General features: G+C 67.8%; 46 protein-coding genes and 1 tRNA gene (1 of these 47 running past the window's edge). 19 read left to right on the forward strand and 28 right to left on the reverse strand.

What is annotated here, in order from left to right; all coding sequences use genetic code 11:
- Window positions 1-474 precede the first annotated feature (474 nt).
- Window positions 475-1245 (reverse strand): hypothetical protein, encoded by a 771-nt coding sequence (locus FZ938_RS26955; protein ID WP_246457980.1) that lies wholly within the window; start codon window positions 1243-1245, stop codon window positions 475-477.
- 277 nt (window positions 1246-1522) lie between these two features.
- Here FZ938_RS26955 and FZ938_RS26960 point away from each other — a divergent pair, with 277 nt between their 5' ends.
- Entirely contained in the window at window positions 1523-2527 is a 1005-nt protein-coding gene (locus tag FZ938_RS26960; RefSeq protein WP_149201360.1) for an ROK family protein, read from the forward strand.
- Window positions 2528-2537: 10 nt separating this feature from the next.
- Here FZ938_RS26960 and FZ938_RS26965 read toward each other — a convergent pair whose 3' ends face one another.
- The 5 genes from FZ938_RS26965 to FZ938_RS26985 all read right to left on the reverse strand — a co-directional run bounded on the left by FZ938_RS26965 (window position 2538) and on the right by FZ938_RS26985 (window position 7665).
- On the reverse strand, window positions 2538-2945 hold the full coding sequence (locus tag FZ938_RS26965) for a hypothetical protein (RefSeq protein ID WP_149201361.1): 408 nt from the start codon (window positions 2943-2945) through the stop codon (window positions 2538-2540).
- 169 nt (window positions 2946-3114) lie between these two features.
- On the reverse strand, window positions 3115-4821 hold the full coding sequence (locus FZ938_RS26970) for an ArnT family glycosyltransferase (protein WP_246457982.1): 1707 nt from the start codon (window positions 4819-4821) through the stop codon (window positions 3115-3117).
- Entirely contained in the window at window positions 4818-5153 is a 336-nt protein-coding gene (locus FZ938_RS26975; RefSeq protein WP_149201362.1) for a lipid-A-disaccharide synthase N-terminal domain-containing protein, read from the reverse strand. Before FZ938_RS26975 ends, FZ938_RS26970 begins: the two co-directional genes overlap by 4 nt.
- A gap of 37 nt (window positions 5154-5190) precedes the next feature.
- Window positions 5191-5952 carry a glycosyltransferase family 2 protein gene (locus FZ938_RS26980; protein ID WP_149201363.1) on the reverse strand — a complete coding sequence of 254 codons (762 nt, stop codon included), beginning with the start codon at window positions 5950-5952 and terminating at the stop codon, window positions 5191-5193.
- 114 nt (window positions 5953-6066) lie between these two features.
- Window positions 6067-7665 carry a DegQ family serine endoprotease gene (locus FZ938_RS26985; RefSeq protein ID WP_149201364.1) on the reverse strand — a complete coding sequence of 533 codons (1599 nt, stop codon included), beginning with the start codon at window positions 7663-7665 and terminating at the stop codon, window positions 6067-6069.
- Window positions 7666-8070: 405 nt separating this feature from the next.
- On the opposite strand from FZ938_RS26985, the gene FZ938_RS26990 reads away from it, so the two are divergent.
- On the forward strand, window positions 8071-8937 hold the full coding sequence (locus FZ938_RS26990) for a hypothetical protein (protein WP_149201365.1): 867 nt from the start codon (window positions 8071-8073) through the stop codon (window positions 8935-8937).
- Between the two features lie 182 nt (window positions 8938-9119).
- A tRNA-Tyr gene (locus tag FZ938_RS26995) sits at window positions 9120-9205 on the forward strand.
- Between the two features lie 87 nt (window positions 9206-9292).
- Here the strand turns inward: FZ938_RS26995 and FZ938_RS27000 are convergent.
- The gene (locus tag FZ938_RS27000) at window positions 9293-11161 is read right to left on the reverse strand and encodes a PAS-domain containing protein (RefSeq protein ID WP_149201366.1); all 1869 of its coding nucleotides are present in this window, start codon (window positions 11159-11161) and stop codon (window positions 9293-9295) included.
- 651 nt (window positions 11162-11812) lie between these two features.
- Here FZ938_RS27000 and ccoG point away from each other — a divergent pair.
- The 3 genes from ccoG to FZ938_RS27015 all read left to right on the forward strand — a co-directional run bounded on the left by ccoG (window position 11813) and on the right by FZ938_RS27015 (window position 14403).
- On the forward strand, window positions 11813-13288 hold the full coding sequence (gene ccoG, locus FZ938_RS27005; protein ID WP_246457984.1) for a cytochrome c oxidase accessory protein CcoG: 1476 nt from the start codon (window positions 11813-11815) through the stop codon (window positions 13286-13288).
- A 194-nt stretch (window positions 13289-13482) separates the two neighbouring features.
- The gene (locus FZ938_RS27010; RefSeq protein ID WP_149201368.1) at window positions 13483-14040 is read left to right on the forward strand and encodes a hypothetical protein; all 558 of its coding nucleotides are present in this window, start codon (window positions 13483-13485) and stop codon (window positions 14038-14040) included.
- A 177-nt stretch (window positions 14041-14217) separates the two neighbouring features.
- Entirely contained in the window at window positions 14218-14403 is a 186-nt protein-coding gene (locus FZ938_RS27015) for a hypothetical protein (RefSeq protein ID WP_149201369.1), read from the forward strand.
- Between the two features lie 38 nt (window positions 14404-14441).
- On the opposite strand, the gene FZ938_RS27020 is transcribed toward FZ938_RS27015, so the two are convergent.
- The 3 genes from FZ938_RS27020 to FZ938_RS27030 form a co-directional block, all read right to left on the reverse strand.
- Complete coding sequence (locus tag FZ938_RS27020) at window positions 14442-15599, reverse strand: cytochrome-c peroxidase (protein WP_149201370.1); 1158 nt, start codon at window positions 15597-15599, stop codon at window positions 14442-14444.
- A gap of 154 nt (window positions 15600-15753) precedes the next feature.
- Window positions 15754-16611, reverse strand: a complete 858-nt coding sequence (locus tag FZ938_RS27025) for a uroporphyrinogen-III synthase (RefSeq protein ID WP_149201371.1) — start codon at window positions 16609-16611, stop codon at window positions 15754-15756.
- Window positions 16612-16866: 255 nt separating this feature from the next.
- Window positions 16867-17487, reverse strand: coding sequence for a class I SAM-dependent methyltransferase (locus tag FZ938_RS27030; RefSeq protein ID WP_085091122.1), 621 nt, complete (start codon window positions 17485-17487; stop codon window positions 16867-16869).
- A 304-nt stretch (window positions 17488-17791) separates the two neighbouring features.
- Here FZ938_RS27030 and FZ938_RS27035 point away from each other — a divergent pair, with 304 nt between their 5' ends.
- A complete protein-coding gene (locus FZ938_RS27035; protein ID WP_149201372.1) occupies window positions 17792-19582 on the forward strand; it encodes a sensor histidine kinase in 1791 nt (596 codons plus the stop codon).
- Between the two features lie 7 nt (window positions 19583-19589).
- Complete coding sequence (locus tag FZ938_RS27040; RefSeq protein ID WP_149201373.1) at window positions 19590-20975, forward strand: sigma-54-dependent transcriptional regulator; 1386 nt, start codon at window positions 19590-19592, stop codon at window positions 20973-20975.
- 15 nt (window positions 20976-20990) lie between these two features.
- Here FZ938_RS27040 and FZ938_RS27045 read toward each other — a convergent pair whose 3' ends face one another.
- Window positions 20991-22691, reverse strand: a complete 1701-nt coding sequence (locus FZ938_RS27045; RefSeq protein WP_174757418.1) for a glycosyltransferase family 39 protein — start codon at window positions 22689-22691, stop codon at window positions 20991-20993.
- Between the two features lie 204 nt (window positions 22692-22895).
- Here FZ938_RS27045 and FZ938_RS27050 point away from each other — a divergent pair, with 204 nt between their 5' ends.
- On the forward strand, window positions 22896-23357 hold the full coding sequence (locus FZ938_RS27050; RefSeq protein WP_149201375.1) for a MerR family transcriptional regulator: 462 nt from the start codon (window positions 22896-22898) through the stop codon (window positions 23355-23357).
- A complete protein-coding gene (locus tag FZ938_RS27055; protein WP_149201376.1) occupies window positions 23342-24967 on the forward strand; it encodes a 3-(methylthio)propionyl-CoA ligase in 1626 nt (541 codons plus the stop codon). Before FZ938_RS27050 ends, FZ938_RS27055 begins: the two co-directional genes overlap by 16 nt.
- Window positions 24968-25145: 178 nt before the next feature.
- Here FZ938_RS27055 and glpK read toward each other — a convergent pair whose 3' ends face one another.
- From glpK to FZ938_RS27105, 10 genes are all read right to left on the reverse strand, one after another.
- Window positions 25146-26639 (reverse strand): glycerol kinase GlpK, encoded by a 1494-nt coding sequence (gene glpK, locus FZ938_RS27060; protein WP_149201377.1) that lies wholly within the window; start codon window positions 26637-26639, stop codon window positions 25146-25148.
- 295 nt (window positions 26640-26934) lie between these two features.
- A complete protein-coding gene (locus FZ938_RS27065; RefSeq protein WP_149201378.1) occupies window positions 26935-28698 on the reverse strand; it encodes an ABC transporter substrate-binding protein in 1764 nt (587 codons plus the stop codon).
- A gap of 131 nt (window positions 28699-28829) precedes the next feature.
- Complete coding sequence (locus FZ938_RS27070) at window positions 28830-29108, reverse strand: DUF2160 domain-containing protein (RefSeq protein ID WP_244592272.1); 279 nt, start codon at window positions 29106-29108, stop codon at window positions 28830-28832.
- Between the two features lie 15 nt (window positions 29109-29123).
- On the reverse strand, window positions 29124-29993 hold the full coding sequence (locus FZ938_RS27075) for a carbohydrate ABC transporter permease (RefSeq protein WP_174757420.1): 870 nt from the start codon (window positions 29991-29993) through the stop codon (window positions 29124-29126).
- A complete protein-coding gene (locus tag FZ938_RS27080) occupies window positions 29990-30865 on the reverse strand; it encodes a carbohydrate ABC transporter permease (protein WP_149201379.1) in 876 nt (291 codons plus the stop codon). The genes FZ938_RS27075 and FZ938_RS27080 overlap by 4 nt, the downstream gene beginning before the upstream one ends.
- 14 nt (window positions 30866-30879) lie before the next feature.
- Window positions 30880-31956, reverse strand: coding sequence for an ABC transporter ATP-binding protein (locus FZ938_RS27085; protein WP_149201380.1), 1077 nt, complete (start codon window positions 31954-31956; stop codon window positions 30880-30882).
- Between the two features lie 14 nt (window positions 31957-31970).
- Complete coding sequence (locus tag FZ938_RS27090; protein WP_149201381.1) at window positions 31971-33074, reverse strand: ABC transporter ATP-binding protein; 1104 nt, start codon at window positions 33072-33074, stop codon at window positions 31971-31973.
- A complete protein-coding gene (gene glpD / locus FZ938_RS27095) occupies window positions 33071-34693 on the reverse strand; it encodes a glycerol-3-phosphate dehydrogenase (RefSeq protein ID WP_149201382.1) in 1623 nt (540 codons plus the stop codon). The genes FZ938_RS27090 and glpD overlap by 4 nt, the downstream gene beginning before the upstream one ends.
- Before the next feature lie 367 nt (window positions 34694-35060).
- The gene (locus FZ938_RS27100; RefSeq protein WP_343287130.1) at window positions 35061-36812 is read right to left on the reverse strand and encodes a glycosyltransferase 61 family protein; all 1752 of its coding nucleotides are present in this window, start codon (window positions 36810-36812) and stop codon (window positions 35061-35063) included.
- Between the two features lie 152 nt (window positions 36813-36964).
- The gene (locus tag FZ938_RS27105) at window positions 36965-39142 is read right to left on the reverse strand and encodes a methyl-accepting chemotaxis protein (protein ID WP_149201384.1); all 2178 of its coding nucleotides are present in this window, start codon (window positions 39140-39142) and stop codon (window positions 36965-36967) included.
- Between the two features lie 359 nt (window positions 39143-39501).
- Here FZ938_RS27105 and FZ938_RS27110 point away from each other — a divergent pair, with 359 nt between their 5' ends.
- From FZ938_RS27110 to uvrC, 3 genes are all read left to right on the forward strand, one after another.
- On the forward strand, window positions 39502-40317 hold the full coding sequence (locus FZ938_RS27110; RefSeq protein WP_149201385.1) for a DeoR family transcriptional regulator: 816 nt from the start codon (window positions 39502-39504) through the stop codon (window positions 40315-40317).
- A 154-nt stretch (window positions 40318-40471) separates the two neighbouring features.
- A complete protein-coding gene (locus tag FZ938_RS27115) occupies window positions 40472-41527 on the forward strand; it encodes a GMP reductase (protein ID WP_149201386.1) in 1056 nt (351 codons plus the stop codon).
- A gap of 126 nt (window positions 41528-41653) precedes the next feature.
- Complete coding sequence (gene uvrC / locus FZ938_RS27120; RefSeq protein ID WP_149201387.1) at window positions 41654-43528, forward strand: excinuclease ABC subunit UvrC; 1875 nt, start codon at window positions 41654-41656, stop codon at window positions 43526-43528.
- 4 nt (window positions 43529-43532) lie between these two features.
- On the opposite strand, the gene FZ938_RS27125 is transcribed toward uvrC, so the two are convergent.
- From FZ938_RS27125 to FZ938_RS27145, 5 genes are all read right to left on the reverse strand, one after another.
- Window positions 43533-44723 (reverse strand): hypothetical protein, encoded by a 1191-nt coding sequence (locus tag FZ938_RS27125; RefSeq protein WP_246457986.1) that lies wholly within the window; start codon window positions 44721-44723, stop codon window positions 43533-43535.
- A gap of 183 nt (window positions 44724-44906) precedes the next feature.
- Window positions 44907-45377, reverse strand: coding sequence for a hemerythrin domain-containing protein (locus FZ938_RS27130; protein WP_149201388.1), 471 nt, complete (start codon window positions 45375-45377; stop codon window positions 44907-44909).
- A 107-nt stretch (window positions 45378-45484) separates the two neighbouring features.
- Window positions 45485-45745, reverse strand: coding sequence for a hypothetical protein (locus tag FZ938_RS27135; protein WP_149201389.1), 261 nt, complete (start codon window positions 45743-45745; stop codon window positions 45485-45487).
- A 149-nt stretch (window positions 45746-45894) separates the two neighbouring features.
- The gene (locus FZ938_RS27140) at window positions 45895-46761 is read right to left on the reverse strand and encodes a universal stress protein (RefSeq protein ID WP_149201390.1); all 867 of its coding nucleotides are present in this window, start codon (window positions 46759-46761) and stop codon (window positions 45895-45897) included.
- 175 nt (window positions 46762-46936) lie between these two features.
- On the reverse strand, window positions 46937-48457 hold the full coding sequence (locus FZ938_RS27145; RefSeq protein WP_343287131.1) for a bifunctional aminoglycoside phosphotransferase/ATP-binding protein: 1521 nt from the start codon (window positions 48455-48457) through the stop codon (window positions 46937-46939).
- Window positions 48458-48686: 229 nt separating this feature from the next.
- Between FZ938_RS27145 and FZ938_RS27150 the strand changes: the two genes are divergently transcribed.
- The 6 genes from FZ938_RS27150 (at window position 48687) to FZ938_RS27175 (ending at window position 57073) form a co-directional block, all read left to right on the forward strand.
- Complete coding sequence (locus FZ938_RS27150; RefSeq protein WP_149201392.1) at window positions 48687-49307, forward strand: hypothetical protein; 621 nt, start codon at window positions 48687-48689, stop codon at window positions 49305-49307.
- Window positions 49308-49442: 135 nt separating this feature from the next.
- The gene (locus FZ938_RS27155) at window positions 49443-50003 is read left to right on the forward strand and encodes a DUF2934 domain-containing protein (protein WP_149201393.1); all 561 of its coding nucleotides are present in this window, start codon (window positions 49443-49445) and stop codon (window positions 50001-50003) included.
- A 128-nt stretch (window positions 50004-50131) separates the two neighbouring features.
- Window positions 50132-51070: a DMT family transporter gene (locus FZ938_RS27160; RefSeq protein ID WP_246457989.1), complete on the forward strand. Its 939-nt coding sequence runs from the start codon at window positions 50132-50134 to the stop codon at window positions 51068-51070.
- Between the two features lie 208 nt (window positions 51071-51278).
- Window positions 51279-54014 (forward strand): TIGR02302 family protein, encoded by a 2736-nt coding sequence (locus tag FZ938_RS27165; RefSeq protein WP_149201394.1) that lies wholly within the window; start codon window positions 51279-51281, stop codon window positions 54012-54014.
- A 145-nt stretch (window positions 54015-54159) separates the two neighbouring features.
- Window positions 54160-55539 carry a Trk system potassium transporter TrkA gene (gene trkA, locus FZ938_RS27170; protein WP_149201395.1) on the forward strand — a complete coding sequence of 460 codons (1380 nt, stop codon included), beginning with the start codon at window positions 54160-54162 and terminating at the stop codon, window positions 55537-55539.
- A gap of 73 nt (window positions 55540-55612) precedes the next feature.
- Window positions 55613-57073: a TrkH family potassium uptake protein gene (locus FZ938_RS27175; RefSeq protein WP_149201396.1), complete on the forward strand. Its 1461-nt coding sequence runs from the start codon at window positions 55613-55615 to the stop codon at window positions 57071-57073.
- Window positions 57074-57153: 80 nt separating this feature from the next.
- Here FZ938_RS27175 and FZ938_RS27180 read toward each other — a convergent pair whose 3' ends face one another.
- Together FZ938_RS27180 and FZ938_RS27185 are read right to left on the reverse strand one after the other, a co-directional pair.
- A complete protein-coding gene (locus FZ938_RS27180) occupies window positions 57154-57372 on the reverse strand; it encodes a hypothetical protein (RefSeq protein ID WP_149201397.1) in 219 nt (72 codons plus the stop codon).
- Between the two features lie 129 nt (window positions 57373-57501).
- Window positions 57502-57671: the end of a DUF4142 domain-containing protein gene (locus FZ938_RS27185; RefSeq protein ID WP_149201398.1), read on the reverse strand. It continues 784 nt past the right edge of the window; the window shows 170 of its 954 coding nt (coding positions 785-954); its start codon lies beyond the right edge, outside the window; the stop codon is at window positions 57502-57504.

The raw sequence follows: 57671 nt of genomic DNA on the forward strand, positions 1-57671 counted from the left end.
ATGCCGTACACCATCGTGTAGCCGATCGCGATCAGGCCGTAGATCGCCCCAAGCGACAAGCCGTTGATCAATTGCTGGAGAAAATAGTCCATGTCCTCATCCCACCTTCAGCGCGGCGCAAAGGCAGGGTGCGGCGGCACGGGCACACTCGGCACACCGGTCTCGCAACAGCAGCCCCCTGTCTGGTGCAGCCCGTCCAGTCACCAAACGGAATGCCGTTTCATCGGGAGTTCCGCCTACTGGTCTGACGGACCATGATTTTTCCTGTTCGGGGGATGCTCCTGCAATCCGGCCGGGCCGTCGGGCAGGTGCTCCTCCTGACCTTTTCGGTAGTACCAGCCTGACGGATTTTTGCAAGACAGATTTGTGCTGTCCGCATGCGTCGTCAGCTTGGGGTGAAGGCCGAGAACGCGAAACGCCCTGCCGACGGGTGTCGGCAGGGCGCTTTTGCAGACGGTACGGACCGCAGACGCGTCAGCGCACGGCGACCGACTGCTTGGCCGGGGCGGCGGCGACCTTCTGCTTCGGCTTCGCCGGAGCGGCGGCCTTGGCCGGCTTCGCCTTCGCGGTCGTGGCCTTGGGCGCCGCCGGGGCGGGCGTGGCTGAAGCGACAGCGAAGACGGGATCCGGATTGCTGACCGTCTTCACGTCGCAGAGCGGACGGCTGGCCAGATGCATCAGGCCGGCGCCCTTTTCGTCGGTCGTCAGGGTGCGCAGGTCGTCGGGCGTCAGGTCCTTGGCGGCGACCGAACGATCGACGAAGTTGGCGCAGTATTGCGGGATGCCGATGGTGGCGGCGCGGCGGCTGATCTCGTTCGCCAGCTCCGTCCGGAACATGTCGAACTGGCGCGTGGCGTTGCCGCCGCCCGACCGCTTGTAGAAGGAGATCAGCGACGCTTCCGAGTTGGACAGCATGGCGCGGTTCTTGACCGAGAAGTCCTGGTACAGGTCGAAGGGCTTCTTGTCCGGCACGACCGTGCGGCAGGTCAGGCCGACGATCATCATCTCGGTGTGCAGGCGCATCATCTGCTCGGCCGCATATTCGGCGCGGTTGTAGCAGGCGGGCGTGGCCGGGCCGCTCGACTTGGCCGGGTGCGCCTTCGCGGCGGCCGCCTTCGCCGGCGGCTTCGCAGCCTCCTTGGCGGCGGCACTCGTGGGCGCGGGCAGGGCGAGCAGCGCGCCGAGGACGGCGGCGCCGGTCAGGGCTTTCAGGGAAAGGCGGAGGGCGGCGCGCTGGCGACTCATCAGGGGCTCCGGTGGCGCGGTACGATAGGACGGGTTCGGGCGGAGATGGACGGCGCCCGACAGTCGGCGACCTTCTACCCGAACGCCCGGGCTGGTCAATGGGATTTGCCCGCCGCTTGCGTTTTGTCCCATCACCGCGGCGGAGAGGCAACGCAGGTCCGGGCGGCTCTCGGCGACAGGGTCATGCCCCTCCGGGCAGGGGCGGCGCCCGCCGCTGGACGGGTCGGGTCCGGCGACGCTATGGATGTACGCAGGACAGTCGGGCAGGTGACAGGGCATGGCAGCCACCGGATCGCAATCGGCCGGAACGGGGTTCGGAACCGGGCCAGGAACAGACTTTGCGAGCGGGCACCGCATCGGCATCGACCTGGGCGGGACCAAGACCGAGGGCATCCTGCTCGACCGACAGGGAAACCAGTTGGCGCGCCACAGAGTTCCCACACCGAAGGGAAATTACGACGGAACGGTCGCGACCATCCGCGATCTGGTCGCCCGCCTGGAGGGCGAAATCCCCGGCGGGCGCAAGGCGACGGTCGGGCTCGGCATTCCGGGCGCCATCTCTCCGGCGACCGGGCTGGTCAAGAACGCCAACTCCACTTGGCTGATCGGGCGCGATTTCACGCGCGACCTGATCCAGGCGCTCGGCCGGCCGGTGCGGATCGAGAATGACGCCAACTGCCTGGCGGTGTCGGAGGCGACCGACGGCGCCGGGGCCGGTTGCGACGTGGTGTTCGCGGCGATCCTCGGCACCGGCTGCGGCGCCGGCATCGTCGTGCATGGCCGGGTGCTGGGTGGACGCAACGCCATCGCCGGGGAATGGGGGCACAACCCGCTGCCCTGGCCGACCGATGCCGAGCGGCCGGGACCGGCCTGCTATTGCGGCAGGCACGGCTGCCTGGAGACCTTCGTGTCCGGACCCGCTGTGGCGGCGGACCATCTCGCCGCGACCGGCGAAAGGCTCGACGCCGCGACGATCCTCGCCCGCGCAGCCGATCAGACCGCCGCCGACAACGGATGCAGGGCGACCGCGGACCGGCTGGTCGGCCGGCTCGCCCGTGGTCTGGCGGCGGTCGCCAACCTGCTGGACCCCGACGTCATCGTGCTGGGAGGCGGCCTGTCGAATGCGGAGCTGCTGTACGAGCGGCTGCCGGCGGCGATGCAGCCCTGGGCCTTCAGCGACCGTCTGGACACGCCGGTGCGCCGCGCCCGCCACGGCGATTCCAGTGGCGTGCGCGGCGCAGCATGGCTGTGGCGGCCCGGAGAGTTGCCGGACGGGACCTGACCGAAAGGGCTTAGTCGGTCCGCGCGGTCCGCGGAGCCGGCGGGGCATCGGCGCTGCGCGGCGGAGCCGCCCCGCGCCGGGCCGCGGCAGGGTCCACCGGCGGCGGCGTCAGTGAGTGGGAGGCAGAATAATGCCGGTTCGTCTGCTTCACGTCGGTGCCGTAACGCGTCATACCGGCACGGTCCTTGCCCGCCTTGATCGCCCCCCAATGGGACGGGGCCGGGCCGGGGATCGGCTGCGCCTGATCCATGTTGCGCAGGAGCGGGCCGGTCGGGACCATCTGGTCATACACCCAGGGCGCATATTCCTGCTTCTGGGCATGGGCCGGCAGCGACAGCGTCACCATCGCCAGCGTGGCGGCCACGGCGGAGATGGCGAACTTGACGGCGGTTTCGGCAGAGGAGGCAACGCGGGTCATCGAACAGGCGCCTTTCGTCCGGAAAAACGGATCGGAAGGGTCAGTCGAGCGGAAAGCGCCCGCGCCGTCCAATGCGGAGGCGCGTTACCCACCCCGGTCGCGGCATCCCCAAGCGGAGCAGCACCCCGCCCTTCCGATACAGGCCGGCCGATACAGGCCGGGAGGCGGGTTACTGCGCCGGCAGCCGGTAGAGCGTCAGATGCAGGCGCTTGCCGGTGTTGTAGTTGAAGCCCGACAACTCCGCCAGCGGCAGCGGCGTTGCCGTGCCCAGACTGTCGAGGAAGGCCGGCGCCTCCCGGTCCTCCACCAGGGCCAGCCCGCAGGCGCGGTCGGCCGTCAGATGCGCCGCCGCACCGGCGCCATGGACCAGCTTGGTCGGCGCGCCGAGCAGGAAGACCAAACTCGGCTCCGAATAGCCGGCGGTAGCCACCACGCTGTCCGGACAGGGGCGGACCTGCTCCACCGCGCGGGCGGCCTGCCGGCTGACCCACACGCCGTCGATGTTCGGCAGCACGACGGCATAGGTCCCGGCATAGAGAAGCGCCGCGGCGCCGACCCCGGCGGCCAGCCCGGTCCGCCGCTCGCCCCGCAGAAGCGAGCGCAGGGCGAGGGCGAAGAGGCCGCCCACCGCCGGCACCAGCGCCACCCCGACCGGATCGATCCGGCGGTCGACCAGCCAGGGGATCACGGCGACGGCGAGGATCAGGGCACCGAATCCGATCACGCCCAGCGCCACCGCGGCGGCGACCAGCCAGCGGCGCGGCCGGTCGCGGCTGCGGTCGAAATTGTCGATCAGGGCCGCGGCGGCCAGGGCCGCGATGGCCGGGAAGACCGGCAGGGTATAGTGGAGGAGCTTGGTCGGCACCGCCTCGAACACCAGCCAGCTCGGGACGATCCAGGCGATGCAGAAGCGCACCGCGTCCAGCCGGCGCCGGACCCACACCCAGGGAACCGCCAGCAGAGCCAGCAGCGACCAGGGTGCGAAAGTCACCCAGAAGGTGCCGAGATAATAGCCGGGGGGCAGCCCCTTGCCCTCCTGCCCGCCCGACACCTTGCCCAGCATGTCGTGGCCGACGGATTCGGCGAAGAAGGCGCCCTTGCTCTTGATGGCGATGGCGATCAGCCAGGGGGCGGCGATGGCGACGACGATGCCGAGCCCGGCCAGCGGCTTCAACCGCTTCAGCCACCCGGCCTCGCGGTCCCACAGCGCCAGAACCAGCGCGGTGGTGCCGGACACCAGCAGGACCATCGGCCCCTTGACCAGCACGCCGACGCCGGCGGCGATCCAGAAGACCAGCGGCACCGTCCAGGCGGCCCGTCCGGCGGGAACCGGATCGCGGCGGCCGAGATAGAGATGGGCGAGCGCTGCCTGCCCGATCACCACGGTGGCGAGCAGGACGGCGTCGGTCTTGGCCATCCGCGCCTCGACCCCCAGCACGACGCAGGACGCCATCATCAGCCCGGCGATGAAGCCGGCCGGGCCGCCGAACAGCCGCGCCGCCGTCCAGGCACTGGCTAGAACCGCGAAGATCGCACCCAGGAAGGAGGGGATGCGGTAGGTCCAGATGACCTTCCCGGCCCCGACCGGGAGTCCGCGCAGCGCATCGGCCGCCGCGGTGGCGGCACTCTGCAGCCAGTAGATGCCGACCGGCTTCTTGTAGCGGGTCTCGTCCTGGAAGCGGATGTCGACGAAGTTGCCGCTGTCCAGCATCTGGGAGGATGCCTGGGCGAAGCGCGCCTCGTCGCGGTCGAAGGGCGGCAGCACGGTGAAGCCGGGCAGGAACAGCGCCGCGGCGAGCAGCGCCAGCAGTGCGTAGGCCCAGATCGGAAGATGGCTGGTCGGCAGACGGCTGGGCTGCGGGGAAATTGCGGTCACGATTTGCTCGGCACCGCGCCGTCGGCGGCCTGCGACTTCTTGTGGCTCCAGACGAAATAGACGTTGCGGGCGTAGATCACCAGACCCATGCCCTGCCCCAGCATGAAGACCGGGTCGAAGCGGTAGAAGGCATAGGCGAACAGCAGAACACCGCCGCCCAGCGAGAAGTACCAGAACAGTTCCGGCACCACGCTGCGGCGCGCCTTTTCACTGGCGATCCACTGCACGAGGAAGCGCATGGTGAACATGATCTGCGCGAAGACGCCGACCCCGACCCAAACCAGATCGGTGGTGCTTTGCCCCTGGAACCACGCTGCGGCGCGCTCAAGCATCGTAAAATCCTGTCCCGAAAGGGTCGGTGAAAGTCGGTCAGAGGCGTTCGGAGACCGGGGACAGCTTCGTCCGCCGCTTCAGCCAGTAAACGCCCAGCAGATCGACCACGCCGATCAGCCCGCGCCGCCAATTGTTGTATTTCGACACGCCGCGCTCGCGCGGGCGATGGTTCACCGGCACATAAGCCACCGGATGGCCGTGGGCGCGGAACAGCGCCGGCAGGAAGCGGTGCATCGCCCCGAAGAAAGGCAGGTCGAGGAAGGCGTCGCGACGGAACAGCTTCAGTCCGCAGCCGCTGTCGGTGCAGCCGTCCTGCAGGAAGGACTGGCGGACGGCATTGGCGATCCTGGAGGCCCAGCGCTTGGACAGCGTGTCCTGCCGTTTCCGGCGCAGGCCGCCGACCAGAACCGGCGCCCCGGCTTCCCCGGTCGAAACCAGGGCGAACAGCGCCGGAATGTCGGCCGGGTCGTTCTGGCCGTCGCCGTCCAGCGTCACGACGAACTCGCCGCGCGCCGCCTTGACGCCGCTGCGCACCGCCGCGCTCTGGCCGGAGCGTCGGACATGGCGCAGCACGCGCAGCCGGCCGGCCTCCACCGCCGCGGCGAGGCGCGCCTGGGTATCGTCGTCCGACTGGTCGTCGACGAAGATGATCTCGAAACCGCCGACCGGAGTCAGTGCCCGCTCGATCTCTTCGAGCAGGGGCAGCACGTTCTCGGCCTCGTTGAAAACGGGGACAACGACCGACAGCCGCACCGGCTGGCCGTTCTCCGGATAAATGCTCACGGTTTGCCATCCCATTCGCCAAACGGGCGGCAAATTACTCTCGCGGCGCGGCGAACGGTAGCGGAAAAGGATGAGACGGAAGCGGGGCAGGTCCCCGCTGCCGTCCGATCCGGTTCCGCAGCGGCCGGATTACCCCTTCCGGCCATTGGCTGTGGGGGGCAGCGGAAGCGGGACATAGCGCAGGTCGCCGCCGCGGCTGACCAGCATCAGCAGGGTCTTGCGCCCGTCCTCCTTCGCCTTGGCGATGCGGGATTCAAGGTCGGCGGGGGTCGCCACCGGCTCCTGTCCCGCTTCGACGATGACGTCGCCGAGGTCGAGCCCGCGCTGGGACGCGGCGCTGTCGCGGTCGACCTCCGTCACCACCAACCCGTCGACATCGTCGGCGATGGAGAAGGTCTGACGCAGGCCGGGGGTCAGCGGAGCGAGCTTGAGGCCCAGCGCCGACTTGCTCTCCTCCGGCTGGGCGGAGCGGGGGGTGCCGCTGGATCCGGACAGCGCCACCTGCTGCGGCTCGTTGCGCAGTTCGCCGATCGTCACCTGGACCGTTTCCTCCTTGCCGCCGCGCAGCAGGGTCATCGGAACGGTGCTGCCGATCCCGGTGGAGGCGACGATGCGGGGCAACTGGCGCATCTGTTCCAGCGGATCGCCGTTGAAGGCGGTGATGACGTCGCCCTGGCGCAGGCCGGCCGACGCGGCCGGGCTGTCGGGCGACACGCTGGTGACCAGGGCGCCGCCGGTGCCGGCCACGCCCAGGCTCTCGGCGATGTCCGGCGTCACGCGCTGGACCTGGACGCCCAGCCAGCCGCGCCGCACCTTTCCGCCGTCTTTCAACTGGTCGATGATCGGCTGGGCCAGCGAGGACGGAATGGCGAAGCCGATGCCGACCGACCCGCCGGTCGGCGAATAGATGGCGGTGTTGATGCCGATCACGGCGCCGCTGGCATCATAGAGCGGGCCGCCGGAATTGCCGCGGTTGATGGCGGCGTCGGTCTGCAGATATTCGTCGTAGGGCCCCTGCTGGATGTCGCGGGCACGGGCCGACAGGATGCCGGCGGTCACCGACCCGCCGAGACCGAAGGGATTGCCGATGGCGACCACCCAGTCGCCGACCTCCACGGAATTGCTGTCGCCCCAATGGGCGGCGGTCAGCGGCTTGCCGCTTTCGACCTTCAGGAGCGCAAGGTCGGTCGGGGCGTCGGACCCCACCAGCTTCGCCGGCAGCTTGGTCCCGTCATGCAGGGTGACGGCGATCTCCGCCGCGTCGGCCACCACATGGCTGTTGGTGACAATCAGGCCCGACGGATCGATGATGAAGCCGGAGCCGAGCGCCATGCTCGGCAGGCCCTGCGGGCTGCCGTTCGGCGCGCCGTCGGGCGGGGCGTCTCCCTGCCCTCCCCTCTGGCGCTTGCGGAATTCGCGGAAGAACTCCTCCAGCGGGGATCCCGGAGGCAGGTCCAGCCCCTCCGGCAACCGGCCGCCGCCGGCCGAGGCCTGGGGCGCCTGGGTGCTGGAGATGTTGACGACCGTGTCGATCTGCGTCCGGGCGAGGTCGCGGAAGGACGGCGGCGCATAGGTCCTGCTCGCCCCCGGCTGCGCGGCGGCGGAGGCATCCTGCGCAGCCGCGGGCAGCACCGGCAAAAGGACCGCGCCGTACAGCAGCGCGCACAGCGCCGCGGCCGGAAGGCGTCGGAAGATCGGATAGGATCGCGGCACGGACGCATGCGGCATGGACGGTCTCCGCAAAAAACGGTTGGGGCTGTACTGCAACTGAAAACACGCCACCCCCCGTCCGGGGTCCATCGCACTTTTCAAAAGTCGGCAATCGAAAGATGCCGAAGGCCGGATGCTGCGACCGAGGGTTTACGGTCGCCCGCGTATTTTAAAATCCCCGGCCTCCACCAAGCGTCGTACGCTGTTGTGACACCGGATACAAAATCACGATTCCGTGCAAAGTTATGCTGGCATTTTTGAGAAGAGTTTCCGATAGTCGTCCATACCGAAAACATCGCCCGCCAGCGTGAAGCCTCGATGCTGCTGACGCACGCGCCCGCGTGGTCCCGCGTCTGAAGCGTGCGGTCCGGGTAGACATGCTGACGAATGACTGAAAATTCACTTTGGCAACCGAGCGATATAATGAACGCAGAAACCGGGAGCGAACCGGAGTCTCCCAAGAAGCGTGGGCGCATTCCGCAGTCGGCGTGGCCCCAAATTCTTGAACGTTACCGCAGCGGCGCAACCCTTTCGGCAATTGCGCGCGAATTCGAATGCACGCCCAGCGCCATCTCCTACATCATCAAGAAGGCGGAGGCCGCGAGCGGCCAGGGCGATGCCGCTCATGGTGATGCCGGCGCCGAAGGGATGCAGGACGAGGCGCAGGCCGCCGACGGCACCTCTTCCGCAGCTCCGGAGACGGTTGGCGAGGCGCCGGTTACGGTGACCCCGGCGGTTCCGGAAGCGCCGGCCGCGACGCCGGCGCCCGCCTCTCCCGCCGCCGCGGAGTCCGAAACCCCGGCCGAACCGCGCCGCGCCGCCGGCCGAACCGGCCGCACCACCCTGACCCGCGCCCCGCGGACGGAACCGGCGGCCGAGCAGGCTTCGGCCGAGACGCCGGCTGCCGCTCCCGCGCCGGCTCCGACGGAAACGCTGCGTCTGAACCGGCCGGAGTCCGCCGCGGCTCCCGCGCCGGCTCCGGTTGCCGCCCCTGCTCCCGCCCAGACGTCCGCCGCGCCGGAGGCCCCGCGTGCCCCCGGCCAGCCGACGCCGCCGGTGGATGCGGTGGAAGGCCGTCTGCGCGACACCGCCAAGGCCTGCATTTCCGCCTATCGCGGCTGGCGTCAGCAGCCGAGCGAGGCGACGATCCAGTCCCTGTCCGAAACCGTGCACGAACTGCGCAAGGCCCTGGCCCGCGTGGAGATCGACATGTCGGCCAGCCGTCGCGAGGAACAGGCGATCCGTCCGATCCCGATCCCCGCGCACCGGGCTTCGCGTCGCCCGAACTGAGCGGTCTTTGAAAAGCGGGTTTGAAAAAGCCCCCTTTGAAAATCCGCCTGGAAAACCTCCGCCCCGATCGGGGCGGAGGTTTTTTCATGGCCGCTTTTCATGGCCGCGTCTCCGCTTGCGCCATCGACGCAAAAGGGGCTTGACGGCCCCCCGATCGAAAGGCTAATCCTCTGCGCCCCGATGGAAGGGTGGCCGAGTGGTTAAAGGCAGCAGACTGTAAATCTGCCCGCGTTAGCGTACGCTGGTTCGAATCCAGCCCCTTCCACCATCGCATTCAGATCGAGAGCGTCCGGCGAACGGAACGGCCCTCGCGAATGCCGGATTTCCCCTCATCATCTGTTTCAAAGTCTTCCGCTTAGAGCGGCAGCGGTTCGGCAGGCGTAACGCGCGGGAAGCGCAGCGTGAAGGCGGTCCCTGCCCCCGGCGCGCTATCCAGCCGCAGCCGGCCGCGCAGGGTCCGCATGACCAGCGTATAGACGATGTTCAGCCCCAGCCCACTGCCGCCGCGGTCGCGGCTGGTCGTGAAGAAGGGCTCGAATACCTTGCCGTGCAGCTCCGCCGGAATGCCGCGTCCGTCGTCGGCATAGACCAGCTCCACCTCTCCGTCCTTCGCCGTGACCGTCACCGTCAGCCGGCCGCGCACCCCCGGATCGTATCCGTGCAGAAGGGAGTTGATGACGAAGTTGGTCAGGATCTGGCTGAACGCCCCCGGATAGCTGTCGATCGTCAGATCCTCCGGGCAATGGACGGCAACCGTATGCCCACTGCGGCGGATGCGCATGCCCAGGCTGCGCAGAACTTCGTGGATGTAGTTGTTCAATTCGAAGACGCGGCGTTCCTCGCTCGCCTGATCGACGGCGATCTGCTTGAAGCTCTGGATCAATCGGGTGGCGCGCTCGATGTTCAGCAGCATCAGCTGCGTCGCCTCGTCGGCGATGTCGATGAACTCGGCGAAATCGCCGCGCCGCAGCGCACCGGCCTCGAACAGGTGCCGCAGCGCGCGGGTCTTCTCCGCCAGCAGCGAGGCACCGGTCAGGGCGATGCCAACCGGCGTGTTGATCTCGTGCGTCACCCCGGCCACCAGAGAGCCCAGTGCCGCCATCTTCTCCGCCTGGATCAGTTGGACCTGCGCCTCCTTCAGGTCCTGCAGGGCGCGTTCGGCTTCCTCCTTGGCGGCGCGCACGGCTTCGGCCGCGCGCACGCTCTCGGTGACATCGGTGTGGGACCCGACGATGCGGAAGGGCTTGCCGTCGCCGCCCGCCACGGCGAGCGTTCGCGTCTCCAGGAAGACCGTGGCGCCCGAGCGGTGATGGAAGCGCTGCAGCAGCCGGCCTTCCGACCGCCGGCCGGCCGCCAGATCCCGCTCCAACTCCAGCGCGGCGCCGAGATCATCGACGTGGATCAGTTCCTCCCAGCGGCGGCGGCTGTTGTCCATCTCCGCCTCGGAATAGCCCAGCAGCCCCCACCATTGCGGGGAGAACCACACCTCGCCGGTGCGGAGATCCCATTTCGAGATGCCCTCGCGCGCCGCCCGGATCGCCAGTTCCAGCAGTTCCCGGCTGGAGGCGACCTCGCGCTCGGCCTGCTTGCGCTGGGTGATGTCGGTGTAGGTGGTGACGAATCCGCCGTCGGGCAGCGGCAGGGTCACCGTTTCGATGACGACGCCGTCGGGCCGCACCCGCTCGTTGTAAAAGGGCCAGGAGGCCTTGCGGATATAGTCCAGCCGCTGCGCCACCAGATCGTCGACTTCGCCGCGGCCATAGCCGCCCTGCTCCGCGATGTGGCGGACCACCGCCTCATAGGGCTGGGCATAGCGCGGGAATCCGGGATCGATGTAGAGCAATTCGAGCACGCGCCGGTTCCAGGCGACCAGCCGCAGGTCATGGTCGAAGGCCATCACCCCCTGGCTGAGGCAGTCCAGCACCGAACTGGTCTTCGCCCAGGGTTCCTGCTCGGCCGGTGCCGCCGCCGCATCGATCGCCGTCAGCAGCCATTCGCCCGGCCCGCCGGCCCCCAGCGCCAGGGTCACCGCGCTGCCGTCGGGAAGCCCCCGCGTCAATGGACAGCCGCGGCGCAAGTCGGCAATGGCGGCACAACCCAGCAGTCCGTCGAACAGCCCCACCAGTGTCGCATCGGCCGGCACGGCGAACCGGGCCGCGAAGGCGGCATTGGCCCATACCAGGCGTTCGTCGGCGTCAAAGCGGGCGAACCCGGTCTCCCCCATGCCCGTGCCTACTCCCTCCGCTGAACCAGCGGGTTGAACCCACGACCGGCACCCCAACCGACGGGAGAAAACCGGCGGCAGGACACGCGGCGTGACCCGCGATCGCATTCTTGTCTCTTGACGGTTGACGGGCAAGCGTCATTCCGCACCTGCCGGCGCCGGACCCGGCCGGGAGACGGGTTGGTTTTACGAGACAGTGCAGCCTAATCCTGCGCCTGTCCAGGGCGCGTGGCGGCCAAGTCGTTGTCTAAGATAAGGATTTGCGCGAAGGCGGATGCTGCGGCCCGTGGCATCCCGTTCCTGGCGGCGCCGGCCGCCGCGACGATTTTTCCCGCCCGGTCCAAGCTTGTGCCCGGCCGGCGGCCGGCGGCACACCTCGACGGTACGTTATGCTGATTGTTGCACTACTTTACAGTATAGCATCAGTATTGTGCGTGAGACCTTTCTTGCCGAACAATAATCAGCTTGTGGATCGGCCGCCCGCCACAGTATTAACGGACCCCGGAACGCGGATCCCTCGAACCGGTGAAAAGCCTTAGATCTTGAATGGCTTTTCGGAATATCGGCATTGTTTGACAGAGGTCAAACACGCCGCACTGGTGGTCGAATATGCTCCGCGCCAACGTGGAACCGGAAATCAGGCGCATCGACATGCCAGACGGAAGCATCGTTCAGCAGGGCGCAGCCCAACCCGCCAAGGTCCCGCTGTACGAAAGCCATAAGACGATCCATCCGAAGGCGGTCAAGGGCCTCTATCGCCGCCTGAAGACGGTCACCTTCTCCGTTCTTCTGGCGCTGTTCTTCATCGCTCCCTGGATCCGGTGGGAACGCGGTCCCGACGCGCCCGCCCAGGCGGTGCTGTTCGACCTGACCACGCCCCGATTCTTCCTGTTCTGGATCGAGATCTGGCCGCAGGAAATCTATTATCTCACCGGCCTGCTGATCGTCGCGGCGCTGGGGCTGTTCCTGGCGACGGCGCTGGCCGGCCGCGTGTGGTGCGGCTTCGCCTGTCCGCACACGGTGTGGACCGACCTGTTCGTCTGGATCGAGCGCATCTTCGAAGGCGACCGGGCGGAACGCATCCGCATGGAAAAGCAGCCCTGGACGGCGCGCAAGGCCCTGCGCAAGGCCGGCAAGCATGCGGGCTGGCTGACGCTCAGCCTCGTCACCGGCTTCGGCTTCCTCGCCTATTTCACCGACGCCCCGGCCCTGTTGCATGACCTGTTCACCTTCCAGGCCAGCTATGAGGCGGTGTCCTTCTTCGCCATCTTCGTCGGCATGACCTATGTGATGGCCGGATGGGCGCGCGAGCAGATGTGCATGTACATGTGCCCGTGGCCGCGGATCCAGACCGCGATGTTGGACGAACATTCGCTGGTCGTCACCTATCAGGCCGACCGTGGCGACAACCGCGGTCCCAAGCGCAAGTCGCAGAATTGGGACGAGCGGCGCGCCCAGGGCTTCGGCGACTGCATCGACTGCGGCCAGTGCGTGCAGGTCTGCCCGATGGGAATCGACGTGCGCACCGGCGAGCAGGCGGACTGCATCAATTGCGGCCTGTGCGTCGACGCCTGCGACAGCATCATGATCCAGCAGGGGCTGCCCACCCGCCTGATCGCCTTCGACAGCCTGGCCGCCCAGGACACCCGGGCCTCCGGCAAGACCTATCAGTGGCGTCTGATCCGCCCGCGCATCATCGTCTACGCCCTGCTGATGCTGGTCATCGGCGGCGCCATGGCCTGGAGCTTCGCGCTGCGCCCCAGCCTGAACATCACGGTTCTGCGCGACCGCGCGCCGCTGTTCGTGACGCTGTCGGACGGCTCGATCCGCAACGCCTATACCTTCAAGGTCGCCAACAAGACCCGGCAGGACCGCTCCTACACCCTCAGCGTCGCCGGCCTGCCCAATGCCGAGATCAAGGTGATCGGCGAGGCGGAAGATGAGGCCGCCGCCCACACCGCCACCATCTCCGCCCAACCGGACAGCGTCGCCACCTACCGCGTCTATGTGACGGCCCCGCGCACGGCGGTCTCCGCCACGTCGCTGCCGCTGACCTTCCAGTTGTCCGATACCGGAACGAACGAGAAGAACAGCCACGACAGCGTCTTCATGGGTCCGGCGAACTAGCCTCAGACTCCTCCTTGGCACGAGCGCGAAAGGCGGGGGCCGGCGGATCGGCCTACCGCCTTTCGTGTTTCTGCGCAAAGGGAGGGCACCCGCATGGACAGTTTGCGCGAGCTGGCATGCCACTCACCTGACTCAAGCGAACGAAGGCTGGACCGCGGCGACGCCGGGCCGGCCTGCAGCGAGGTGAGACATCCATGCTTTTCGACTTCGAGCCATCGGGCATCAACGACACCTATCTGCGCCTGACGCGGAACGGGCTGTCCTGCATCGTCGCACCGGCCGGGGCGTGGAACGGGCTTCTGCGGGTCAACTACATCGTCGCCGGCGCCCCCGGCAGCGGCGAACCGCACATGATCTTCCGCAGCCTGGATGTCGGCTGGGACGACGGCCGCTTCTGTTGGAAGGGCCGGGCGGCGCCGGTGATGACCAGTTCCGGCATGGTCGACATCCTGTTGGAACGCGGGCTGGTGACCGACGCGGAGGCGGAGCGGCTGCTGTTCGGCATCAACACGCCGGCGGCCGGCGCCACCTCGGACGAGGCGCTGATGATCCGCGCGCTGCTCGGCGGCTGCAGTTTCACCCCCGTCTACGACCAGCCGCCGCTCAGCAGCGAGCCGCCGGTGGTCGCCGGATTCGCCATGCGCACCCTGGCCGATCCCGGCGCCTACATGCTGGAGGCCCGCAACGGCCTGCCGATTCTGGACGCCGAGGCCCGCGACGCGCTGCGCCGGCTGGTCGGCCTGGTGATGTGACGCCCTCCTCCTTTGGTCGAAGTCCGGGCCGGAATCGGCCGAATCCCACCCCTATGGCGTAGGGACTAGACCTTCGGGCGATAGAAACTGTCACGTTGCCGGGACATTCTTATTGCAACTGCTCACAGGAGCCATGCTGCCGCAGACCCCGATCCCTTGCTAGAGAGCCCGACCGCCATGAACGCCAATCTGTCCCATCGCTGCACCGCCCTGATCGACCGCGCCCGCGCCGCCTGGCTGAGCCAGCCGTTGGCCCGCAAGCTGGCGTCCCGCAACGCCGCCCGACACACGTCCACGGGGCGCCGCCGGATGTCGATGGAACTGTTGGACCTGGAACTCTTCCGCATCGATATCGGCGGCTGAGAAGGGCGGCCGGAAAGGGACGGCTGAAAGGGGCTGCCCTATTTCGCCAGCAGATGTTCGTACCGCGCGTCGGTCAGCGTCTTCATGAAGGCGACCAGCGCCTTGACGCGGCGGGTGTCCAGCGCAGGCGCCGATTCCAGTTCCTTCGTCGACAGGTTCGCCGCCACCTCCGGCGGTCCCCAGGGCCTGCCGGTCTCCGGATTGATCGCGGCCTTTTCCGTCCGGTTGTTGTAGTGGTCGTAGAAGCGCACGACCGTCTCCAGATCCTTGAAGACTCCATTGTGCATGTATGGGCCGGTCACCGCGACATTGCGCAGGGTCGGCGTCTTGAACTTCCCCTCATAGGCGGGCTTGGCCGCCGCCGGATTGTCGTGCAGCCCGCGGTCGGCGAAACCCGGCTTGCCGGAGGCTTCGCGCAGGGCCGCATTGGCCGGCACGCCGATGTTGTGATGTTCGTGATTGGTGAACATCTCCCCGGCGGCGGCCGGCATCGCCTTCAGCTTGTGGCACTGGTTGCAGTTGGTGAACTGGGTGGAGAAGAACAGGGTCATGCCCAGATCCTCCTCCGGCGTCATCTTGTACTCGCCGCGCAGATAGCGGTCGTATTTCGAATCGAAGGGCGCGAAGCGGTCGGTCTTTTCAAACGCGGCGATGCTGTCGGTCATCGCGTCATAGGCACGCCCGGCATCGTCCAGCACCCCGGCGCCGTACAGCGCCACGAAGGCGCGGGCATAGTCGGGATTCTCCGCCAGCCTTTCACGCGCCTGCTCTTTGGAGGTCAGCCCCATCTCCGCCGGGTTCAGCGGCGGACCGCCGGCCTGATCCTTCAGCGTCGCGGCGCGGCCGTCCCAGAACTGGCCGCCGATCGCCTTGCCGTCCGCCTTGATGTGGAAGGCCGGCGTGAAGGCCGCATAGGCCGCCATCGGCGCGTTGCGGTCGCCCACCGATTTGCCGTTGTCGCCGACCGACGCCGCCCCGCCAGCCCCGCCGGTGCGCGGATCGGCGAAACCGAAATCCGGGTTGTGGCAGTCGGCGCAGGATTGCGTGCGGTTGGCCGACAGCGCGGTGTCGGAAAACAGCGCCTCCCCCAGCCTCTCCTTGCTCGACAGATCCGCGGCAAGAGCGGACCCGCCCCCAGCCAGCAGCAACGCCAGCGCAAGCGCGTGGCGGGACAGGGGAGAAAGACGGACGGACATGACGACGCTCCTGGCAACGGCCATAGACTGAGGCAACCGACTGGGGCCAACACTGAGCGTCAAAGGTTAATCGAGAGTGAGAATCGTTATCAATCCGCCCGTGCATAAGGAGGGTGGGGCGAAAGGTCGCTGGCCCGCAAAGGGCGATGGCCGGTCAGGCCGGCTTGCTCCCCTCCCCCTCGGTCAGCAGCCGGCGGATGGCGTTGACCAGCGGCTTCATGTGGAAGGTCGATTCCGGAGAAACCGCGACGGTGCCGCCGGCCGCCTCCACCGCTTCCGCCACCACCGGGCCGACGGCGGCGATGCGTGTCCTGGCGAATCCCTGGCGGAAGGCGTCGCCGAGGCCGCAGGCCTCCGCCACCTCATGCAGGCGCCGCACCTGGGGCGAGGCGGTGAAGGCGACGAAATCGATGCGCCCGTCCGCCATGTCGCGGATCGCCGTCTGAACGGCGCCGGTCTCCGAATCATTGGCGTAGCGGTAGGGAGTCACCGCCACCGGAATACCGCCACCCGCCCGCACCGCCTCCAGCAGAGGTTCGTTCGGGTTGTCGGGGTAGAGTTGGATGCCGACGCGGCGGCCGGTGAGGTCCTCCTCCCCCAGCATGGCGATGACGCCGTCGGTGGTCGGGGCCGGGGCGGATTTGTAGGGGGCGCAGCCGATCTCGCGCAGCGCCTTCACCGGCTTCGGCCCACGCACGAAGACGCGCGCCCGGCCGATGGCGGCGACCATGTCCGCCTCGCGCTCCATGGCGCGGGCGACGGTCATAAGCCGCCGCAGACCTTCACCGGTCAGCAGGACGATGTCGTCGAACCCTTCGGTCAGCAGCCGCTCCAGCCACTGCCTTGCCGGCGCCGGATCGTCGAGGTCGAGGATCTTGACCAGCGGGCAGCGGATCGTCTCGGCGCCATGCTGCTCCATCATGCCCGCGAACAGGTCGAGGTCCCGGCTTTCCGGCACCAGAATCCGCTTTCCCGCCAGATCGCCGCCCCGTTCGGCCCCCTGATCGCCCATATCGCCGCTCCCATGATCGCGTTTGGTAATGCTCAGACTATCAGGCGGAACAGGGTGCGGTCACGCGGGATGGGCGTGGCTCCGCGGGCAAATTCGAACACGGATTTCGCGGATTGAAGCACGGATTTCACGGATATCACTCACCCAAGCCGCGGCTTCCCGATCGGGTCCATATTCCCCCAAGCTAAATCAGAATCCGTGAAATCCGTGCGGATTTTGCCAAACACGCCTCGACCTTCCCGAGGATCATATCCCCTACCCCCGTCGGCAATGCAGCAGGCTGAACAGCCCGAAGGGCGGCAGGGTGCGGATGCTTTCCACCGCCAGCCGCGAGCCGGCCATCATCGCGTCGAGCGTGAAGTCGGGCCGCCAGCCGAGCTTCTTCGAAAGCGGCGACAGCCAGCCCTCCACCGCGCGGCGGACGCCGGGGCGCGGGGCGGCGAAATGGTTGACGATGACGATGTCGCCGCCCGGTTTGCAGACGCGCTCCAGCTCCGCCATCGTGCCCTGGGGGTCGGGGACGACGGTCATCACATACATGGCGACCACCACGTCGAAGCTGCCGTCGGCGAAGGCCAGCTTGCCGGCATCCATCTCCAGCAGCCCTTCGACATGGTCGAGCTTCTCGCGCTCCACCCGCTCCTGCGCCACCTTCAGCATGTCAGTGGACAGGTCGATGCCGACGACGCGGTTGTCCTTGCGGTAGTCGGACAGCGACAGGCCGGTGCCGACGCCGACCTCCAGGATGCGCAGGCCGCCGCGGCGGTTCAGCCACTCCACCGCCGCATGCCGGCCGGAGGCCAGCAGCACGCCGAACACCCGGTCGTAGAATCCGGCATAGCGGCGATAAGCGGCGCGAATGGATTCGGCGTCCATGATCCTGTCTCCCCCGTTTCGATCCCATTGCCTGCATGTGCCGCAAGGTCAAGCCCAAGCCGGCAGCGGCGCACCATACCCGCCTTTTGCATGCCATGAAAGTGACGCAAACAACAGAAGCCGACCAATGTCACCGCTGGCGGAGCCGTTCATTTGTCATATCCGTTTGGTTGATTTGTGTTCGTCAGGTTTTCCAGTGTTTTTGATTGAACGTTCATTCAAGAACCTCGGCGGCTTTACCGACCCTCGCGGCCGCCGGAAAAGGCGCTGGACAGCGTCGCCCCGGCGGTCCCATAGACAGGACATGGCCGATCCCGCCCCATTCCGTTCGCTACGCCACCGCCGGCTGGCGATCCTCGTCGCAGCGCTGGCCGCGGTGACGGCTCTGGCCTGCTGGGGTGCCTATCGGTGGGCGGAGGCGGAGGCGCGGGCGGCGCTGACACTGAACGGCGACCAGCGGCTGGGGCTCTATGCCAGCAGCATCCGCAACGCGGTCGGCCGCTACGACTACCTCCCCTTTCTGGTCGCCCGCGACCATGAGGTGCTGGACCTGCTCGATGCCCCGTCGGAGACACGGCGCGACGCCGTGAACCGCCGGCTGGAGACCGCGAACGCGGCGGCGGGGTCGGCGGCGCTCTATGTGGTGGACCGTTCGGGCCTCGCGCTGGCGGCCAGCAACTGGGCCGATCCGGCGCAGAGCTTCGTCGGCCAGACCTATGATTTCCGTCCCTATTTCCGTCAGGCGGTCGAATCCGGCAGCGGCCGTTACTTCGGCATCGGCGTCACCACCGGCCTGCCCGGCTATTTCCTGTCGCACGCCGTGCAGCGGGGGGAGGCTCTGATCGGCGTTGCCGTGGTCAAGATCGATCTGGAACCGCTGCAGCGCGACTGGACCGCCGGTGGCGAGCGGGTGCTGGTCACCGACGAGAACGGCATCGTCTTCCTGTCCAGCCACGCCGACTGGAAATACCACGCCTTGCGTCCGCTGGCCGACGCGGTGAAGGCCCGGCTGGCGCAGACCCGCCAATATGACCGCAGCGATCCGGCCCCGCTTGGCCTGCGCGACGGCCCGCCGGCGGAAAACGGCGCCCGGCAAGTCAGCCTGCCCGATCCGCTCGCACACGGCGCCCGCCACGCCTACCTGATGCAGGAACTTCCCCTGCCGGAATTTGGCTGGACCATCCGCTTCCTGTCGGATCTGGAGCCGGTGAAGGCGCAGGCGGCGGGTGCAGCCGTGCTGACCGCGATGGGCATCCTGCTGCTGGCCGCCGCCCTGGCGCTGGGCTGGCAGCGGCGTCAGACCCTGCGGCTCCAGCACGAGGCGCGGGTGACGCTGGAACGCCGGGTGGAGGAGCGCACCGCAGAACTGCTGACCGCCAACCGCGTCCTGCGCGAGGCGCAGGAGGAACTGGTGCAGGCCGGCAAGTTGGCGGCGCTGGGCCAGATGTCGGCGGCGCTGGCGCACGAGATCAACCAGCCGTTGGCCGCCATCCGCACCTTCGTCGCCTCCACCCGGCTGCTGGCGGAGCGGGGAGAGACGACGATGGTCCGCGACAACCTCGCCATGATCGGCGATCTGGCGGAACGGATGGCGGTGCTTTCCGGCCATCTGAAGGACTTCGCCCGAAAGGGTCCGGCGCGGGTGGAGGCAGTGCCGGTCGCCCGCGCCATGGACCGCGCGCTGGCCCTGCTGGCGCCCCGCCTGCGCGAGGAGGAGGTGCAGGTGGAGCAGAGCATTCCGCCCGACGCCCGCGTGCGCGGCGACGCGGTGCGGCTGGAACAGGTCTTCGTCAACCTGCTGCGCAACGCCGCCGATGCGATGGCCGAGTGCGACGAGCGGCGCCTGACCCTGTCCGCCGTCCGCACTGTGGAAGGCTGGGAGATCCGCATCCGCGACACCGGCACCGGCATCGCCGAGGCGCACCAGTTCCAGCTGTTCGACCCCTTCTTCACCACCAAGGAGGTCGGACAGGGGCTTGGCCTGGGACTGTCGCTGTCCTATGGCATCGTGCGGGATTTCGGCGGCACGCTGCGGGCGGAGAACAACCCCGACGGCGGCGCCTGTTTCGTCATCCAGCTGCCGGAAGCACAATGAGGGCCCGATGAAGACCGATCCGCTCGCCACCCCCGTCCTGTTCATCGACGACGAGTTGGCGATGCGCGTGTCGGTGACGCAATGGCTGCAGCTGGCCGGCTTCGCCGCGCAGGGCTTCGAGACGCCGCAGCCGGCGCTCGACCTGCTGACGCCCGACTTTCCCGGCGTGCTGGTCACCGACGTGCGGATGCCGCGGATGGACGGCATGGCGGTTCTGGAACGGGCGCTGGAGCGTGACGCCGACCTTCCGGTGATCCTGGTGACCGGCCATGGCGACGTGGCGCTGGCGGTGGAGGCGATGCGGCGCGGCGCCTACGACTTCATCGAAAAGCCCTTCGAACCCGACCATCTGGTCGCCGTCATCCGCCGCGCGGCGGAGAAGCGCCGGCTGGTGCTGGAAAATCGCGGCCTACGCCGCCGCGCGGCCGGTGGCGGTGGGATCGACTCCAAGCTGATCGGCACTTCCCCCGCCATCGCCGAACTGCGGCGCGACCTGATCGACCTCGCCGCCACCAGTGCCAGCGTGCTGATCCATGGCGAGACCGGCACGGGCAAGGAGCTGGTCGCCCGCTGCCTGCATGATTTCGGCCCCAGGGGGGCGAAAGGTGCCTTCGTCGCCGTCAATTGCGGCGCCATCCCCGACAGCATGGCGGAAAGCGAGCTGTTCGGGCATGAACCCGGCGCCTTCACCGGCGCCACCCAGCGCCGCGCCGGCAAGCTGGAACATTCCAGCGGCGGTACCCTGTTCCTCGACGAGATCGAGAGCATGCCGCTGGCCATCCAGGTCAAACTGCTGCGTGCCCTGCAGGAACGCACCATCGAACGGCTGGGCTCCAACAAACAGGTTCCGGTCGATCTGCGGTTGGTGGCGGCGACCAAGATCGACCTGCTCGACCTCAGCGAGGAAGGGCGGTTCCGCGCCGACCTCTATTACCGCCTCAATGTGGCGGAGCTGCACATCCCGCCGCTGCGGACGCGGACGGAGGACATTCCGCTGCTGTTCGACTATTTCACCGCGGAGTTTGCCACCCGCCATGGCCGCGAGCCGCGCCCGCTGGAACCGGCCGACATCGACGCGCTGCTGGCCCATGACTGGCCCGGCAATGTGCGGGAACTGCGCAATCTGGCCGAACGCCATGTCCTGTCCGTCGGGCGCAGCGGCGTCGCCGGCCTGCTGCGCCGCCGCACCCTCGGCGGAGAGGCGGCGGCGTCACCGCGGGCGCTCGCCGATCAGGTCGACGCCTTCGAGAAACGGGTGATCGAACAGGCGCTGGACCGCTGCAAGGGCGACATCAAGTCGGTGATGGACCTGCTGGACATCCCGCGCCGCACCCTGAACGAGAAGATGGCCCGCCACGGGCTGGACCGCACACGCTTCCTGCCGAAGGGGTGATGGCGAGGCGTCCCGTCACCAATGCCGCACGTGGCGGCCGGTGCGCAGGCGGGCCATTTCGACGGTTGTTTCCGCCGGTTCCGCCGGCTTGCGCAGATCCTTCACCACGGCCAGCAGGGCGCCATCGCGTTCGACCTCCGCCACCGTCGGGCCGGCCATCAGTTCGTCGCAATCCTCCTGCGTCGGCGCGATGAAGAAGTCCGCCTTGTGCCAGTCGGTGACCCAGCGCATGTTGGCCGGCGCCAGCTTTTCAAAGGCCAGCGGCTCGGCGCAGACGGCGACGCTGTAGGTCTTGTGATGGTGGGTGCGCGCCTCCTCGGCGGCGATCACGTCCGACAGATCCTCGACCGCTTCCGGCAGGCTGTTGACCCAGTAATCGACATCGTACTTGCGCACCGCGCCGGCGACGCCGCCGACCAGCTCGTTGAAATAGACATATTCGTCCGGATGCAGCGACTCCAGGACCGTCGCCTCGCGGCCCAGCACCAGCGCCAGCGCCACACCGGCCAGCGCCGCCGCCGACAGCCCCCGTCCGGTCCGCTGCGACACGCCGAACCGCCAGGCCCCGGCCCAGCCGAGCAGCCGGTCCAGCCCGATGCCGCCCAGCACCGCCAGCGGCGGCAGCACGAACAGGAAATGGCGGATCGCCGTATAGCCCGGCGCATGGGTGACGGTGAACCAGGCGATCGGGAACAGCGCCGCCAGCGCCACCAGCCCGCAGCCGACCGCGCGGACCCGACCGTCGTCACCCGCCAGCCGGTCGCGATACATCATCACCGGCAGCGCCAGCAACCCCAGCGCCGCCCCGCCCAGCATCACCAGCGGCAGCTTGACCCCCAGATACCAGACCAGATAGCTGCGCGGCACCTCGTACATCCAATATTCGGTGCCGCCCAGCATGGTGCGGATCGGGTAATGGAAATGCGAGAAGTCGGCCAGCGCCCGCAACGGGTTCAGCGGCTCCAGCACCGCCCAGGGCCAGAAGACCGCCATCAGCCCATAGGCGACCGGCAGCGCCGGCAGCAGCCGCAAGCCCCCCTGGCCGGCATCGCGCAGCCGCGCGGCGGAGACTCCGCCCACCACCACCCAGCCCGCCAGCGCCGCCGCCGCATAGCCGGCCACCAGCAGCGCCCCGACCCGGATGCCCAGCGCCAGCCCGACGACGGCGCCGAATCCCAGAACCGTCCCCCAGCGGGGCCGCGGCATCTGCCCGACCAGCCGGATCAGCATCGCCACCGCCGCCATCATCAGCACGGCGAAGGGCACGTCCTTGGTGTGGTTGAACAGCCCGCCATACCAGGGACCGCACAGTGCCAGCAGCGCCCCGGCCAGGAATCCGGCCCGCGGTCCGGCGACCCGGCGGCCGACGCCCCAGACCACCGCGATCCCCGCCACCCCGATCAGGGCGCACAACAGGTGCCGCGTCTCGTAGGGGTCGAAGGGCAGCAGCGGCGCCAGCGCCACCGCCGCCATGTCGAACAGCCCGCCATAGAGACAGAGGTTCTTGTAGGTGAAGGCCGAATCGTCGGTGAAGCCGCTGCGGTACCAGTCGATCAGCTTGGCGCCGTAGACATGCTGCACCTCCTCGTCGTTGGAGATGCCGTATTGCCGGAAGGTGACGGCGACCAGCACGATCAGGGCCAGCAATCCCAGCGCCGCGGCAATATCCCACGGCTCGCCGGTCAGCCGGCGCAAAACGCTGCTCTTCCCCTTCACGCCCGGCTCCCCGCTTCCCGTCCGCAAGCCACCCCTGGCCGATCTGCAGAAAGCATCGGTCATCCCAACTTGTCATGTGAAATCTCTGACATGACCGTGGATGCGCAGACGCTCCTCAAGACGCGACATAAAGTACGCTTTAGCTGATTGACGTTGACTTCCCCCCTGTGCCCATGGCGAAATCATTGGCGCAGGGGATTGTCCATGACCGAACGGGATCGGGTGTATGGCGTGACGGAGCTGGCGGCGGAGTTCGACCTCACGCCGCAGGCGTTGCGCTTTTACGAGGAAAAGGGGCTGCTGGCGCCGCAACGGGCCGGGGGGCGGCGGGTGTTCACCTACCGCGACCGTGCCCGGCTGATGCTGATTCTCAAATTCCGACGGGTCGGCTTCTCGCTGGAACAGATCGCCGAATACCTTGCCCATTACCGCTCCGGCCGGCCCAGCGCCGGGCAATACCGCGACGGCCTGCGCAAGATCCGCGCCCGCCTGACCGAGCTTGAGCGCATGCAGGCGGAAATCGCCGAGGTGATCCTTGAGCTGAAGACGATGGAGGCCGATGCCGAACGGCGGCTGGCCGCCTGCCTGCCCGACGACGACCCAATGCAGACCGTGCCCACACAGAAGAGAAATGAACCGGGAGTGAAACGATGCTGCGCGGAATGATGATGAATGGCCCGCTGCTGGTGACGTCGATCCTGCGTCACGCGGCGCTCTACCATGCCGACACCGAAATCGTGTCGCGCACCACGGAGGGGCCGATCCACCGCTACACCTACGCCGACGCCTGGGTCCGCGCCCAGAAGCTGGCCAACGCGCTGGCGGCACTGGGGATGCAGCCGGGCGACCGCATCGGCACGCTGGCCTGGAACGGCTACCGCCATCTGGAATGCTATTACGGCATCGGCGGCTCGGGCATGGTCTGCCACACCATCAATCCGCGCCTGTTCCCGGAACAGATCGCCTACATCGTCAACCACGCCGAAGACCGGCTGCTGTTCACCGACCTCACCTTTGTGCCGCTGCTGGAGGGCATCGCCCACGAGCTGACCGGGCTGAAGGGCATCGTCGTGATGACCGACCGGGCCAACATGCCGGCCTCCAGCCTGCCCAACCTGCTGTGCTACGAGGATCTGCTGGCAGAGCAGCCCGACAGCTTCGACTGGCCGGAGTTGGACGAGAACACCGCCTGCGGCATGTGCTACACCTCCGGCACCACCGGCAACCCGAAGGGTGTGCTGTACAGCCACCGCTCCTCCTACCTGCATGCCATGGCCGCCTGCATGCCGGACGTGTTCGGCCTGTCGGCGTCGGACGTCGTGCTGCCGGTGGTGCCGATGTTCCACGTCAACGCCTGGGGCGTGCCCTATGCCGCGCCGATGGTCGGCGCCAAGCTGGTCTTTCCAGGCGGCAAGCTGGACGGCGCCAGCCTGTACGAACTGTTCGAAAGCGAAAAGGTCACCAACACCGCCGGCGTCCCGACCGTGTGGCTGGCCCTGCTGAACTGGCTGGACGCCAACAGGAAGAAACTCACGACCATGCGCCGCATCGCCATCGGCGGCTCCGCCTGTCCGCCGGTGATGATCCAGCGCTTCCAGGAGATGGGCGTGGAGGTTCTGCATGCCTGGGGCATGACGGAGACCAGCCCGCTCGGCCTCGCCAACATGCCGAAGGGCAAGCATCGCGGACTGGACGCCGACGCGGCGCTGGCGCTCGCCTCCAAGCAGGGTCGGCCGATCTGCGGCGTGCAGTTCCGCGTGGTCGACGGCAACGGCAACGACGTGGCGCGCGACGGCACCAGCTTCGGCCGGCTGCTGGTGCGCGGGCCCACCGTCTGCTCCGGCTATTTCGGCGTGACGGAAAGCCCCGCCCACCAGACGGTGCCGGGCTGGTTCGAAACCGGCGACGTGGTGACGATGGACGCCGACGGCTATGTCCAGATCGTCGACCGCACCAAGGACGTCATCAAGTCCGGTGGCGAATGGATCAGCTCCATCGACCTGGAGAACATCGCCGTCGGCCATCCGGGCGTGCAGGAAGCAGCCGCCGTCGCCGTCCCCGACGAGAAATGGGGGGAGCGCCCGGTGCTGGTCATCGTCCGCAAGCCGGACTCCACCCTGACCCGCGAGGAACTGCTGGCGGTCTTCGACGGCAAGGTGGCGAAATGGTGCATCCCCGACGACGTCCGCTTCGTCGACAGCCTGCCCCACACCGCCACCGGCAAGCTGCTGAAAAGCGAGATCCGCCACATGCTGACCAGCCTGGACGGGGTGTGATCCAAAAAGAAAACGGGCCGGACGGCATGAACCGTCCGGCCCAGTGTCCTCGCGGGAGTGGCGAGGACGACGCACCCGAGGGAGGAGCGCGCAACCAAGGTCAATCTACAGGCTGACGAAAGAGGCGACTTGTTCGTCTGCGCCACACTCTCAGCAATTTCACGCCATCGAGGCTGTTTCAGCGCTCCGACCGCACCCGCGCCACGGCGTCGCGCCAGCCGCCATAGAGGCGGTCGCGCTTGCCCTGCTCCATCCGCGGTTCGAACCGACGCTCGCTGCGCCAGGCGTCGGACACCGAGTCCAAACCGTCGAACACACCGACCCGCAGCGCCGCGAGGCAGGCGGCACCCAGCGCCGTGGTCTCGATCACCTTCGGCCGTTCGACCGGCATGTTCAGCAGGTCGGCCAGGAACTGGCAGAGCCAGTCGTTGGCCGCCATGCCGCCGTCGATGCGCAGCGCGTTGATGGTGCCGCCCCAATCGCCGGCCATCGCCTCCATCAGGTCGCGGGTCTGAAAGGCCACCGCCTCCAGCGCCGCGCGGGCGATATGGGCGGGGCCGACATCCAGCGTCATGCCGAAGATCGCGGCGCGGGAATCCGAATCCCAGTGCGGGGCGCCCAGTCCGACGAAGGCCGGGACGAAATAGACGCCGTGGCTGTCGGGCACGCGGGTCGCCATGTCGTCGGTCTGGCTGGCGTGGGTGATGATGCCGATGCCATCGCGCAGCCACTTGATCGCCGCGCCCGCCACGAAGATCGAGCCTTCCTGCGCGTAGGATGTCTTGCTGTTCAGCCGATAGGCGACGGTGGTCAGCAGCCGGTTCTTCGACACCACCGGCGTCTCACCGGTGTTGATCAGCGCGAAGCAGCCGGTGCCGTAGGTCGATTTGGCCATGCCCGGCATCAGGCAGGCCTGCCCGAAGGCCGCCGCCTGCTGGTCGCCCGCCACGCCGGCGATGGGGACCGGCCGGCCGAGCAGTTCCGGCTCGGTAGCGCCGAAATCGTCGGAGCTGTCCAGCACGCGCGGCAGCATGGCGCGCGGCACCCGGAACAGCGCCAGCAGTTCGTCGTCCCAATCCTGGGTATGGATGTCGAACAGCATGGTGCGCGAGGCGTTGGTCGCGTCGGTCGCATGCACCTGCCGCCCGGTCAGGTGATAGATCAGGAAACTGTCGATGGTGCCGAAGCACAGCTCGCCACGTTCGGCCCGCGCCCGGGCGCCCGGCACATGGTCGAGGATCCAGGCGATCTTGGTGGCGGAGAAATAGGCGTCGATCAGCAGGCCGGTCTTTGACCGCACCAGCTCGGCATGGCCGGCGGCGACCAGATCGTGGCAGAGCGGCGCGGTGCGGCGGTCCTGCCAGACGATGGCGCGGTGGATCGGCTCGCCGGTGGCGCGATCCCACACCACGGCGGTCTCGCGCTGGTTGGTGATGCCGATGGCGGCGATGGACGCGACATCGACCCCGGCCTTCTCCACCGCCTCGCGCGCCACGGTACGGACGTCGCGCAGGATGTCGGCCGGGTCATGCTCCACCCAGCCGTCGCCGGGGTAATGCTGAGGAAACTCGCGCCGCGCCTCGGCCAGCGGAGTCCCCCTGCCATCGAACAGGATCGCCCGCGACGAGGTGGTGCCCTGGTCGATGGCGAGGATATGGCTGGCCTTGCTCATGGAAGCGTTCCCTCGTGATTTCTTGGGCTTCCTCCCTCTCCCCCCGGGGAGAGGGTCGGGGTGAGGGGGATGCATAACGTGATTTTTCAAGGAATGCGGAGCGGCTTCAACTATCGAAAGACACGCTGTGCATCCCCCTCACCCTAACCCTCTCCCCGGGGGGGAGAGGGGATATTCAGGGAAACAAAAAATCGGGGCGGCGTCCTGCCTTTGAAAGAAGGGCCGCCGCCCCAGGGTCACCTCCGGCGCAACCAGGATGGATACCGGAGGGGCGAACCCGTCACCGCAACCCGGATCAGCGGGCGCGGCCTTCCTTCCAGGCCTTCAGCAGGTCGTCATAGGCAACGGTCTCGCCCTTCGGCTTCTCGTTGGCCAGCTTCGGCTTCGGCGCGCCCGGCTTGTCGAACCAGACCTTGGCGTCCTCCGGCTTGTTCAGCTGCGGGGCGCACTCGCCGCCGATCTTGGCGCGCTCCATGCGGGCCATGACCTGCTCCATCTGGTCGGCCAGATTGTCCATCGCCTGCTGCGGGGTGCGCTCACCCGTGACCGCCTCGGCGATGTTCTGCCACCACAGCGGGGCCAGCTTCGGATAGTCCGGCACGTTGGTGCCGGTCGGCGTCCAGGCGACGCGGGCCGGGCTGCGGTAGAACTCGACCAGACCACCCAGCTGCGGCGCGACCTTGGTCATCGCCTCGGACTGGATGTCGCTTTCGCGGATCGGCGTCAGGCCGACCAGCGTCTTCTTCAGCGACGCGGTCTTCGACACGGTGAACTGGGCATAGAGCCAGGCGGCCTTGCGGCGTTCCAGCGGCGTGGACTTCAGCAGCGTCCAGGAGCCGACGTCCTGGTAACCCAGCTTCATGCCCTCTTCCCAGTAGGGGCCATGCGGCGAGGGGGCCATGCGCCACTTCGGCGAACCATCCTCGTTGACGACCGGCAGGCCCTTCTTGGTCATGTCGGCGGTGAAGGCGGTGTACCAGAAGATCTGCTGCGCGACCGCACCCTGGGCCGGCACCGGGCCGGCTTCGGAGAAGGTCATGCCGGCGGCTTCCGGCGGCGCATACTTCTTCAGCCAGTCGATGTACTTGGTCAGCGAATAGACGGCGGCCGGGCCGTTCGTGTCGCCGCCGCGCTTGACCGAGGCGCCGGCCGGGCGGCAGCCCTCGACGCGGATGCCCCATTCGTCCACCGGCTTGCCGTTCGGCAGGCCCTTGTCGCCGGCGCCGGCCATCGACAGCCAGGCATCGGTGAAGCGCCAGCCGAGCGACGGGTCCTTCTTGCCGTAATCCATGTGGCCGTAGACGCGGACGCCGTCGATCTCCTTCACGTCGTTGGTGAAGAAGTCGGCGATGTCCTCGTAGGCCGACCAGTCGAGCGGCACGCCGAGATCATAGCCGTACTTGGCCTTGAACTTCTCCTTCAGGTCCGGACGGGCGAACCAGTCGGCGCGGAACCAGTAGAGGTTGGCGAACTGCTGGTCGGGCAGCTGGTAGAGCTTGCCGTCCGGACCGGTGGTGAAGCTGGTGCCGATGAAGTCCTTCACGTCCAGCGTCGGCAGGGTGACGTCCTTGCCCTCGCCGGCCATGAAGTCGGACAGGGCGACGGCCTGACCATAGCGGACGTGGGTGCCGATCAGGTCGCTGTCGTTGACGTAGGCGTCATAGACGTTGCGGCCCGACTGCATCTGCGTCTGCAGCTTCTCGATGACGTCGCCTTCCTGGATCAGGTCGTGCTTCAGCTTGATGCCCGTAAGCTCGCTGAACAGCTTGGCAAGCGTCTTCGATTCGAACTCGTGCGTCGTCAGCGTCTCGGAGACGACGTTGATCTCCATGCCCTTGTACGGCTCGGCCGCCTTCACGAACCATTCCAGTTCCTTCATCTGCTCGTCCTTGGAGAGCGTGGAGGGCTGGAGTTCCTCGATGATGCGCTTGGCGACGGCTTCCTGGTCCGGCGTCATGGCGGCGGACGGGGCCGCAGAGGCCATCGCCAGCAGAACGCCGATGCCGCCGGCCATCACGGCCCCGGTCAGGCGGCGCCGCAGAGTCTGGTGCTGAAGCATGCTTCCTCCCACTTGATCGACTTGGTGTCGGGTTGACGTTTCGTATTGCTCTTACCGGCGGAACAGCCGCTCACTTCGTCATCCGCCGCCTCGGCAACGGTGACGGAACCCTTGAAAACTCTGGTTTCCCCTCAGCCGAAGCGGATCACCAGCGCGATCCAGACCAGCGCGACCGCGGAGGCGCCCCACAGCGACGCGTCGGTCGCGGCGAGCCAACCCAGATGGATGAAGGCGCTGCCGAGCAGACCGATGAACAGGCGGTCGCCGCGGGTGGTGCGCATCGGCAGGAAGCCCTTGGCCTCCACCGTCGGCGACACCACCTCCCAAACCGTCATGCCGGCCAGCATCAGGGCGATGCAGAGGAAGAAGATCGCGGTCGGCGTGGTCCACGCCATCCAGTCCATATCCATGACGCGAGCCCTCCCTTAGACGCGGCCCAGGGCAAAGCCCTTGGCGATGTAGTTGCGGACGAACCAGATCACCAGCGCGCCCGGCAGGATGGTCAGCACGCCGGCGGCGGCCAGCAGGCCCCAGTCCATGCCCGACGCGCTGACGGTGCGGGTCATGGTCGCGGCGATCGGCTTGGCATCGACCGAGGTCAGCGTGCGGGCCAGCAGCAGCTCGACCCAGCTGAACATGAAGCAGAAGAAGGCGGTGACGCCGACGCCGGCCCGGATCATCGGCAGGAACACCGTGCCGAAGAAGCGCGGGAAGCTGTAGCCGTCGATGTAGGCCATCTCGTCGATCTCGCGCGGCACGCCGGACATGAAGCCCTCCAGGATCCAGACCGCCAGCGGCACGTTGAACAGGCAATGGGCCAGCGCCACCGCGATGTGCGTGTCGAACAGCCCGACCGTCTGGTACAGCTGGAAGAAGGGCAGCAGGAACACTGCCGGCGGTGCCATCTTGTTGGTCAGCAGCCAGAAGAAGACGTGCTTGTCGCCGATGAAGCGGTAGCGCGAGAAGGCGTAGGCCGCGGGCAGCGCCACCGTCAGCGAGATGATGGTGTTCAGCGTCACATAATAGATCGAGTTGATGTAGCCGCTGTACCAGCTGGGATCGGTGAAAATGACGGCGTAATTGCGCAGCGTCGGGTTGTGCGGATACAGCGTCAGGCCCGACAGGATCTCCTCGTTCGTCTTGAAGGACATGTTGACCATCCAGTAGATGGGCAGCATGAGGAAGATGATGTAGCAGACCAGAACGATCGTCCTGTTCGAAACCCGCGCCGAGGAGCGGCGGATGTTGGCCGGCGCCGCCAGCGCACCGGGAGCGAGAACCGCAGCCTTGCTCATTTCTTCTCTCCCTCTCCGGTGCGGGTGATGATCGTGTAGAAGATGAAACTGAACAGCAGCACGATCAGGAAGTAGACGATGGAGAAGGCCGCCGCCTTGCCGATGTCGAACTGCCCCACCGCCATCTGCGTCAGATACTGGCTGAGGAAGGTGGTGGAGTTGCCGGGGCCGCCGCCGGTCAGCACGAAGGGCTCGGTGTAGATCATGAAGCTGTCCATGAAGCGCAGCAGCACCGCGATGATCAGGACGCCGCGCATCTTCGGCAGCTGGATGTAACGGAACACCGCCCATTTCGACGCGCCGTCGATCTTGGCCGCCTGATAGAAGGCCGGCGGGATCGACTGCAGGCCGGCGTAGCACAGCAGGGCCACAAGGCTGGTCCAGTGCCAGACGTCCATCACCAGCACGGTGATCCAGGCATGGGCCGAGTTGTTGGTGTAGTTGTAGTCGATGCCGAGGGCGCGGAAGGTGGCGCCCAGCAGACCGATGTCACCGCGCCCGAAGATCTGCCAGATGGTGCCGACCACGTTGAAGGGGATCAGCAGCGGCAGGGCCAGCAGCACCAGCGTCAGCGACGTCTTGGCGCTGCGACCGCCGGGCATGCCGAGCGCGATCAGGATGCCCAAGGGGATCTCGATCAGCAGCACCGCCAGCGAATAGATGATCTGACGGACCAGCGCGTCGTGCAACCGGTCGTCCTTCAGCACCGCCTCGAACCATTCGGTGCCGACGAAGAAGGTCTGGCCGGGGCCGAAGATCTCCTGCACCGAATAATTGACCACCGTCATCAGCGGGATCACCGCGCTGAAGGCGACGATCAGAAAGACCGGGATGATCAGGAACCAAGCCCGGTTGTCCTGGACCTTATCCATGGCTCATGGCTCCTTCAACCGACCAGATGGCTGTCGCGGTAGAGCTTGGTCCACCGGTTGGGGAAACGGATGGCGGCGTCCAGCGCCGGGATTTCCTGATCCTCGCTCAGCCGCGCCTTCAGCGTATGGTTGCCCAGCCGCACCGTCGCCAGCTTGGAGGTACCGAGGTCGTCGACGCCGGTGACCTGCACCGGGATGGCGCCTGCGCTGCCGCTGCGGGTCAACTCCAGGAATTCCGGCCGGATGCCCAGTTCGAACTTGCCCCCCACCGCAGGCACGGCGCGGTCGGGCAGCGGGATGGCGATGCCATCGACCAGCGCATGGTCGTTGCCCAGCGTGCAGGGCATCAGGTTGATGCCGGGGCTGCCGATGAAATAGCCGACGAAGGTGTGCTCAGGGTTCTCGAACAGCTCCTGCGGGGTGCCGAGCTGGACCATGGCGCCCTCGTACATCACCGCGACCTTGTCGGCGAAGGTCAGCGCCTCCACCTGGTCGTGGGTCACGTAGATCATGGTCAGGCGGTATTCCTCATGGATCTGGCGCAGCTTGCGCCGCAGGATCCACTTGGTGTGCGGGTCGATGACGGTCAGCGGCTCGTCGAACAGGATGGCCGCCACGTCGGAGCGCACGAGGCCCCGGCCCATCGAGATCTTCTGCTTGGCGTCCGGCGTCAGCCGCTGGGCGCGCTTCTTCAGATCGTCGGTCAGGTCCAGCGCCTCCGCCACCTGCCGCACGCGGCGGTCGACATCCGCGGCCGGAACCTTGCGGTTGCGCAGCGGGAAGGCGAGGTTCTCGTACACCGTCATGGTGTCGTAGATGACCGGGAACTGGAACACCTGGGCGATGTTGCGCTCTTCCGGGGTGCAGCGGGTGACGTCCAGCCCGTCGAACAGCACCCGTCCCTCGCTGGGCACCAGCAGGCCGGAGATGATGTTCAGCAGCGTGGACTTGCCGCAGCCCGACGGCCCCAGCAGCGCATAGGCCTTGCCGTCCTCCCACTCCTGCGACAGGCGGCGGAGCGCATAATCCTCCGGCTTGCTGGGGTGCGGGTGATAGGAGTGGCCGAGATTGTCGAATTGGATGGTCGCCATCGCTCCCGCCCCCCTTAAGCGATGTTGCGCAGCGCGCCGCGCCGCCAGTTGGGTGCCGCCACCAGCTGCCCGGCGGTGGAGAAGACGAAGATGCGGTCGGGATCGGCATAGACCTGGATGTCGCTGCCGATGGGATGGCTGTGCACCCCCTCCTCCCGCGCGACCAGCGTGGTGTCGCCGTGGCGCAGATGGACGAAGGTCTCCGATCCGCTGATCTCCGACAGGGCGACCCGGCCCTTGATCGGAACCAGCCGCTCGCTCCGCCGCAGCACCGTCAGGTGGTTGGCACGGATGCCGACCTTGCAGGGGCCGGCCGGCAGGTTGCGGTCATGGGCCGACAAGGGCAGGCTGGTGCCGTCGGACAGGGCGACGCGGTCGTTGGTCAGGATCGCGTCCACTACGTTCATCGGCGGGTCGCTGAACACCTGCGCGCATTCCAGCGAGGCCGGCGTGTGGAACACGTCGCCGGTCGCCCCGGTCTGCAGCATCCGCCCCTCATGCAGCACCGTGACGTTGCCGCCGAGGATCAGCGCCTCCTGCGGTTCGGTGGTGGCGTAGACCACCGTGGTCTTGCCGTCCGCGAAGATGTCGCGCAGTTCGGCGCGCAGTTCCTCGCGCAGCTTGTAGTCCAGGTTGACCAGCGGCTCGTCGAGCAGCAGCAGGCCGGCGCCCTTCACCAGGGCGCGGGCGATGGCGCAGCGCTGCTGCTGTCCGCCCGACAGTTCGGCCGGCAGGCGCTCCAGATAAGGTTCGATCCGCAGCATGGCCGCGGTGCGCCGCACCTTGGCGTCGATCTCCGCCTTGTCCTTGCCCTGGCGGCGCAGCGGCGAGGCGATGTTCTCGTAGACCGTCATCGCCGGGTAGTTGATGAACTGCTGATAGACCATCGCCACATCGCGATGGCGCACCGACGTGCCGGTGACGTCCTTGCCGTTTTCCAGCATGCGCCCGGCGGTCGGCTTGTCCAGCCCGGCCATCAGCCGCATCAGCGTCGTCTTGCCGGCCAGCGTCCGCCCCAGCAGGACGTTGAAGCTGCCGGCTTGCAGCTCCAGCGACAGGGGGTGGAGATGCTGCTCGGCGCCGACGCGCTTGGCCACGCCTTCCAGTGTGAGTGTCACCGCATTCCTCCCATCGACCGCAGGCCGGGGTTTTCGCCCGTGTCCCTGTTGGCCGTAGCTTCGCGGCGCCGGTCGAACCAGCCGCCGATGGCGTCCCGGATCGCAGCGTCCAGGTGCAGCCCAAGTTTGGAGCGCCGCCACAGGAAGTCGTCGCCGGTCATGGCGAACTCCTCCCGCGCGGCATAGTCGAGTTCGGCTTCAAAGACGCCGCCCCCGAAATCGATGCCCAGATCGTCCAGCCCCTGGGCCGCGCCCAGCAGCCGCTCCACCCGCGTGCCGTAGGCCCGCGCCAGCCGCAGGGCCAGCGCATCGGGCAGCCAGGGCCGGCGCCGCTTCAGACCGGCCAGGAAGCCGGCGAAGTCGGCGTCGGCGATGTCGCCGCCGGGAAGCGGCACATTCGCGGTCCAGGTGGCGCCGTCCTTGCCGAGCGCCCGGCCCAGCTTCTCCGTCGCCTCCTCCGCCAGCCGGCGGAAGGTGGTGATCTTGCCGCCGAAGATCGACAGCATCGGCGCCTGACCGGCCGGCTCGTCCATCTCCAGCACATAGTCGCGGGTGACGGCCGAGGCGTTGCCGCTGGCGTCGTCGAACAGCGGCCGGACGCCGCTGTAGGTCCACACCACGTCGCTCTCGCTCACCGGCTTGGCGAAGTAGCGCGACACCGCCCGGCACATATAGGCGATTTCGTCCGGGGCGATCGCCACCGCGCCGGGATCGCCCGAATAATCGAGGTCGGTGGTGCCGATCAGGGTGAAATCGCGCTCGTAGGGGATGGCGAAGACGATGCGGCGGTCATCGTTCTGGAAGATGTAGGCGTGTTCACCTTCGAACATCTTGCGCACGACGATGTGGCTGCCCTTGACCAGACGCACCGACTTGTCGACGGTGACGCCGGTGCGCTTGGCGATCATCTCGCGCACCCAGGGACCGGCGGCATTGACCAGGGCGCGGGCGCGGACGGTGCGGGTGGCGCCCGTGGCCACGTCGACCAGCGTCGCTTCCCACAGCCCGTCGCGCCGCTCAGCCTTCTCGCAGCGAGTGCGGGTCAGGATTTCCGCCCCACGCGCCTTCGCATCCATCGCGTTCAGCACGACAAGCCGGCTGTCCTCCACCCAGCAGTCCGAATATTCGAACGCCTTGGTGAAACCGCCCGACAGCGGCTTTCCAGCCGGCGCGCTGGTCAGATCGACCCCGTGCGATCCCGGCAGCAGCTTGCGCTTTCCCAGATGATCGTAAAGGAACAGGCCGATGCGCACCATCCAGGCCGGGCGCATGCTGCTGTCATGGGGCAGAACGAAACGCAGCGGCCAGATGATGTGCGGAGCGGCGCGCAACAGAACCTCGCGCTCCTGCAGAGCTTCCCGCACCAGACGGAATTCGTAATATTCGAGATAGCGCAGGCCGCCGTGGATCAGCTTGGTGCTGGCGGACGAGGTGGCGCCCGCGAGGTCGCCCTGTTCGCACAGCACCACCGACATCCCGCGCCCGACCGCATCGCGGGCGATGCCCGCCCCGTTCACGCCGCCGCCGACGATCAGAAGGTCGGCCACCACGGAACCGGCAGCACCGGGTCCGCCTGCACCGGGCCGGCCGTCCGTTCCTGCAGGGCTCGCGTTTGCCATTGGGTTCCTCTCCGTACCGCGCCGGTTCCTTGCGAACCCGGCCGCTTTCGTTTCGGAACATAGAATGTTCGTTCGCGTTTGAAAAGGAAAATGTTTGTTCAACGGATCATGTTTTTGAGGCTACGCCGGATCCTGCCGTTTTCCTATCGGAAAACGGGCGCGAAGCCAGCTATGGCACGGATTCCAACTGCGTTTCCGGTGCGATCGGGTTACCACGTCCAAGCGGCGGAACGGTCCGTGCCCACAAAGCGTCAGGCTTGCCGACGCCCGGGCTGGAGATTTCCCGTCAGCCGCAACGTCGGTCCGGCGGCGGCTTCCGGACGTTGTCTAGCAAACAGACGACGTTCGATCCGTTACAGGCGATCCGTTACAGGCGGGCAATCGCTTCCTCGACAAGACGGGCCAGGGCGGCGAGGTCGATGTCGACGGGAACATCCAGCCTGTCGACCAGACGCTCCGAATATTCGACCGGATCGCCGGCGAAGCTCCCGGTCAACTGGCTGAAATGCCCGATCAGCGTGGCCTGCGTCCCCATCTGGATGTTCCAGGAAGAGTCCGGATGGAAGAAGTCCGGGTTGTTCAGGTGAATCCAAGTGGCGTTGGGCGATAGGTAGACATGATTGGAGGTGCCGGCGCCGATCGGTGCGACCACGATCTCGGCCTGCGCGACAAGCTCGATCGTTTCCAGGACGTTCAGCGACTCCGGCGGAACCACCTCGAAACCGTAGCCGGCCAGCAGGTCGCCCACCGCGGCGTCGTTGGCGATGCGATGTTTCGGATACGAGTTCCGGCGGGACAGGAAGACGCGCCGGGGCAAGGGGCCGCGGTCGGGCCGGATCCGCGCCAGCATCACCTCGCGCAGCCAGCGATAGGCGACGGGATAGGAGACCGGCGACGGCACCACCGCCCGGTCGAAACGGTAGAGCGAAAACGTGCCTTCATGGCCGAGGGTGCGGCGCATGTCGACGATGCGTTCGCGCCGGATGCCGACCAGTTCGAGCATTTCGTACTGATACTCGCGTACGTCGAACAGGATGACCGGCAGATCCTGTGCCTCCGGAACCCGGGTGCAGGCAATCAGCATCGGCAGCACATCGACCATGAAGTGCCAGTAATTGGGGGTCGAGCGTACGAAGATCGCGCGTTCCGGAATGTCGACCACCCGGTAGAGCGGGCGCGGCAGGCGGATCGCTCCACTCACCAGTTCGGGCGTCACCCCGACCAGCGGCACATTGCCGCCGTTCACCACGCTGTCCTTGCTTTCGCGAAGCATGTGCCGGCGATCGGCCAGGATGAAACTTTCGAAGTTGTCCTTGACGTAAAACCCCTGGATCACCTCGATCCTGGCGTCGAACGCCACCCCGACCGGCGCCGCGCCGAGAGCCGGCAGGTCGTCGAGATAACGGTGCAGGTAAGCGGGATAATCCTCGTATGCCGCCTGCGGCACCGGTTGGGCCTCGGGCTGCCAGATGTGGGCGGACAGTCCGGCGGCGGCGCACCAATCCGGAAACTCGTGGATATCGACCGTGAAAATGTCGATGTCGCTTTCCGCCACGGTGCGAAAATCATAGCGGTTCTTCACACGGACGCAGTCTTCGGCCAAGTCGCGCCAACCCGTGAGCAAGGCGATCCGGATGTGCCGCTGGAACAGGTCGTAGAGTTGCTGGTTCATAGTCGGGGCGTTGGCCAGCCCGAGAAGTGCGCTGCGAAGCCAGGGCCCGGCAGCGTCCATGTCGTTCCGCATGTGAGCTGAAAGAGCCATATTGAGCGCCTGGGCGCAATACAGCTCGCGCAGGGGCATGGAGCCGGGACTGGCGGCAAGGCCGCGCTCATACCACCGGGCGGCGGTTTCCGGCTGGCTCAGGCTGCGGTACAGATTGCCCAGATTGATGAAAGGCGCGTCGAACCATGGGTTGACGGCAATCGCCCGCTGCATCAGCGCAGCCCCCGCCTGCGGATCTCCGGACCGCCAGCGCACCAGCCCCAGGCAATGCAGAGCATTGAAATCAAAAGGCGAATGGCACAATACGATTTTGTAGAGCTGCTCGGCCTCGCCCAATCGCCCGGCTTGATGATGTGCAAGGGCGGTGGTCAGGAGATCGGTCGGGTTCGAGATCATTTCCGATAATATAAAAGTTTGATTCTACCCCGCACCTTACCCCGATTGTCGGGCTGTATGGAATACTGGCTCGATCGATGCCCGGGTTATCGAACCGGGTCGTTCACCCAGGGCATCGCCTGCACATCGATCGACAAGGTCGCACCCCAGGTTCACGCCGCGCGGATGCGGCCCAGCAGTCGGTCGATATCCTCGCTCAGGCTTTCGGAGCGTTGCGAGAGCGCGCGGGTGGCGTCCACCACCTGGGCGGCGGCGCTGCCGGTGCGGTTCACCGCGTCGTCCACCGAAACCACCGTATCGGCAATGCTCTGCACCGCGTCGGAGGCATGGTTGATGCTGCGCGCGATCTCGTCGGTGGCGGCGGATTGCTCCTCCACCGCGGCGGCGACCATGGCGGTGATCTCGTCGATGCGGCTGATCGTGCGGCCGATGTCGTCGATGGCGGAGACCGCCCCCTGCGCCGTGCTGCGCACCGCCTGGACCTGCTGGGCGATCTCCTCGGTCGCCTTGGCGGTCTGGCCGGCGAGGCTGCGCACCTCCTCCGCCACCACGGCGAAGCCGCGGCCCGCCTCCCCCGCCCGCGCCGCCTCGATGGTGGCGTTCAGCGCCAGCAGGTTGGTCTGGCCGGCGATGGCGTTGATCATGCCGACCACGTCGCCGATCTTCTGCGCGGCTGTGGCCAGCGCCCCCATCAGTTCGTTGGTGCTGCGCGCCTCCTCCACCGCGCTGCGGGCGATCTGGCTGGAATCGCCGACCCGCCGCGTGATCTCGCCGATGGAGGCGGAGAGCTGGCTGGCGGTGGCCGCCACCGTCTGCACGTTCGACGCGGTGTCGGCGACCGCGGAGCGCACGTCGGTCATGCGGCGGCAGGTCTGCTCGGCGGTGGCCGACATGCCTTCCGACGCCTCGCGCATGTCGGCGGAGGCGGCGGCGATGTGGCGCGAGGCCTCCTTCACGCTGGCCTCGATACTGGCGGTGATCGACTGGATGGTGCGCGACCGCTCGGCATCGGCGGACTGCTTCATCGCATCCTGTTCCTCCTGCAGTCGGGCGATCTCCGCGCTCTTGTCGCGGAAGACGCCGACGATCCCCGCCATCTCGGCGATCTCGTCGCGCCCGCGGACCCGGGCGTCGGCCGTCAGGTCTCCGGCGGCAACGGCACGCATGGCGTCGATGACCCGCAGCAGCCGGCGGGTCAGCCGGTTGCGGATATAGAACCATGCGATCATCAGGCTCGACAGCACCACGACGGCCGCGGCGCCGCCCTGGACGGCGACGGCCCCGGCAATCGCGCTTTCTGTCCGCGTCACGTCGGCGTCGGTGCGTTCCTGCTGGTGAGCAACGACGGCGTCGATGGTGCCATTCAGTTCGGTGGTCAGCCGCACGGTTTCGGCCAAAGCGCTTTCGATGTCTGCGGTGATGCGCGCCTGATCGTCGCGCAGGCGGAAGACGCTGCCGGCGCCGCTGCCGAAGGCCGCCAGCCCGTCGCGCGCCTTGACCAGCGAGGGCCGGTCGGGATTGTCCTTCGGGAACGCCTCGATGGCGTTGTCGACGCGCAGCAGCGCCCAATTGTACTTAGACCGGATGTTGTTCAGCGTCGCGCCATAGGGCACGCTGGACGCGGCGGCGATCATGCCGAAGGCGAGGTTGCCGTTGGCCTGCACGTTCATCAGCTGGGTGATGACCGGCAGTTCCTCCTGCGCCAGCCGGCGGCCCAGCCCGGTGGCGGTATCGACCGCCTGCGCCGCCGCCAGATCGCCCACCACATTGTTGACCGACAGGGTCGACACCTCCAGCAGCGGCGCCACCAGATCGGTGAAATCCTCGTGCGCCATCACCGCGTCGGCCATCAGCGTGTTGAGCTTCTCCTCCAGGTCCAGCCGTTCGGCGGTGCGCTTGCCCAGCGTATCCAGCGCCGCCCCCATGCGCTCCGCAAGCCCGGCGACCGCGTCGGCATCCGCCGCCATTCCTCCGGCACCCGCTCCCGACTGGCTGCGCATCGCCGCGATGCGGTCGCGCAGGGCCTCCAGCCGCTTGGTCAGGTCATCCATCCGCTCCGTCAGTTCGGCCGCGTCGCGCGATGCCGCCACCGCCGGCGCATCGGCGGCGATCGCCGTGCTGTCCTTCGCCAGATTGAGCGAACGGACGATGGCCGGCACGCTGCTGCGGCCGATCTGGCCCATCGACCGCCCGGTTTCCGTCAGCGACCACCAGGCCATGACGCTGGCGAAGGCGGCGAGCATCGCCACCCCGCCGAAGGCCAGGAACAGCCGCCCCTGAATGCCGAGCCGAATGCCCCGCCGCTCCCCACCCGGCGTCAGTCGCGTCATGTCCCTCTCCTATACGTAATGTTTTTGTCAGCAGTCTTGATGGTTTGGTATCGCGACAAGTTTGAAGGATGGCGCCAACGGCCGTCAGTCGCGGCAAACCCTCATCGGGCACATATCGGAACCGCGTGCATCCTCTCTTAGCATGCGCGTTCATTTTCGTAAAGAAACATGCTTGTGTTGCGAACAATATCCGGCGTACATATCTGCCGTACGGGGCCGTAGGTTCGGGGTGCGGCGGAATGCGCGGCGGAATCGCCCGGCCCGCCTGGATCGGAACCGCCGCCCGGTTGCCGTTTTCGCTTTGACCCATTCCGCGCATCTGATTCACTGACGCCCCACCCGACCGGAGACAGCCCCCGATGGATGCGCGCCTGGACGCCGAACGCCGCCAGCAGGAAATCGTGGCCCTGGTCCATGCCAAAGGCATGGTGCAGATCCAATGGCTGGCCGAGCATTTCGACGTCACGCCGCAGACCATCCGCCGCGACATCGAACATCTGGCCGGGCAATCGGCCGTGCGGCGCTTCCGCGGCGGCGTCACCGTGCCGTCCAGCGTGGAGAACATCGCCTATTCCACCCGCCAGACCCTGATGGCGGAGGAAAAGCGCCGCATCGCCGAAATGGTCGCCCGCCATGTGCCGGAGGACGCCTCGCTGTTCCTCAACATCGGCACGACGACGGAGGCGGTGGCCCAGGCGCTGCTCGGCCACAAGCGGCTGCGTGTGCTGACCAACAACCTGAACGTCGCCACCATCCTGCACAAGAACACCAACTTTGCACTCTCCATCGCCGGCGGCCTCGTTCGCGAGCGCGACGGCGGCATCATCGGCGAGGCGACGGTGGAGTTCATCCGCCGCTACAAGGTCGACATCGGCATCATCGGCATCAGCGGCATCGACGCCGAAGGCGACCTGCTGGATTACGACGAGCAGGAGGTCCGCGTCGCCCGCGCCATCATCGAAAGCTCGCGCCGGGTCTTCCTTGTCACCGACCACACCAAGTTCGGCCGCAACGCCATGATCCGCATGGCCGACGTCAGCGTGCTCGACGCCCTCTTCACCGACCGCCTGCCGCCGCCCGAACTGATGGAGGTGCTGGGCAACGCCGACTGCCAGGTCCATGTCGCCGACGGCAGCGAGGCGGCGAACGGCGATGGCGAGGATGCCGAGGAGTAAGGGGATATCCCCCGTTTCTGCGAAACTGCTTCAAACGCGGCACCCCCACCCGCGGCCCCGATGTCGCTTGCCGAAGCGGGGCATCGCCTCCACTCTGTGATGTTGGGCCTTATGAAAGCGGTTGGCCCGGCAAACAGATATCAGCAGGTGTGCGGTGATCATCGAAAGCGACCTCAAGCTCGACTTCAAGGATGTGCTGATCCGGCCGAAACGCAGCACGCTGCAGAGCCGCAACGACGTGGACGTCAACCGGACCTTCACCTTCCTGCACACCCAGCGCGACTGGACCGGCTTCCCGCTGATCGCCGCCAACATGGACGTCACCGGCAGCATGGGTATGGCCCGCGCGCTGTCGCGCTTCGGCGCCATGACCGCCCTGCACAAGCATTACAAGGCGGACGAGCTGGTCGCCTTCTTCCGGGCGGAGGCGGAATCCGCCGTCCAGTCGAACGTCTTCTATTCGATGGGCATCGCCGACGCCGACCATGACAAGTTCCAGTCGGTGAAGGCCCAGGCTCCGGTGGGCAAGATCTGCCTCGACGTCGCCAACGGCTATACCGAGCGCTTCGTCGAGGTGATCGCGCGCCTGCGCGAGGAGAACCCGGAGACCGTCATCATGGCCGGCAACGTCGTCACCGGCGACATGACGGAGGCGCTGCTGCTGGCCGGCGCCGACATCGTCAAGGTCGGCATCGGGCCGGGGTCGGTCTGCACCACCCGCAAGATGACCGGCGTCGGTTATCCCCAGCTGTCGGCCATCATCGAATGCGCCGACGCCGCCCACGGGCTGAAGGGGCAGGTCTGCGGCGACGGCGGCTGCACCGTGCCGGGCGACATCTCCAAGGCCTACGGCGCCGGTGCCGACTTCGTCATGCTCGGCGGCATGCTGGCCGGCCATGACGAGTGCGAGGGCGAAATCCGCTACGAGGACCGGGACGGCGACCGCGTGCCGGTCGCCATGACCTTCTACGGCATGTCGTCGGACACGGCGATGCACAAATACTCCGGCGGGGTGGCCTCCTACCGCGCCTCGGAAGGCAAGACGGTGGAGGTCCCCTATCGCGGCCCGGTGGAGAACACGATGCAGGAGATCATGGGCGGCGTGCGCAGCATGATGACCTACATCGGCGCCACCCGCCTGAAGGAGGTGCCGAAGCGCACCACCTTCGTCCGCGTCGGCGCCCAGCTGAACACCGTGTTCGGCGGTTAAGCCGGACCGGGCACCCCGCCCGGAACTCCGGCGATTTTCCCGCATCCGATTCTTGTCTCTTGGACCCGTTCCGTTCTACTGGTTGGGTGAGCGGCGAATCGGATCTTTGCGGGAACGAGAGTGCTTATGGACGGGGTGCCCGGCAGCGGAGCGGACGTCATCCGCGCCCAGTTGCCGACCCTGCCGGACACGCCCGGCGTCTATCGGATGCTGGCGGCCGACGGGTCGGTCCTTTACGTCGGCAAGGCGAAGAACCTGAAGCGGCGGGTGGCCAGCTACACCCGGACCGACGGGCTGCCCAACCGCACCCGCCGGATGGTGTCGCTGACCCGCGCCATGGAGTTCGTCACCACCCATACCGAGGCGGAGGCGCTTCTGCTGGAAGCGAACCTGATCCGCAGCCTGCTGCCGCCCTTCAACATCCTGGTGAAGGACGACCGCTCCTTCTCCTACATCGTCATTGGGAAAGGGCATGACTTCCCCCGCCTGATGCAACACCGCGGCAGCGCCGAGCGGCGCGGCACCTCCGGCAAGGGCAACCGCCGGGACTCCGACCTGTTCGGCCCCTACGCCTCGCCGCATCTGGTCGGCATGACCATCGCCGCGCTGCAGCGCGCCTTCCTGCTGCGCAGTTGCGACGACGGCGTGTTCGCCTCGCGCACCCGGCCCTGTTTGCAGCACCAGATCAAGCGCTGCTCCGCCCCCTGCGTCGGCCGCGTCAGCGAGGAGGAGTATGCCGATCAGGTCCAGGGCGTGCGCGACGTGCTGTCCGGCCGCAGCGCCGAGGTGCAGGCGGAGTTCGCCCGCCACATGCTCGACAGTTCCGACCGGCTGGAATATGAGGACGCCGCCCGCTGGCGCGACCGCATCCGCGCCCTGACAGCCCTTCAGAGCCGCCAAGACATCAATCTGGAAGACACGCTGGGCGATGCCGACGTGCTGGCCCTGCACCGCGAAGGCGGCGCGGCCTGCGTCCAGGCCTTCTTCTTCCGCAGCGGCCGCAACCAGGGCACCCGCGCCTTCTTCCCCCGCATCGATGCGGAGGAGGAGCCCGGCGACATCCTGGCCGCCTTCGCCGCCCAGCTTTATGCCGACACCCCGCCGCCGGCCCTGCTGCTGCTGAGCGACCCGGTGGAGTCACCGGACCTGCTGGAGGAAGCGCTGAGCCTGTCCGCCGGCCACCGCGTCGCCGTGGAATGCCCGAAGCGCGGACCGAAGCGCCGCGCGGTCGAACATGCGCAGACCAACGCCCGCGATGCTCTCGGCCGCCGTCTGGCCGAGCGGTCCACCCAGGCGATCTTGCTGGAGGGGGTGGCGCGCGTCTTCGGCCTGCCCGCCGCGCCGCGGCGCATCGAGATCTACGACACCTCGCACATCCAGGGCTCCTTCCCGGTCGGCGCCATGGTGGTGGCCGGGCCGGATGGGTTCCAGCGCAACGCCTACCGCCGCTTCTACATCCGCGATCCGGAGGCCGCCGGCGACGATTACGCCATGCTGCGCGAGACCTTCACCCGCCGCTTCCACCGCAGCAGCGATGCCGGCCGCGATTCCGGCCAATGGCCCGACCTCGTCCTGATCGACGGCGGGCTGGGCCAGTTGAATGCGGTGAAGGACGAGCTGGCGATGCTGCAGATCACCGATATCCCGTTGGTCGCCATCGCCAAGGGTCCCGACCGCAATGCCGGGCGCGAGCGCTTCTTCCGCCCCGGCCAGCAACCGCTGTCCCTCGCGCCCAACGATCCGGTGCTGCATTTCCTGCAAAGGCTGCGCGACGAGGCCCACCGCACCGCCATCGACAGCCACCGCGCCCGCCGCATGAAGGCGATGTCGCACACCCGCATCGACGGCATCCCCGGCATCGGCCCGGCCCGCAAGAAGGCCCTGCTCCACCATTTCGGCAGCGCCACAGCCGTCGCCGCGGCCGGCCTGAAGGACCTGGAGGCTGCGCCCGGCATCAGCGAAGCCATCGCGCGCAAGCTCTACGAGCATTTCCACGGATAGACTGTTACGGCACCGACTTTCCCGTGAACGGGTTCCAGCCGACCGCCGCGAGCGCCGCCCAGGCGGTCGCGCCCAGATGGGGGCGGCGGTAGTAGAGAAAGTCGTCGTTCTTGCTGTCCGGCCCGATGGCAAGGCCGGTGGACAGCACCTGCGGCCGGGTGGCGTAGAGATAGCCGCCGGGGCTGATCTCCTTCAGCAGCTCGCCGAACAGCCTGTCGGCATCGCCGCGGCGACCGACGGCGCGGTAGGCGAGCGCGGCCTGCGCCGTGCCCTCCACCCACATGCCGTCGCGGTCGTCGTTGAAGTCGAAGCCGCCGTCGGCGCCATGGGCGCGCTCCGCATAGGACAGGGCGGCCCGCCAGGCCTCCGGCGCCTTCGGCAGCAGCAGCGGCCAGAGCTGGGCATCGAGGCCGGATGTGGAGGTGCTGACCGTCACCCCGTCCGGTGCGGTGCCGATGGGGAAATGGTCGCCGCCCGCCGTCCACATCCTGTCGAGGAAGTCGCGCGCCTCCTTCCCCGGCCCTGCGAAATCGCCGCCAAGCCAGCCGAACAGCGCAACCAGATCGGTGTTGTGCTCGGTCGATTTCCAGGTCAGCGGCTGCGGTGCGTCGTCGAAGCCCTGCAGGCCGCCATTGAAGCCGCCGGGGCCGCGCGGATCGCGGGTATGCTCGACCACCCAGCGGGCCAGTTCCGCCGCTCCGTCGCGAAAGCGCGTCTCGCCGGTCGCATCGGCCAGCGTCAGCAGGGCCAGCCCGGCCCAGGCGACATTGCCGGTCGCGGTGCCGACCTGATAGGGGTCCTCGCCCCAATGGTTGCCGACGGCATCCCACCAGCCATTCGGCGGGATCGGCCGCTGTTTCTGCGCGCCGGCCCGATAGGTGTTGCGCAGCCGCCCCTTCCAGCCGGCGCGGTCGAGCGACGCGGCGTCGAGCAAGGCCTCGCCGATGCGCAAGGCCTTGTCGCGCTGGCCGCAGGCGGTCAGCGCCATGATCGCCAGCGCGTTGTCATAGGTGAAGGCGGCGTTGGACAGCGCCGGCTCCGAGGTCGGGCCGGGCGCGTATGAATTGTCGTAGCTGCGCAGGAACAGCGGCCCGCGCCCGGACACCTCGTCGACCCGCGACGCGAGCGTGCCGCAGGTCTTCTGTGCCAGCTCCCTCGCCGGAGGGGCGGGTGCGGCGGATGCGGGGGCGGTCATGAGGACGGAAACCCCAAGTGCGGCCACCGCCAACGCGGCACGGCCGAACCGTACGCCCCGCCGGGAGAGCATTCGCTTGACGCTGACACGCTTGGACATCGACACCGCCGGCCAGTTCCGGAAAGCCCCAGATATGGCCCCTTCGCCGGCCGACGACAACCGAACGGGATGGCGTAGCCCTCCTTACAGCGGCGCCAGACCCGCCATGATGTGCTTCTTGCGGTCGTCATAGGCGCCGCCCAACTCGGCCGCGCGCTCGTCGTCGAGGACGTCCCTGGCTTCCTCGAACAATTCCTCTTCCTCTTCGTCCAAATGGTGGCGGACGAGCTCGCCCAGCACCTGCAGCTTTTCCTTCCAGCCGCTGTCGGTGGTCTTCATCGCGTTCAGCTCGTCGAGCAGGCCGTTGATGAGGTGATGCTCGTTCAACCCCTCGACGGTTTCCGACTTCGCCTCCTTGGCCTTCTTCAGCGAGGCGTAGAAGACACCCTCCTCCACCTTCGAATGGGCCCACAACTCGCGCTGCAGCTCGTCGAACACGGCGCGGCCGCTGCCGTTGGCCTTCTCGGTCTTTTCCAGAAGGCTGCGGATGGTGTCGTGATCGGTCTTGATGCGGGCGAAGATATCAGCCTGGGTGCCGGTGGTCTTGCTGGCCATCGTCGGGGTCCTTGGCAAATTGCGAGAGGCGGCTGCCGAACGGCAATCGCGGAAAAGCTTGCCAGTAGAACCCCGCCGCGGCCGGACTGTTCCCGGCCTTATCACCCTCAGCCCCGCGGATGGGTGTCCACGAATTCCCGCAGGGTGTGCATCAGTTCCACCGCATGGTCGACATGCCCGTGGGCGCAGGCGTCCGCGATGTCGTCGGCGATGATGTGGGCGATGCGGTCGGGTCCGCCGGGGCAGTGGGCAAGGCAATGGCCCATCTCCACCGCAACCATTTCCGGCAGATGTTCGTGTTCGGCGATCGCGTCGATCTCCGCTTCGGTGAGATCGCTCAGCGCGATGCAGTCCTTGATCGTCAACATGGCGCGTTCCTCCCAGGAACGGCCGGGATGCCCTTTTGGCAGGGTCGAAAACGGTCCTGCTGATCGCCCCGCCGCAAATGCCGGAGCCGCACGGGATCCCCACCAGAAGAGGCGGCAGGAAAACCCGCGCGGCCAAAGACCAGCGACGATCAGTGAGCCATCAGAACCGGCAGCCCGGCGTGGTTCAGCACGTAGCGCGTGACACCGCCCAGGATCATTTCCCGCATCCGGCTGTGGCCATAACCGCCCATAACCAGCAGGTCGGCGCCCAGCTCCACGGCTTTCTTGGTGACCGTCTCCCCAACGGGTTCCGATCCCGGATGCAATATAGTTAACTCAGGGTTAACGCCCTGCCAAGCGAGATATTGGGCAATGCGGCGTCCTGTCGCGCCTTCCGTCACCGAAGTTTCGGCGGTCAGAATGTGGGCGCGCTCGGCGCTGCGCAGGAAGGGCAGGGCCGCGGCGACGGCGCGCGTGGCTTCCGTCTTGCCGTTCCAGGCGACGGCGACGGTGTGGCCGATCTCCGCCGGCAGGTTCTTCGGCACCAGCAAAACCGGCCGGGCGGATCCCAGCAGCGCCGTTTCCATGGTGGTGTAGCCCTGCGTGTCCGCCTCGATCGAGGTGTGGGCGCAGACGATCAGGTCGGCCAGACGACCCTCGGCCGGCACCACGTCCTCGATCCGGCCGACGACCTCGCGCCAGGAGGCGGACGGCGCCTCGACCCCGCCGGGGACATCGCGCATCTCGAAACCGGCCTCGGCGACGGCGGCGTCGAAGGAACGGCGGGCCGCGGCGCGATGGTTGTTCGATTCGGTCTCCGCCGCGCGCATGATCTCGTCGACCATGGCGCCGGACATGCCCTCGCCCAGCATCGGAACGGCATCGCGCGGGTCGAGGCTGACGAACAGGCCGACGAGGTGGGCGTCGAAATCGCGCGCCACCAAAATCGCGCCCTTGAGGGCCACCGGATCGTTCTCACTGCCGCACAGCGGCACAAGGATGGTCTTGTAGGTCATGGACTCCTCCCGGACCGGTTCGAGCGGCCCTTCCCGGACGGCGGCGGTCCGTCCGCCGGTGTGGCGGGCGATTCTCACCGGGCCGTCATTCGCCCCATCGTCGCTGCGGTCCGCGGTCCGGGGCAGGGCCGCAAACCTTGAAGATGCAGTCCATAAGATGTTGTCACTCCTGGAATTAGGCCAAGCTTGCACGGGCGTCGTCCAGCACATCCGCTGCAACCCTGCCAGAATCCAGGCGCGTCCAGTCGATTGTACCCAAATCATAGGATTCCTGCCGTTCCACCACGTCGGCGGTGGCGTCGGACGCATCGTTGCGACGATTGGTCACACGCTCCACCCGCTCCGACAGCGGCGCCTCCATCCAGATCCCGTCGAACCGCACCCCGGCCTCCGCCGCGACCGCTTCGATCCGGCGGCGCTCGTCCGGCCGGGCACTCACCGCATCGACCACCACGGCTTGGCCCGTTCCCAGAACCAACGCCGCCCGCCGGTACAACTCCGCATAGACCCGTTCCGTCATCGCCGGGGCATAGCCGTCGGCCGGCAGCCGGTCGGTGTCGGCGACTCCGCACAGCCGCTTGCGCAGCACGTCGCTGCGCAGCACCACCGCGCCGGGCGACGGCCCCAGATCGGGCGCGATCCCCGTGGCCAGCCTGGTCTTGCCGGTGCCGGACAGCCCGCCGACCGCCACCAGCCGCGCCGGCGCCGGGTCCAGCGCGGCGAGCGCTTGGTCCAGATAGCGCCGTGCCTCCCCGGCCAGCTCCTCCGCCTTTCCGCCAAGCCGCAGCGCCGCGGCCGACACCTTGGCCCGCACCGCAGCGCGCAACGACAGGAACAGCGGCAGCGCCGCCAGCCCGCCGTAATCCGCCGTCTCCTCCAGATAGCGGTTCAGCACCGCGTTTCCCAACGGCCGCAACCCGCGGTGATCCAGGTCCATCAGCAGGAAGGCGAGGTCATAGAAGACGTCGGCCACCGCCAGCGCCTCGTCGAACTCGATGGCGTCGAACAGGGTCGGCTCGCCGTCCAGCAGGACGATGTTGCGCAGATGCAGGTCGCCATGGCCATGACGGACGAATCCGTTCCGCCGCCGCGCCTCGAGCAGCGGCGCCAGCCGGTCGAGCGCCTGTCCCGTACATTCCGCCAGCCGCGCCACCGCGTCCGCCGGAAACAGGTCCGGCGCGGCGCGCAGGTCTTCCAGATTGCCGTCCGCCACCGCGCGCAGCGCCACCTCCCCACCGCCATCCGGCCGGGGAACGGCATCGCGGTGGAAGGCGGCGATCCGCTCGGCCAGACGGCGCATCAGGGCGGGGGTCAGGCCGTCCCGCTCGGCCATGCGGTCGAACAGCGCCTCGTCGGGGAAGCGCGCCATCGACACCAGCCAGTCGATTGCGTCCACTGACACATCCCCTGCCGCGCCCCCGTCCTCTTCGTCCAGCCGCAAACCGCCATCGGCCCCACGGCGGATTGCGACCACACCCCTGTAAAGCGCCGGCGCGGTGCGACGATTGATCGCCAGCTCCGCCAGACAGGCCGCGCGGCGCTTCCCGACCGTCGAATAATCCAGATAGGGATAGCGCACCGCACGCTTCAGCTTCAGCGCCCGGTCGCCCGCCAGGAACACCAGGGCGGCGTGGGTGTCGATCCGCTCCACCGGCTGCCCGCCATGGGTGCGCGGATCGCCGAGAAAGGCGATCACCTCCTCCTGCGGCCCAGGGCCGGACGCTGGCTCGGCGGGATGCACGCTCATGAGCATATGGTAACAGACGATCGTCCCGCGCCGCTCATGCTTTCATGGTTGAAACGCGGATGGCGATGACGACATCCTAGGGGTAGTGCCGATACTCCATGGGTCAGTCGCCACGCCCCATCGTTATAGTGGCCGGACCGCATGGTGCGATCCGACGCGTCACCGGGAGGGGGTGCCCGTGAACCGCCTGTTCAGCCGCCAGAGGAATTGCCTGCCAAGCGCCTTGCCCGCCTGGTCGCTCGTGGTCGTCCTCGTTTTCCTGGCGGCCGGCGCCGGATCGGCACGGGCGGACTCCATCGACGCGGACGGCCGGTTCGGCAACTGGGCGGTGGGCGGCCTCGCCTACGGTCTGCAGCCGCCGGCGGAAAGCAGCCTCACCATCCTGAACAGCAAGATGCGGATCGGGTCATCGCTGGTCCCGCAGGCCGAACCCTATGTCAGCATCCAGCCCTGGATCGGGCCGGGCAGCGGCAGCAGCCTGACCCCGAGGGGCGCCGTGACCGGCCTCGGTACGGGACTGACCGGCGGCCTCAGCGGCGGCGTCCTGGTCGACGTGCCGCTCGGCTCCTTCGTCTTCACCCCCAGCTTCGGCGCCGGCACCCTGCCCACCGCCCGGCGCGAGGGCGCCCCCACCACCGAGTTCCGCTCGCAGCTCGAATTGGGATACGAGTTCGACAACAAATCACGCTTCAGCCTGGGCTACAGCCGCATCGTCAACGACGCCGCGGCGCGCGATCCGGCGGCCGGCACCAACAACGTCTTCGGCTTTTACTACCGCTTGCCTTTCGGCGGCCCCTGACCGGCAGCGATGGCCAGGACATCGTGTCGCGGCGTCTCATGTCCTGAAAACGCGCGCAAGGGTAGCGTCTTAACCGCATCTTAAACATGGTTGGATCAAGTGGACGCGGACCGAACGCTCCCCGGGGAACCCACCATGGCCACCAAGCGCAAGACCGCCTCCTCCGCCGCTCCCGCAACCGCTCCCGCCGCCACTGCCGCTGCCGCCGCCGCGCCGGTGTTCGAGGCTCCGGTGGAAAGCTGGGCCGACACCATCCTGCGCACCAATTTCGCGTCGGTGGAACAGGACAGCATCGTCCTGCTGAAGGCGGCCAGCACCCTGCTGGAATCGGACGTGCCGGAAAAGGTCACGGTCGCCCTGGACCAGAACCTGAAGCTGTGGATCGCCATCAAGACGGTCCTGCTGAACGACGACTGCCCGGTCGAGCCGGAGGTGAAGGCCAACCTGCGCAATCTGGCGCAGTATGTCGTCTCCACCACCATGCTGGCGACCCAGGGCGCGATCGAGACGCGCAAGCTGGTCTCGCTGGCCCGCCTGAACATGAACATCGCCGAGGGCCTGCTCAGCGGCCAGCGCAACCGCATGATCCAGGAACGCGCCTATCAGATCTGGCAGGAGGAAGGCTGCCCCGAAGGCCGCGAGCAGGAGCACTGGCTGCGCGCAGAGGCCGAAATCTCCGGCCTGTTCAAGGTCTGAGCGAAGGTCGGACGTTCCGGGCCGAGCGCCCGCGCGGGTTTACGCAACACCGCCATACCGCCCCGACATGACCGCCCGCGTCGCGACACAGTGACGCGGGCGGCAACGCTTGGTAGGCTCGGCGCACCGTGACAGTCCCGCCGCAAACCATCCCCAAGCCGCACAGGCGCGTCGACAACACCCCGCTCGGCATCGCCTCGATGCTGATTTCCGTGCTGTTCTTCTCGCTGATGAACGTCCTGGCGAAGCTCCTGATGGACCGCTTCCCGGTGACCGAGGTCATGTTCTTCCGCAGCCTGTTCGCGCTGATCCCGGTCTGTCTGGCGATCCATTTCGGCATGGGCTTCGCGACGACGCTGCGCACCCGCTATCCCTGGGGCCATCTTGGGCGGTCGCTGATCGGGCTGAGTTCCATGGCCGCCATGTTCTGGTCCTTCCACCTGCTGCCGCTCGGCGACGCCATCTCGCTGAACTTCGCCGCCCCGCTGTTCCTCACCGCGCTGTCGGTGCCGCTGTTGAGCGAGAAGGTCGGCATCCACCGCTGGAGCGCGGTTCTGGTCGGTTTCGTCGGCGTGCTCATCATCGTGCGGCCCAGCGGCGACGTGTTGAATCTGGGCGCGCTCATCGCGCTGTTCGGCGCGCTGACCAACGCGCTGGCGATGATCGCCATCCGCCAGCTGAGCCGGACGGAGTTGGCGAACACCATCGTCTTCTACTTCACCCTGCTGACCACCGTCCTGCTCGGCCTGACCCTGCCCTTCTCCTGGATCACGCCGGCCCCGCTGGACCTGCTGATGCTGCTGGCGACCGGTCTGTGCGGCGGCTGCGGCCAGCTGATGCTGACCCGCGCCTATTCGCTGGCCCCGGCCGCCCTGGTGGCGCCGCTGAACTACACCTCGCTGCTGCTGGCGGTCGGCTTCGGCTGGCTCCTGTGGGGGGAGGTGCCGACCGCGACCATGGCGGCCGGCGCCGCCGTGGTGATGGCGAGCGGCCTCTACATCCTGCACCGCGAGACCCGGCGCGGCACCACCCTGACCAAGCCGCTGCCGGCCGGCGAGGGCGACTGACGGTACCCCGCGCGCCCCGAAATTTCGGTGGATCGCCACGCGTCATAGTTTCGCCATGGCGCAATGATGGGCTGTAGCATTGCGCCGGTGAACGAGTCGGTGGGCAAAAGCCGCAGGCGGCGCCTATATGATTGGTTCGCGCAGCATGACCGGTCGGCGGCTCAGGCAAACCGCCGGACCGGCTGCATTTCGGCGCGGAGGGGGCGGCATGAAGCAGAACGAGCGACGCGGCGACTCCGGACCGGTCCAGAATCGGGCGGCCCCGAACCGGCCCGCCGATGATCGTGGCGCCGGCGACGGCGTGACCGAACCGCGCTTCCGCCTTGCCCAGGCGCGCGCGGCGCTGCTGTGGGAACGGCTGGGGCCGGCGCTGTGGGCGCCGCTGTCGGTGCTGGGCGCCTTCCTGGCACTGGCACTTCTGAATTTGCTGGTCCTGTTGCCGGGCTGGCTGCATGGGCTGGCCCTGCTGGTGCTCGCCGCCGCCTTCCTGCTGTCGCTCGTCATCGGGGTCCGGCGTTTCCGCACCCCGGCGGAGGATGAGGCCCGCCGCCGTCTGGAGCGGGACAGCGGCCTTGCCCACCGTCCGCTGCACACCCTGCGCGACCGGCCCGCCGGCAACGACCCGACCGCCCAGGCGCTGTGGCGTCTGCACCAGGAACGCACGCGCGCCGCCATGCGCGGCCTGCGCGTCGCCTGGCCGGGCACCGAGGTGCCGTCACACGACCGCTACGCCCTGCGCGCCCTGGTGATCCTGACGCTGGTGGTCGCCGGCGCCGCCGCCTGGGGTGACTGGCGCCCGCGCATCGCCGCCGCGCTGACCCCCCATTTCGCCGGCGGCACCGCCACGGCGGCGGCGACGCTCGACCTGTGGATCAACCCGCCCGACTACACCGGCCTGCCGCCGGTCTTCCTGAAATCCGGCTCCGCCGCCAAATCCGCTGCCAAACCGGCAAGCCAGCAGACCGCCGGTTCCCCGACCACCAACCACTCCGGCGACCACCCCACCGACCAGCCGGTGAAGGTGCCGCAGGGCAGCCTCGTGCTCGCCCGCGTCACCGGCGGCGGCGGCACCCCCAGCCTGGAGGCCGGCGACCAGACCAGCGCGTTCGAGGCGGTTGATTCGACAAATTTCCAGGTGCAGAAGCCGGTGACCGGCGGCACCCGCATCGCCGTCACCCAGGGCGGGCGCACGCTGGGCTCCTGGCCGATCGAGGTGGTTCCCGACCGCGCCCCCATCATCGCCCATGCCAATCCGCCGGCCGCCGGCGAGCGCGGGGCGCTGAAGCTGGACTACGCCGCCCGCGACGATTACGGCCTGACCGAGGTGAAGGCGCAAATCCGCCTCGCGCCCGAGGTTCCGCCGCCCGGCGCCGTGAAGAATGGCGCCCAGAAGACTGAAGTCCCGAAGACCGAGGCGCCGAAGACCGAAGCCGGTCCGGTGCTGGAATTTCCGCTGTCGCTGCCCGGCGTCCGCCCGAAGGAGGCGCACGCCACCGCCTTCCAGGACCTGACCGCCCACCCCTGGGCCGGCATGCCGGTGACGGTGCGGCTGACCGCGACCGACGGTGCCGGCCAGACCGGACGGTCGGAGGATGCGGCCATCATTCTGCCGGAACGGACCTTCAGCCATCCCGTCGCCCGCGCCATCATCAACCAGCGCAAAGTCCTGACCCGCAACCCGCAGGAGTCGCGGGTCGAGGTCGCCCGCGCGCTGGCGGAGATTTCCTCGCGCCCCGGCACCTACGGCGACGACATCGTCGCCTTCCTGTCGCTGCGCACCGCCATGGCCCGGCTGATGCTGGACCAGAGCGCCGACAGCGTCCCGGCCTTGCAGCAGCTTCTGTGGGAAACCGCGCTGCGCATCGAGGATGGCGGCCTCTCGCTGGCGGAGAAGGACCTGCGCGACGCCGAGAAGCGCCTGTCCGAGGCGCTGGACAAGAACGCCTCCGACGAGGAGCTGAACCGCCTGATGGACGAATTGCAGGCGGCGCTCGACAAGTTCATGGACGCCATGGAACAGCGGATGATGGAGGCGCTGCAGCGCGGCGAGAAGATCCCGATGGTCCCGCCGGAAATGGCCGACCAGATGACCGACCGCAACGACCTGCAGCAGATGCTCGACAAGATGCGCGAGATGGCGCAGACGGGTTCACGCGACGCCGCCCGCCAGATGCTGTCCCAGCTTCAGCAGATGCTGGAGAACATGCGCTCCGGCGCCATGGCCCAGATGAACCAGCAGCAGGCCCAGCAACAGAACCAGACCTGGGAGATGATGCAGCAATTGCAGAAGCTGGCGCAGCAGCAGCAGCAGCTTCTCGACCAGAGCTTCCGCCAGTCGCAGGAGTCGATGGATCAGCAGCAGGGGCAGCAGGGCGAACAGCCCCGCGGCCGCCAGCAAAACCAGCGCCGCAACCAGAATGGCCAGCAACAAAATCCCGGCAGCCCGACCCTGCAGAAGCAGGCCGAACAGCAGGAGGCGCTGCGCCGCCAGCTGGGCGAGCTGATGCGCCGCATGGGCGAACAGCAGGGCGGCGAGATCCCGCAACCGCTGGGCCGCGCCGAACGCGCCATGCGCGACGCCGCCCAGGCGCTGCAGCAGGGCGCTCCCGGCGCCGCGGTGCCGTCGCAGACGGAGGCGATGGAACAGCTGCAGCAGGGCATGCAGGGCATGGCCGAACAGATGGCCCAGCAGATGATGGGCCAGCAGGGGCAAGCGATGATGGGCCAGCAGGGCCAGATGCCCCGCCAGGGCCGGGGACGCGACCCGCTGGGCCGCCGCCCGTCGGGCTACGGCATGCAGGATTCCAACGACGTGAAGATCCCCGAACAGTCGGAACTCCAGCGCGCCCGCGAAATCCTGGACGAACTCCGCCGCCGGTCCGGCCAGTACGGCCGCCCGCAGGAGGAACGCAACTACATCGACCGGCTGCTGAAACAGTTCTGACGGCGACGGGAACTCCGGCAATTCCGGCCGGTTTCCCGGCCTTCCCCGCCGCTCCGACTTGCAACGCTCCGCTCCCGCCGTCATTTCCTCACGAATTCCGGCCGAACGGGGGCGGAGCGGGCGGCAAGCCGGGGAGAGCGGGCGTATGAAGGTCATCATCTGCGGGGCGGGACAGGTCGGGGCCAGCATCGCGCGGCATCTCGCGCTGGAAGACAACGACATCACGGTCATCGACACATCGACCGAGCTTGCCCAGCGGATGGACGAGAGCCACGACGTGCGCGGCATGGTCGGCTACGCCTCGCACCCCGACGTGCTGGCCCAGGCGGGGGCGCGCGACGCCGACATGCTGATCGCCGTCACCCACTCCGACGAGGTCAACATGGTGGCCTGCCAGGTCGCCCATTCGGTGTTCGACATCCCGCTGCGCATCGCCCGCATCCGCAAGCAGGCCTATCTCCAGCCGGAATGGTCGAAGCTGTTCGCGCCCGACCATCTGCCGATCAGCGTCGTCATCTCGCCGGAGGTGGAGATCGCCCACAGCATCGCGCGCCGCCTGCGCTCCCCCGGCGCGTTCGAGATGGTGCCGCTCGCCGACGCCAAGGTGCATCTGATCGGCGTCCACTGCACCAACAGCTCGCCCCTGCTGAACACACCGCTGCGCCGCCTGACCGAGATGTTTCCGGACCTGCGCGCCGCCGTGCTGGCGGTCTTCCGCGACGGCACCGGCTTCGTGCCGAAGGGGAACGACCAGCTGCGGCTGGGCGACGACGTGCATCTGGTCTGCCGGACCGCCGACATCGTCCGCGTCGTCGCCCTGTTCGGCCACAGCGAGGCGCCGGCCCGCCGGCTGGTCATCGCCGGCGGCGGCAATGTCGGCTTCAATCTGGCGCAGATCGTCGAACGCCACATGCGCGGCATCTCGATCAAGATGATCGAAGGCAACGCCGACCGGGCGGAGCTGATCTCCCGCTCTCTGCGCTCCAGCACGGTGGTGCTGAACGGCGACGCGCTCGACCATGAAATCCTGGAGGAGGCGCAGGTCGGCCGCGCCGAGACCATCGTCGCCGTCACCAACGACGACGAGACCAACGTCTTCACCTCGCTGCTGGCCAAGCGCGCCGGCTGCGGCCGGGCGATCACGCTGCTGAACAAGACCTCCTACGCGCCGATCGTCGCCGGGCTGGGGATGGATGTCGTCGTCAACCCGGCGGCGGTCACCGTCTCCTCGATCCTGCGCCATGTCCGGCGCGGCCGGGTGGCGGCGGTGCAGACCATCGGCGACAATTTCGGCGAGGTGGTGGAGGCGGAGGCGCTGGCGACCTCGCGCGCCGTCAGCGGCCCGATCGGCACCATCGGCCTGCCGGCCGGCATGATGATCGGCGCGCTGGTCCGCGGCGGCGACGTCATCATCCCCACCGGCCAGACGGTGATCGAACCGCATGACCGCGTCATCGTGATGGCGACCTCCGATCTGGTGCGCAAGGTCGAAAAGCTGTTCGCGGTCGGGCTGGAATTCTTCTGATCGGTCAACCTCCTCCTGTCGAGACTCCGCTGCTCCTTATCCCCGCCCGCCCGTTCTGCTACCCAGAGACATCATGCCGAATTTCAGGCCGATCCTGTTCATCATCGCCATCGTACTGCTGGCGCTCGCCGCGACGATGCTCATCCCGGCCGCGGTCGACTATGCCTATGGGAATCCGGATTCGCGGATCTTCCTCTATTCCGCCGCCGTCACCGCCGCCTGCGGCGGGGCGCTGGCCTTGTCCGCGCGCTGCCGCCTGCAGGGCGGGCTGTCGCTGCGGCAGGCCTTCCTGCTGACACCGCTGACCTGGACGACCACCGCGGCCTTCGCGGCCCTGCCCTTCCAGTTCGGGCATTTCCCCGAGCTGTCGCTGAACTACGCCAACGCCTTCTTCGAGACGATGTCGGGGCTGACCACCACGGGATCGACCGTGCTGGTCGGGCTGGACCAGACGACGGAGGGGATCCTGCTGTGGCGGGCGCTGCTGCAATGGCTGGGCGGCATCGGCATCATTGGCGTCGCCATCGCGGTGCTGCCGGCGCTCGGGGTCGGCGGAATGCAGCTGTTCCGCACCGAATCCTCCGACCGCTCGCAGAAGGTGCTGCCGCGCGCCCAGCAGATCGCCAAGGCCATCACCGCCGTCTATACCGGGCTGACAGTGATCTGCGGTGTCAGCTACTGGGTGGCCGGCATGACGCCGTTCGAGGCGGTGGTGCATGCGCTGACCAGCCTGTCGAGCGGCGGCTTCTCCACCTCCGACAGCTCCATCGGCCATTTCGAGAATCCCGTGCTGCACTGGCTGGTGACGCTGTTCATGCTGGCGGGCAGCCTGCCCTTCGTCCTTTATGTCCGCACCCTGACCGGCCAGCGCGACGCGCTGTGGCGCGACAGCCAGGTGCGCACCTACCTGACCTTCCTGACGGCGGTGATCCTGCCGCTCAGCGTCTGGCTGACGCTCACGCATGGATACGGCTTCACCGACGCGCTGCGTCTGGTGGCCTTCAACGTGGTCTCGGTCGTCACCACCACCGGCTACGCCTACACCGATTACAGCCTGTGGGGAAATCTGGCGGTCGGCGTCTTCTTCGGCCTGACCTTCATCGGCGGCTGCACCGGATCGACCGCCGGCGGCATCAAGATCTTCCGGTTCGAGGTGATGGTGACGGTGCTGCGCACCCATTTCCTCCACCTGATCTATCCGCGCGGCGTCTTCCCGCGCCAGTACGGCAACCGGCGGCTGGACGACGACGTGCTGGGATCGGTGATCGTCTTCTTCGCGCTGTTCTTCACCACCTACAGCGTCACCACCATCGCGCTGATGGCGCTGGGGCTGGACTTCATCACCAGCGCCAGCGCCGCGGTGACCGCGCTGGCCAATGTCGGCCCCGGCCTGGGCGACGTGATCGGCCCGGCCGGCAATTTCTCGACCCTGCCGGATTCCGCCAAATGGCTGCTGTCGCTGGCGATGCTGCTGGGCCGGCTGGAGCTGTTCACCGTGCTGGTGCTGTTCATGCCGCAATTTTGGCGGGGCTGAAACGGCGACGGGACCGGCTTTCGCACGGTCCCGTCCCGAAACACCTCAACCGGTGCCCGGCATCACCTGTCGGGCCGGCATCATTCGTCCGGATTGTGGTTGGCGACGTGGTCCTGCATCTGTTCGGTCTGCACGGCCTTGCTGTCCAGGCCGCGGGCGTCGGAATGACGCGACTTGTCGCGGTTCGACAGCACTTCGTTGTCGCCGATCGAGCCGGCGGGCAAGTCGGTGTTGGCGCCGGTGCCGGTCCCCTTGCCCTGTCCACTCGGGCTCATGTGCTTCTTGCTGGCATTCGCCATCGCGTTATCTCCGTCGGTTGGCCGTGTCGTTTGGCTGTATGGGGCCGCCGGGAAGACGGTCCCCGGCGGCCGACGGCTGGAAGCGGAATCGGACGTGACCGTCAGACCCGCTGGCTCATTGCGGCTGGCTCACTGCGGGTTGCGCGGCTTGGTGCTGTCCAGGCTGTTGGCCGTGCCATGGGCCGCGTCGCCGCCGGTGCTGCCGGTGTTGTGGTCGCCGTTGCGCTTGCCCAGCGAGACGGTGTTGTCGTCGTACTTGAACTCCGCCATCTGCTTGACCTGATCCTCGGTCACCTGAC

This window comes from Azospirillum oryzae (assembly GCF_008364795.1).
Lineage (GTDB): Bacteria > Pseudomonadota > Alphaproteobacteria > Azospirillales > Azospirillaceae > Azospirillum > Azospirillum oryzae.

Bases quoted from the DNA above. Each gene is read 5' to 3' on its own strand.
- FZ938_RS27140 (WP_149201390.1), bottom strand. From the start codon at position 46,761: ATGACCTACAAGACCATCCTTGTGCCGCTGTGCGGCAGTGAGAACGAT.
- FZ938_RS27010 (WP_149201368.1), top strand. From the start codon at position 13,483: ATGCTTTTCGACTTCGAGCCATCGGGCATCAACGACACCTATCTGCGC.
- FZ938_RS26980 (WP_149201363.1), bottom strand. From the start codon at position 5,952: ATGGGATGGCAAACCGTGAGCATTTATCCGGAGAACGGCCAGCCGGTG.
- uvrC (WP_149201387.1), top strand. From the start codon at position 41,654: ATGGACGGGGTGCCCGGCAGCGGAGCGGACGTCATCCGCGCCCAGTTG.
- FZ938_RS27080 (WP_149201379.1), bottom strand. From the start codon at position 30,865: ATGGATAAGGTCCAGGACAACCGGGCTTGGTTCCTGATCATCCCGGTC.
- FZ938_RS27130 (WP_149201388.1), bottom strand. From the start codon at position 45,377: ATGGCCAGCAAGACCACCGGCACCCAGGCTGATATCTTCGCCCGCATC.
- FZ938_RS27050 (WP_149201375.1), top strand. From the start codon at position 22,896: ATGACCGAACGGGATCGGGTGTATGGCGTGACGGAGCTGGCGGCGGAG.
- FZ938_RS27075 (WP_174757420.1), bottom strand. From the start codon at position 29,993: ATGAGCAAGGCTGCGGTTCTCGCTCCCGGTGCGCTGGCGGCGCCGGCC.
- FZ938_RS27030 (WP_085091122.1), bottom strand. From the start codon at position 17,487: ATGGACGCCGAATCCATTCGCGCCGCTTATCGCCGCTATGCCGGATTC.
- FZ938_RS27085 (WP_149201380.1), bottom strand. From the start codon at position 31,956: ATGGCGACCATCCAATTCGACAATCTCGGCCACTCCTATCACCCGCAC.
- FZ938_RS27040 (WP_149201373.1), top strand. From the start codon at position 19,590: ATGAAGACCGATCCGCTCGCCACCCCCGTCCTGTTCATCGACGACGAG.
- FZ938_RS27100 (WP_343287130.1), bottom strand. From the start codon at position 36,812: ATGATCTCGAACCCGACCGATCTCCTGACCACCGCCCTTGCACATCAT.
- FZ938_RS26990 (WP_149201365.1), top strand. From the start codon at position 8,071: ATGAACGCAGAAACCGGGAGCGAACCGGAGTCTCCCAAGAAGCGTGGG.
- FZ938_RS27180 (WP_149201397.1), bottom strand. From the start codon at position 57,372: ATGGCGAATGCCAGCAAGAAGCACATGAGCCCGAGTGGACAGGGCAAG.
- glpK (WP_149201377.1), bottom strand. From the start codon at position 26,639: ATGAGCAAGGCCAGCCATATCCTCGCCATCGACCAGGGCACCACCTCG.
- FZ938_RS27065 (WP_149201378.1), bottom strand. From the start codon at position 28,698: ATGCTTCAGCACCAGACTCTGCGGCGCCGCCTGACCGGGGCCGTGATG.
- FZ938_RS27175 (WP_149201396.1), top strand. From the start codon at position 55,613: ATGCCGAATTTCAGGCCGATCCTGTTCATCATCGCCATCGTACTGCTG.
- trkA (WP_149201395.1), top strand. From the start codon at position 54,160: ATGAAGGTCATCATCTGCGGGGCGGGACAGGTCGGGGCCAGCATCGCG.
- FZ938_RS27015 (WP_149201369.1), top strand. From the start codon at position 14,218: ATGAACGCCAATCTGTCCCATCGCTGCACCGCCCTGATCGACCGCGCC.
- ccoG (WP_246457984.1), top strand. From the start codon at position 11,813: ATGCCAGACGGAAGCATCGTTCAGCAGGGCGCAGCCCAACCCGCCAAG.
- FZ938_RS27000 (WP_149201366.1), bottom strand. From the start codon at position 11,161: ATGGGGGAGACCGGGTTCGCCCGCTTTGACGCCGACGAACGCCTGGTA.
- FZ938_RS27025 (WP_149201371.1), bottom strand. From the start codon at position 16,611: ATGGGCGATCAGGGGGCCGAACGGGGCGGCGATCTGGCGGGAAAGCGG.
- FZ938_RS27110 (WP_149201385.1), top strand. From the start codon at position 39,502: ATGGATGCGCGCCTGGACGCCGAACGCCGCCAGCAGGAAATCGTGGCC.
- FZ938_RS26975 (WP_149201362.1), bottom strand. From the start codon at position 5,153: ATGCTTGAGCGCGCCGCAGCGTGGTTCCAGGGGCAAAGCACCACCGAT.
- FZ938_RS27105 (WP_149201384.1), bottom strand. From the start codon at position 39,142: ATGACGCGACTGACGCCGGGTGGGGAGCGGCGGGGCATTCGGCTCGGC.
- FZ938_RS27055 (WP_149201376.1), top strand. From the start codon at position 23,342: ATGCTGCGCGGAATGATGATGAATGGCCCGCTGCTGGTGACGTCGATC.
- FZ938_RS27070 (WP_244592272.1), bottom strand. From the start codon at position 29,108: ATGGATATGGACTGGATGGCGTGGACCACGCCGACCGCGATCTTCTTC.
- FZ938_RS26955 (WP_246457980.1), bottom strand. From the start codon at position 1,245: ATGAGTCGCCAGCGCGCCGCCCTCCGCCTTTCCCTGAAAGCCCTGACC.
- FZ938_RS26965 (WP_149201361.1), bottom strand. From the start codon at position 2,945: ATGACCCGCGTTGCCTCCTCTGCCGAAACCGCCGTCAAGTTCGCCATC.
- FZ938_RS27135 (WP_149201389.1), bottom strand. From the start codon at position 45,745: ATGTTGACGATCAAGGACTGCATCGCGCTGAGCGATCTCACCGAAGCG.
- FZ938_RS27035 (WP_149201372.1), top strand. From the start codon at position 17,792: ATGGCCGATCCCGCCCCATTCCGTTCGCTACGCCACCGCCGGCTGGCG.
- FZ938_RS27020 (WP_149201370.1), bottom strand. From the start codon at position 15,599: ATGTCCGTCCGTCTTTCTCCCCTGTCCCGCCACGCGCTTGCGCTGGCG.
- FZ938_RS26960 (WP_149201360.1), top strand. From the start codon at position 1,523: ATGGCAGCCACCGGATCGCAATCGGCCGGAACGGGGTTCGGAACCGGG.
- FZ938_RS27155 (WP_149201393.1), top strand. From the start codon at position 49,443: ATGGCCACCAAGCGCAAGACCGCCTCCTCCGCCGCTCCCGCAACCGCT.
- glpD (WP_149201382.1), bottom strand. From the start codon at position 34,693: ATGGCAAACGCGAGCCCTGCAGGAACGGACGGCCGGCCCGGTGCAGGC.
- FZ938_RS27125 (WP_246457986.1), bottom strand. From the start codon at position 44,723: ATGACCGCCCCCGCATCCGCCGCACCCGCCCCTCCGGCGAGGGAGCTG.
- FZ938_RS26985 (WP_149201364.1), bottom strand. From the start codon at position 7,665: ATGCCGCATGCGTCCGTGCCGCGATCCTATCCGATCTTCCGACGCCTT.
- FZ938_RS27165 (WP_149201394.1), top strand. From the start codon at position 51,279: ATGAAGCAGAACGAGCGACGCGGCGACTCCGGACCGGTCCAGAATCGG.